This window comes from Ralstonia flaminis (genome assembly GCF_958415495.1).
GTDB lineage: Bacteria > Pseudomonadota > Gammaproteobacteria > Burkholderiales > Burkholderiaceae > Ralstonia > Ralstonia flaminis.
Genome location: NZ_CATZLL010000004.1, coordinates 1 through 56558, shown reverse-complemented (window position 1 = coordinate 56558; position 56558 = coordinate 1). Strand labels below are relative to the sequence as shown.

Sequence of the window (56558 nt, the reverse complement as noted above, 5' to 3'; positions counted from 1 at the left end):
CATGGACCACGGCTGGACGCGCGAGACCTTCGGCCTGGCCATCGCACTGCAAAACCTGATCTGGGGCGCGGCGCAGCCGTTTGCCGGCATGCTGGCGGACCGCTTTGGGGCGGCCAAGGTGGTGGTCGCGGGTATCGTCGTCTATGCGCTGGGTTTGGTCCTGATGGCGCATGCGGGCACGCCGCTGGGCTTTACGTTATCGGCGGGCGGGTTGATCGGCATGGGGCTCTCCGGCACCTCATTCGGCGTGGTGTACGGCGCGATCAGCCGGCTTACGCCACCTGAGCGGCGTAGCTGGGCGTTGGGTGTGGCGGGCGCGGTGGGCGGTGTCGGCCAGTTCATCATGGTGCCGACGGCGCAGGGGCTGCTGAGCAACGTCGGCTGGGTGACGGCGCTGGTGGTCATGGCCGTGGTGATGGCGGTATTCCTGCCGCTGGCCGCGCCGCTGCGTGAGAAGGCTGCCACCGCCGTGGCGCAGGAGGCGCACCAGAGCATGGGAGCCGCCATCCGCGAGGCTTTTGCGCATCCAGGCTTCTGGCTGTTGAACCTCGGCTTTCTGACGTGCGGGTTCCAGCTTGCCTTTATCGGGGCTCACATGCCGGCATACCTGCTCGACAAGGGGTTGACGGCGCGGCACGGCATGATTGCGCTGGCGTTGATTGCGGCCGCCAACATCGTCGGCACCTACTACTGCGGCGCGCTGGGCGGGCTGTTCCGGCGCAAGTATCTGCTGTCGCTGCTGTACCTGATTCGCACAGCGGCGATTGCGTTGTTCATTCTGCTGCCGCTGTCGCCGGTTACGTTGTATGGGTTTGCCATCGTGATGGGGCTGCTGTGGCTGGGCACGGTGCCGCTCACCAATGGGCTGCTGTCGCAGGTGTTTGGGGTGCGCTATATCGGCACGCTGTTTGGGTTCGTGTTCCTGGGCCACCAGGTTGGTGCGTTTCTTGGGGTGTGGCTGGGTGGCGTGGTGTACGACCGCCTGCACTCGTACGACGCCATCTGGATTGGCGCGATGGTACTCGGCATAGTGGCCGCGCTGCTGCACTGGCCGATCGATGACCGTCAATTGGCGCGCAAGCCTGTCGTGCAACCAGCATGAACGGGCGACTCAAACGTTGGGCGGCGTGGGCGCTGGCGGCAACCAGCGCGGCGTTGGTCTTTGCGGCGTGGCTGACACCGGAGGGTGCGTTTTCGTTTGTGACGCTGGCGTCCTTCTGCGGATAACCCCGATTTGTGAAACAATATCGGGTTATTCACTAGTGGGTACTGGTACGGTTTGCGCGGGAAATGGAGTGCTTTTGCATCATCTTCCTGTGAATGCCACCGTTCAGACATGACTTACGCCGTCAAGGAAATCTTCTACACGCTGCAAGGCGAGGGTGCCAACACCGGCCGCGCAGCCGTCTTCTGCCGCTTTGCCGGCTGCAACCTCTGGAGCGGGCGCGAAGCCGATCGCGCCACCGCCGTCTGCCAGTTCTGTGACACCGACTTTGTTGGCACGGATGGCACGCAAGGCGGCAAATACACCACCGCAGATGCCCTGGCCGATACCGTCGCCGCAGAATGGCCGGCCGACGCCGCGGGCGGCAAGCCGCTCGTCATCTGCACCGGTGGCGAGCCGCTGCTGCAACTGGACACCCCCCTGATCGACGCGCTGCACGCACGCGGCTTCGAAATCGCCATCGAGACCAACGGCACCATCGCCGTGCCCGAGGGCATCGACTGGGTGTGCGTGAGCCCGAAGATGGGCTCGGAGCTGGTCGTCACACGTGGCGATGAGTTGAAGGTCGTGATCCCGCAAGACGGGCAAGACCTGGACGCATATGAACGGCTGGATTTCCAGCATTTCTTCCTGCAAGCCATGGATGGTCCGCTTGCGCGGCAGAATACGGCGGCAGCCGTTGCGCTGTGCCAGCGCCGCCCGCGCTGGCGCCTGTCGCTGCAAACCCATAAGATGCTGGGCATCCGCTAAGGCGGGCCGCAGCATTTTGTCCCAGTCGTTCCAGCCGTTTTGCGGCGTTCGCTGCCGCCCAGTCCTTTGCGCTCCATGACCAAGACCGTTTCCATTACGCGCCGGCTCGAGTTTGATGCCGGCCATCGCATCCCCGGCCACGCTGGCCAGTGCCGCAACCTGCACGGCCACCGTTATCAGCTTGAACTCACGCTCACCGGCGAAGTCCTGCACAACGACAAGGCCGCCGACGACGGCATGATCCTCGACTTTGGCGACGTCAAGCAGCTTGCCAACAAGCACCTCGTCGACCTGTGGGACCACGCGTTCCTGGTCTATCGCGGCGACACGAAGCTGGTCAAATTCCTGAACGACATGGAAGGCGGTCACAAGACCGTTGTGCTGAACGACGTGCCGACCGTCGAGAACCTCGCGCAAGTCGCGTTCGACATTCTCGAACCCGTGTTCCGCAATACGTTCGGGCACCATCTGCGCCTGTCCAAGCTGGTGCTGTACGAAACGCCCAACTGCTGGGCCGACGTGAAGCTCGCGCGCCCGCACGAGCAGGATTGATCGGACTGTCCCGACACGCCGCGATACGCATGACCACGCCCCACGTCCTCACGCCGCCCGCCGACATGTCCGCCCACGAGCGTGACGGCTACTGGATGCAGCAGGCGCTGGTGCAGGCCAAGTTTGCGTGGGGACAGGGCGAAGTGCCCGTAGGCGCGGTGGTGGTGCGCGGCAACGAGATCGTCGGCGTCGGCTACAACGCGCCGATCGGCACGCACGACCCATCTGCGCATGCCGAGATGCGTGCCCTGCGCCAGGCTGCCGAAAAGCTTGGCAACTACCGCTTGCCCGACTGCGAAGTCTTCGTGACGCTGGAGCCGTGTGTGATGTGCGCTGGCGCCATGCTGCATGCCCGTGTGGCACGCGTCGTCTATGGCGCGCCCGATCCCAAGACCGGCGCTGCGGGCAGCATCCTCGACCTGTTTGCCGAGACACGCCTGAACCACCAGACCGCCATCACTGGCAGCGTGCTCGCGCAGGAATGCGGCGACATGCTGCGCGCCTTCTTTGCCGAGCGTCGTGCGAGCCAACGTGCTGCGCGGCTGGCTTCCACCGAATCCGATCCGACCTGAACTGACCGCATGCCGACCACCGTCCGCCTGATCGCTCCCTCTGGCTACCCGAACGATGCTGAGCTCGCAAAGCGCGGCGCTGCGGCGCTGCGGGCGCAGGGCTGCGAGCTGGTGAATACGGAATGCCTCGTGCGCCAACATCAGCGCTTTGCCGGCGACGACGATGCACGGTTGGCCGATCTGCACCAGATCGGCACCGGCAGCGGTCAGGAAATCGCCATGGCTATCCGCGGCGGTTACGGGCTGACGCGGTTGCTGGACCGCATCGACTTTGCGGCCATCCACCAGCGTGCGCAGGCCACCGATGCCATCATCGTCGGCCATAGTGATTTCACGGCGTTTTCGTTGGGGTATCTGGCCGCGACGGGCGGCGTGACATTTGCCGGGCCGCACCTGTGCTCGGATTTCGCGCTGCCCGAGGTGGACGCCTACATGGTCGAGCATTTCTGGGGCATCCTGCGCAGCCCAAACTACGCGTTGCGCGTGGATGTTCCGCAGACCACGGCTCGCCCAGGGCGCATTGCCGGCACGCTGTGGGGCGGCAATCTGGCCATGCTGTGCAGCCTGGTTGGTACCCCATATCTGCCCAAGATCGACGGCGGCATCCTCTTCGTTGAAGACATCAACGAGCATCCGTATCGGGTTGAGCGTATGCTGCTGCAACTGCAGCAGGCCGGTGTGCTGGAGCGCCAGCAAGTACTGATGCTCGGCGATTTTTCTGGCTACCGCACCACGCCGTACGACGCGGGTTACGACTTCAGCCCCATGTGCGATTACCTGGCCGCGCGGCTGCCGATTCCGGTCGTCACCGGCCTGCCGTTCGGCCATTGCCCGACCAAGGCGACGCTGCCGATTGGCGCGCAGGCCGCGCTGGACATCGACGCCACGGGCTTTACGCTGCACTTGACCGGCTATCCGACGCTGCGCGGCTAGACTGCTTGTCTGTCCGGGTCATCTCCGGATGGTAAAATCCCAGGTTCCCTAAATGGCGGACGGCTAAATGCCTGCCGCGCCAGATCACCGCTTTCCAATCAAGGTTTCCACGTGCTTTCCACCGCCAACATCACCATGCAGTTCGGGCCCAAGCCCTTGTTCGAGAACATCTCGGTCAAGTTTGGCGAGGGCAATCGCTACGGCCTGATCGGTGCCAACGGCTGTGGCAAGTCGACCTTCATGAAGATTCTGGGCGGTGATCTGGAGCCGAGCGCCGGCAACGTGATGCTGGAACCGGGCGTGCGCCTGGGTAAGCTGCGCCAGGACCAGTTCGCCTACGAAGACATGCGCGTGCTGGACGTGGTGATGATGGGCCACACCGAAATGTGGGCTGCCGCGCAAGAGCGCGACGCCATCTACGCCAACCCGGAAGCCACCGACGACGACTACATGAAGGCCGCCGACCTGGAGGCCAAGTACGCCGAATACGATGGCTATACCGCCGAAGCGCGCGCTGGTGAGCTCCTGCTGGGCGTCGGTATCCCGACCGACCAGCACAGCGGCCCGATGAGCGGCGTCGCTCCGGGATGGAAGCTGCGCGTGCTGCTGGCCCAGGCACTGTTCTCGAACCCGGACGTGCTGCTGCTGGACGAACCGACCAACAACCTCGACATCAACACGATCCGCTGGCTGGAATCGGTGCTCAACGAGCGCAATTCCACGATGATCATCATTTCCCACGATCGCCACTTCCTGAACTCGGTCTGCACCCACATGGCCGACATGGACTACGGCACGCTCAAGGTCTATCCGGGCAACTACGACGACTACATGGAAGCCTCCATGCAGGCGCGTGAACGCCTGCAGGCCGCCAACGCGCGCGCCAAGGAGCGCATCTCCGACCTGCAGGACTTCGTGCGCCGCTTCTCGGCCAACAAGTCCAAGGCACGCCAAGCCACGTCGCGCCTGAAGATGATCGACAAGATCAAGGTGGAAGACATCAAGCCGTCGTCGCGCCAGAACCCGTTCGTGCGCTTCGAGTTCGAGAAGAAGCTGCACAACCTGGCGGTGGAAACCGAGAACGCGCGCAAGACCTACGACCGCAAGATTTTCGACAACCTGACCATGGCTGTGCGTGCCGGCGAGCGTATTGCCATCATCGGCGAGAACGGCGCGGGCAAGACCACGCTGCTGCGTTCGCTGCTGAACGGCGCGGTCAAGACCGGCGTGCAGCGCGGTATCGAGATCGACGGCGGCACCGTCAAGTGGGCCGAGCACGCCAATGTCGGCTACATGCCGCAGGACACCTACGAAGAATTCCCCGAAGACCGTGACCTGATGGACTGGATGAGCCAGTGGACGCAGGCCGGTGATGATGACCAATCCCTGCGCGGCACGATGGGCCGTCTGCTGTTCTCGGCCGACGACATCAAGAAGAGCGTCAAAGTGCTCTCGGGTGGCGAGAAGGGCCGCATGATCTGGGGCAAGCTGATGCTGGGCCGCCACAACGTGCTGGCGCTGGACGAGCCGACCAACCACATGGACATGGAGTCGATTGAGTCGCTGCAGATCGCGCTGGACAAGTTCGAAGGCACGCTGATCTTCGTGTCGCATGACCGCGAATTGATCAGTGCCCTGGCCACGCGCATTATCGAAGTGCGCCCGAACGGCACGCTGACCGACTATCTCGGCACTTACGACGAGTACCTGCAGAGCCAGGGCGTGGAGGTCTGAGTACCTCACACGTACTCCACAAAAAAGGCAGCTTCGCGCTGCCTTTTTTGTTGCCTGCACGTGCAACCCTAGCCTGTCGCCTCGTCGATCAGCAGATCAAGCTGGGCGATCACGTTGGCGGCTTCCGGCTCGCCGCGCGCCTTGGCGAGTGCGGCCTTGAGTGCGTCGCGCAGGGCGACGAGGTCGGCCACATTGCCGGCCTTTTCCACCTTCATTTCGAGCAGGTAGCCGCGCAGGCCGAGGTAACGGCTGATGGTCTCGGTATAGAAGCGGTAGAGGCGCTGATAGCCTTCAACGCCGCGCTCGCCAGAGGCAGCGCTTGGCACGGGCGCGGCAGGCGTGTCTGGTGCGGAGGCAGCTTCACTTTTGGCGGGCGTTGCCGACATCCCGTGTGAGCGGATATACCCGGCGTGCTCCAGTTCTTCGAATACCGCCTGGTTCATGCCCAGTGGCGCGAGCTGGACGAGGATCTCGTCGCAGGTCTTTTCGCCGTTGACCATCAGCAGCAGTGCGCGGTGTTTCTGATCCAGGTGGTAGGCGCGCGTGCGGATTTCTTCCTGCCCCTTGTCGGTTTTCTGGTAGATGCTGGCGGTCATGCGTGTCTCCCTCGGCCGGCGCGTCTGCAGTGCGCGCTCTGCTGGCTCTACAATAGGACGATCATAACCGCCCGGGTAGCGACGGCGATCCTAGTCACAACCCGGATAGCACAACGCGCAGACCGCGCATCCACCAGAGCGAGACAAGCAACGATGCAGCAACGCGACAAGCTTTTCATCAATGGCAAGTGGGTGGCGCCGCAGGGCAAGGGCGTCATTGAAGTGATTCATTCGGCCACCGAAGAGGTGATGGGGACGATCCCTGAAGGCAGCGCTGCCGATGCCGAAGCCGCCGTGGCGGCCGCCCGCGCTGCGTTCGACGGATGGGCTGCCACGCCCGTGGCCAAGCGCGCCGAGTACATCCAGAAGATCACCGACGGTCTCAAGGCCCGAAGTGAAGAGCTGGCGCAGCTGATTGCCGGTGAAGTCGGCATGCCGATCAAGCTGGCGCGCGCCATCCAGGTGGGCGGCCCGGTGTTCAACTGGGGCAACTTCGCCAAGCTGCTCGGCAAATTTGAATTTGAAGAGCAGGTCGCCAATTCGCTGGTGGTGCGCGAGCCGGTGGGTGTGGTGGGCGCCATCACGCCATGGAACTACCCGCTCAATCAGATCACGCTGAAGGTTGCCCCCGCGCTGGCCGCTGGCTGCACGGTGGTGCTCAAGCCATCGGAAGTGGCACCGCTCAACGCGTTTGTGCTGGCGGAGGTCATTGAAGAAGCTGGCCTGCCGCCGGGCGTGTTCAACCTTGTTACCGGCTATGGCCCGGTGGTGGGTGAAGTGCTGGCAAGCCATCCGGATGTCGACATGGTGTCGTTCACGGGCTCGACGCGTGCGGGCAAGCGCGTGGCCGAACTGGCATCGCAATCGGTCAAGCGTGTGGCGCTGGAGCTGGGCGGCAAGTCCGCCTCTGTAATCCTGGATGACGCGGATTTGTCGGCTGCGGTCAAGGGAACGCTGTCGGCGTGCTTCCTGAACTCCGGGCAGACCTGCTCGGCGCACACCCGCATGCTGGTGCCCCGTGCGAAGTATGAAGAGGTCAAGGCGCTGGCCGCGCAATTTGCGGCGAGCTACGTGCCGGGCGACCCCGCGCAGGAGACCACGCGCCTGGGCCCACTGATCTCCGCCGTGCAGCGCGATCGTGTGCTGGGCTACATCCGCAAGGGTCTGGAAGAGGGGGCTGAACTCATCGCCGGTGGTACCGATGCTCCGGAAGGATTGTCCACCGGCTTCTTCGTCAAGCCGACCGTGCTGGGCAACGTCAAGACCACGGACACCGTCGCGCGCGAAGAGATCTTCGGCCCGGTGCTCACCGTGATCTGCTACGACAACGAGGATGACGCCATCCGCATCGCCAACGACAGCATCTACGGCCTGGGCGGCGGCGTGTGGTCGGGGGATGAGGCGCGGGCGATTCGCGTGGCGCGACGCATTCGTACGGGGCAGGTCGACATCAACGGTGGGCCGTTCAACATGCAGGCGCCGTTTGGCGGCTACAAGCAGTCCGGCAACGGGCGCGAGAACGGCAAGTACGGGCTGGAGGAGTTCCTGGAGTACAAGGCGCTGCAGCTCAAGCCCGCTCAGACGGCTTGACGCGTCTGCTGCATCAACAAAAAACCCGGCTTCGGCCGGGTTTTCTTTTGGGGCTTACTTGCGGCTGCCGTCAGCGTTGTAGCCCTGGGCTGTGCCTTCGGCCAGGATGCGCGTCCAGACGGCGTTGCGCTCGTCATCGGTCATGAACACCCAGTTGCTGACTTCCAGCTGGGTGCGCCCGCAGCCTTGGCAGACCTCATCGAAGAGGGTTGAGCAGATGCCAACGCACGGGCTGTCGGGGCGGCCGAGCAGGGTGCTTTCGGGCGCACTGGAAATGTCGTCGGGCATGGCAGGGGGCAGTTGAATCAGCAGGGCCGCCATTCTACCGGGACGGCGGATTCCGGTTTCTAGGTACGCGTTCGCTGGCTGACATGATCGGCTGCGGCGGACAATGCCAACGCCGAATTTACCAGCGCGATATGCGAGAACGCCTGCGGAAAGTTGCCGACCAACCGACGCACGCGCGGGTCGTACTCTTCCGACAGCAAGCCCACGTCATTGCGCAGCGCCAGCAGCTTCACGAACAACGCACGCGCTTCTGCATCGCGGCCCTGGAGGACAAGGTTGTCGACGTACCAGAAGCTGCACGCAAGGAAGACGCCTTCGCCCTCGGGCAGTCCATCCGCCACGGCCTCCGTGCGATAGCGGCGTACGAGACCATCGACGAGCAGATCGTCCTCGATGGCGCGCACCGTGGCCTGGATGCGCGTGTCCGTTGCGGGCAGGAAGCCAACCAGCGGCAGCATCAGTAGAGCGGCATCCACCTCTTCGCCGCCGTAGCTCTGCACGAAACAGCCGCGGCGTGGGTGGATGCCACGCGTGCAGACCTCAGCATGAATGCGGTCGCGCACCGCGCGCCAGCGCTCAAGGGGGCCTTCCACGCCAAATTGCTCGATGCTTTTGACGGCGCGGTCAAACGCCACCCACGCCATCACCTTGGAATGCGTGAAGTGCCGGGATGGGCCACGCACCTCCCAGATGCCTTCGTCGGGGGACTGCCAGATGTCTTCCAGATGCGTCATCAGTGCGACTTGCAAGTACCAGGATGCGTCATCACCCGCCAGGCCGCCCTTGCGGGCAAGGTAAAGCGCATCCATCAGTTCACCGTAGACATCGAGTTGGAGCTGCTGCGCTGCTGCATTGCCAACGCGCACGGGTTGTGCGCCTTCATAGCCGGGCAGCCAGGGGACGGTCCATTCGCCCAGACGGCGTTCACCGGCAATGCCGTACATGATCTGCACTTGCGCAGGACTACCGGCGATGGCGCGTTCAAGCCAGGCGCGCCAGGCGCGTGCCTCATCGTAATAGCCGGCGTTCATGAGGGCGAGCAGCGTGAGGGTGGCGTCGCGCAGCCAGCAATAGCGGTAATCCCAGTTGCGTACGCCACCAAGCTGTTCGGGCAGCGATGTGGTGGGCGCGGCGACCACGCCGCCGGTACGGTGATACGTCAGCGCCTTGAGCGTGATAAGCGAGCGCTCGACAGCCTGCGTCCATTCATCGGCGCCCTGGCACCGACTCGACCACGCGCGCCAGCGCGCCTCGATGTCGAGCTGGGCTTCCAGTGCGTCGATGGAGGCCGGCAGCGGTAGATGCGAAGGAGAGTGCGTCAGCACGAAAGGTATGGCCTCGCCTTCGGCCACCGTAAATTCGGCCACGGTGGAGAGGTTCTCGCCGCGGAGCGGGGCCGGCGTGCGCAGCGTCACCATGTCGGGGCCGGCAATGGCTCGCAGTACGCAGTCGGCGTTGTCGCATGCGCTGTTGGCAGGGGCACCGGTGGTTTCGACCACGCGACTGACCCACGGCACAGAGGTGCCGTAGTCGAAGCGCAACGTCAGGTCCATGCGCATGGCAACCGCACCCGAAATGCCTCGCACGATGCGCACGAGATCCGACGTATCGTCGCGCGCGCTGGGCGTGCCCGGCAGGCGTACGGGCATCAGGTCGGTCAGGCTGACGGTGCCGGTGTCAGTCTCGAAAATGGTCTCCAGCACAAGCGTGCCAGGCAGGTAACGCCGGTTGACACGACCAGCGGCACATTGTGGCGCGATCTGCCAGCGGCCATGATCAGGCGTGCCCAGCAGGGCGGCAAAACAGGCGCCTGAATCGAACCGGGGCCAGCATAGCCAGTCGATGGAACCGTTGCGAGAGACCAGCGCAGCGGTTTCGCAATCGCCGATCAGGGCGTAATCTTCGATTTTCGAGGGCATGGGGCTGTCTACCTATGAAGCGTGCGCATGTCGGTCCGAGTGGGGGCCAGATGCGCGAAGGACGCCTTGCAAGGGAGCATTCCCATTGCAAGCCGACAAAGCAGATGGCCCCCACTCGGGCCAACCCGAAGGGCAAGGGGCAGATGGGCCGCGGTGTCGTCCACGCTTAGCCCAGTGGCCTGCATGCACACGTTGATCCCACACTCCACTCCAACAATCGATAAGGCCGACCATGCACGAGAGTACCCGCGTCATTCTTGAGTACAACGCCGGGCGAGACCCGGAGCGCCTCACGCGCAAGCTGGCTGCCATCGCCGCCGATCCGTTCTCATTCTTTCGCGGCACCAACAATCTGTATGCGGCATCGATGATCGATGCGCCGCTCATGCACGAAGCGCCCCGCACGCTGGTCTGCGGCGATCTGCACCTGGAGAACTTCGGCAGCTTCAAGGGCGATAACGGCCTGGTCTACTTCGACATGAACGATTTTGACGAAGCGCTGACCGCGCCGTTTACCGTCGACCTCGTGCGCGTGCTGTCGAGCCTGCAGGTGGCCGCATGTAGCTGGAAGCTGGCTGATGAAGACGCAAACAACCTCTGCCGGCGGTTTCTCGATACCTATGCTGCGGCGCTGGTCGACGGCAAACCACGCTGGGTTGAGCGCGCCACCGCTACCGGCATCGTGCGTACCCTGCTGCGCGGCCTGCGCAGGCGCAACCGCGCGACGTATCTGGCCGAGCGCACCGAGCGTAACGGTAACCAGATCAACCTGCGCATCGATGGGCGCCGCACATTGCGTGCCAGCAAGGAAGAGGCCCAACGCGCGCGCCGCATTCTCCAGGCGTATTCCGAGCAGGGGAACGGACACGGCCAACGCTTCGTTGCTGTGGATGTCGCGCGTCGCATTGCCGGCACGGGCAGCCTGGGGCTGGAACGCTATTCGGTGCTGGCCCGCCCCGAGAACGCCCCCGACACCCTGCGTCTGATCGACATCAAGCTCTCCGTACCGAGCGTTTGGGCCGGCGTGCTGGGCGACGCATGCAGCGTGGCGCCGTGGCATAGCGAGGCAGGGCGTGTGGTTGGCATCCAGCGCATCTCGCAGGCGATTTCACCGGCGTTGCTGCGCGGCGTCGTCTACGGAGCCAAGGGTGAAAAGCCGAAGTCGTACGTGGTCAAAAGCCTGCAACCTACGGCTGATCGCGTGGAGTTGGGCTCCGGCAAGCACGTCGTCGCCAATCTGGACGACGCGCTGCAGACCATGGCCCGTGTGGCCGCGTGGTGTCATCTGCGCAGTTGCGGCCGCCTCGGGACTGATCTGGTCGAGGCTGTGCAGGACTATGCAGCCGGCACGGCGTGGCGCAAATCCGCGCTCAAGCTGGCCACGCACGGGCGGAAGGTGTCGCTCAAGCAGTGGGCCGAGTTTGCGGAGGACTATCGGCAGGCGCGCAAGGGCAAGGCAGGCTAAAGCCTTGAGCCAGGGGCGGTGTCAGGTGATGCATTGTGCATGCCGCCCTCAAGTTCCCGCCGCGGGCGACCGATAGTGCCAAGGTAGCCGGCCGCCCGGCGCGATCGTCGCGCCTGCGTGAGAAGCCGCGCACGTTACCTTCGCCGCGCCCATGTCTGCCCGATTGACCATCCGCACCCGCCTGGTGCTCACGGTTTCCATCCTGTTTCTGCTGGCCTTACTGATTGGTGTGGCTGGGCTGCTTGGCCTGCGTGATGCCAATCGTGCACATGAACAGACGTTCACCAACCAGTTTCCGTCTGCGCTTGCCCTGGGCGAATCCGACCTGAGTCTCACCCGCGCACGCACCGCGCTCGACAAGGCGATGCTGTACCCGGAAGACAAGGGCGCCATGCAGTTGCTTGACCGCACCGAAGAGTTGATCACCCGCTCGGACGAGGCATGGAAGAAGTACCTGGCCCTGCCGCGCGACGATGAGGAGGAGCGCCTGGCCAAGGAAGTCGCCACCAAGCGTGAAGCCGCATCAGGCACGCTGCGCGACATCATCAAGGCACTGCGCGCCGGTGACCGCGCCACGGCTGACAAGATCATGGAGAAGGGAGTCTCCAAGGCCTTCCGCGATTCGAATGACACCAGCCTGGCGCTGAGCAAGAAACAGCTGGCCTTTTCCAAAGCCAACTACGATGAATCGCGCGAGGCCTACGCGCGTTTCCGCATGATCGTGATTGCCGCCATCGTTTTTGCGTTGCTGGTGGCGTTGGTGTGCGCATGGTCGCTGCTGCGCGCCATTGTCGGCCCGCTGAACGCCACGCTGGCACAGTTTGACCGCATCGCCGCTGGCGATCTGACGCAGCCCGTGCGTGTTGACCGTCAGGACGAGATGGGCCGCCTGCTCGAAGGTCTGGCCCGCATGCAGGGCGCGTTGACCGATACCGTGCGCCGTGTGCGCACCGGTTCCGAATCGATCGGCGCGGCCACCAAGCAGATTGCTGCCGGCAATGCCGATCTTTCGCAGCGCACGGAAGAGCAGGCCAGCTCGCTGGAGGAAACCGCATCCAGCATGGAAGAGATGACCTCCATCGTGCGCCAGAACGCGGACAACGCCCGTCAGGCCAGCCAACTGGCTGACAGTGCATCCCACGTGGCCAGCCAGGGCGGTGCAGTGGTGACCGACGTGGTGGCGACCATGCGCGAGATCAGCGCGTCCTCGCGCACGGTGTCCGAGATCATCGGTGTGATTGACGGCATTGCCTTCCAGACCAACATCCTGGCGCTGAACGCCGCCGTGGAGGCCGCTCGCGCAGGCGAGCAAGGCCGTGGCTTTGCCGTGGTGGCCGGTGAAGTGCGCAACCTCGCGCAGCGCAGCGCAGCGGCGGCCAAGGAGATCAAGGAGATGATCGAGGCCTCGCTGTCCAAGGTGGAGACGGGCAGTGCGCTGGCCGAGCGTGCCGGCACCACCATGGAAGACATCGTCGCCTCCATTCGCCGTGTGACCGACATCATGGGCGAGATTGCAGCCGCCTCCAACGAGCAAAGCTCGGGCATCGAGCAGGTCAACAAGGCTGTCACGCTGATGGACGAAGCCACGCAGCAGAACGCTGCGCTGGTGGAGCAGGCGGCCGCAGCGGCCGAGTCGCTGGAAGAACAGGCGCAGGTGCTGAACGCCGCTATCGCAGCCTTCCGGCTGGCGTGAGCATATCGACACCGGATTGGATACAAGCGGTCGTTTTGATCGGCATGTGTGGCAATGACTTGCCTTGAACGCCGTTTCGGTTGATATAACCGGAACGCCTATTCAAGGATCAAGGAATCACGCCATGCCGTTCATCATTGCTGCGTTTGCGCTGGTTGGTCTGCTCATCTACGGCGCAGTCCGGCTGTACGTATCGGTTGCAGCAGCGTACGGGGCCATCGCGGGCGGCGCTGCGGTATTGACCGCGGCAGCGCTCATCACCGGGGCCGTCGTCAGCCTGATCCGCCGCCACCGTGCGGTGCATGGCGTCAACGTGAAGGGCCAGCGGATTGTGTCCTTGAGCGGGAGCTGGGGGCAGATTGCTGTTGATGCCGAACAAAAGCGCGGGTCATTGCGTCTGCATGACCAGGACGCGCGATTCCTCTTTGCTGATATTGCCGGTGCCGATGCGGTTGAGCGCGACGGCGCATGGTCTCTTGTGCTGCGCCTGAAGCATCAGACGCAGGCGGATTGGCAGATCCCGATGCGCAATCGCCAGGAAGCGAAGCGCTGGGCCAAGATCATCGCCCTGGCGGCCACACAGGAGCTTTAAGCGCAGCGGCTACTCCGTCGTGCTCGGGTTCCAGAACGCCTGGGCGATGTGCGGCTGTGCTTGCAGTGCACTGACGATGCGGTCCAGCTCGGAGGCATTCACCGCGGTGGACATCAGCATGGCTTCGATTTCCACGTGGTCTTCGCCAAAGGGCTCGACCGACAGATCGCTGACGGGATAGCTGGCTTCTTCCAGCAGGCGCTCCAGATCGGCCAGGGCCTCTTTCTGGCGATTGCTGGTGGAGATCACGCACATCGTGTACGTGACTTCGCTGGCTTGGTTATCCAGCGGCGTGCGGTTGATGCGGTTCACCACGGGCCGCAGCAGGATGTTGGAGGCCAGCACGAACAACGAGATCAACACGGCCTGGCCGATCAGGTCCGAGCCCGCCGCCGCGCCTACGGCGGCCGAGCCCCACAGCGTGGCAGCGGTATTCAGCCCACGCACGTTCAGCCCTTCCTTCATGATGGTGCCGGCACCCAGGAAGCCCACACCCGAGACCACGTAGGCAATCACGCGGGTGGTATCCGATGCGGTGCCGATCTGCGCGGCCATATCAACGAAGGCTGCCGCCGCCACCGCCACCAGCGCATTGGTGCGCAAGCCCGCCGTCCGCTGCCTGACCTGCCGCTCGAAGCCGATCATCGAGCCGAGCGCAAACGCGGCGGCAAGGCTGATGAACGAATCCAGCAACGTGGCGAAATTGAGATGAATGAGGGCTTGCAGCTGCATCGGCGGCTCCTTGTTATGCAGACCGGAGTCTTGCTCAGGTGCTAAATGAGGCGCCGATGGTTATAGCACGGCGCCATGACACGCCGTGCGAGCCGGATAGGCCAGACGGCTACTTATAGTCCCACTGCATCTGCTCGGGAATCGGCACGGCGTCCGACGTATCGAGGCAGCGGTCGAGGTAGGCGAGCAGGGAGCGCGGCTGGAAGCCGGTCTCCTGCACCAGTCGCGTGTTGTCGAACACGTAGCTCATGCTGGCGAACTTGGCATACAGGTGGATGCAGCGCGCAACCAGTCGCACATTGCCGTCACCCGTCATGCTCAGGAATTTACGCGCCAGTGCTTTCTCAGCGATTTTTTCCTGATACACGTACCCGGCGAGCGCCTGGGCGTCTTCTTCCGGGGTCTTGCAGCGCTTGAAGCGCGGGTAAAGCGTTTCGATGCGCTCGGAGTTCGCATCGCCGGCACTGATGTGGTACAGGTCGTGCGCCAGCGTGGGCTTGGTCGCCAGCCTGACGATGGCCTCGGCGCAGTCGTCCACCGGCAGGATGTCTACACGGTCCGACAGCTGACAGCTGAAGGTCTCCAGCATGGCCACCATGCGCAGCATCCAGAAGATGCTGCCCGAGGGCTCGCAGCCCAGCGTGCTGTGACCGACCACGATGGACGGCCGTACCACCACCAGCGGCAACTCGGGCACGACTTCGCGCAGCTTCAACTCGGCCATCCCCTTGGAATACGTATAGGGCACGGCGTGCTGCTCGATCGGCGGCACATCCCAGCTTTCGTCTACATGGCGATTGGCCAGTTGGCCGCACGACATGGCTGTGCCGATCTGCAGGAAACGCTTGAGGCGTGAGCCCTGCGCAGCCAGCCGGCCCAGCGCCAGCACGCCGCCCACGTTGGTATCCCATAGCGACGGATGGTTCGAGAACGTTGCCAGTGCTGCGCAGTTGATGATGACTTCCGGATCGCCCAGCTTGGCCTGGCCGGCGTCGCGCAGGTCGAACAGCACGATCTGCGATTCGGTGATGCCGTCCAGCACGGCTTGCGGCAACTGGAACCGGCGCAGGTTGTTGCGCAGGCGCGTGAGCCCATCCGCGGGCGTGTCGCCGCGCACGGCAAAGCGCGTGTCGCCCAGTAGACCCTTGGCGGACAGATCTGCGGCAATAGCGCCGCCCACAAAACCGGTCGCGCCGGTTAGCAGAATACTCATGCGAGAAAGCTCGAAATCTTTGAAGTGCGAAGCGAGCGACCAACCCGCCTGCCAATAACCGCATCGGTGCCGCATGTGCGGACACGGAACGCTGGTGGTGCGCGCATGCCCCAAACGGGCGCATCTGCAGGGCGCGCAAGGTGCGAGACTCGCCGTGCCGCGTGACAGGTGTTATGCGGTGCGGTCAGACGCCGCGCAGAATCAGCGATTTATAAGAATGTAACCTTTCAAGCGCCTTTCGGCACGCCCTTTTGTAGACCTTTCGCGCTAGAAGGTTGACTTTAGGCATGCGGCACTGCGCAGCTGGACGTGGCATTGGCCGCAATTTCGCGCGCGGCCTTGGCCCCTTCCACCTGCAGGAGGGTCGGTAGCGAAACGCCGTTCTTGGCAGCCGTCACCTCGGCCAGGATGGAGATGGCGATCTCCGGTGGCGTGCGGCTGCCGATGTAGATGCCGACCGGGCCATGCAGGCGTGCCAGTTCGGACTCGGTCAGGTCGAACTCTTTCAGGCGTTCGCGGCGGCTGGCGTTATTGCGGCGGCTGCCGAGCGCGCCCACGTAGAAGGCGGGCGTCTTGAGCGCTTCCATGAGCGCCAGGTCGTCGAGCTTGGGGTCGTGCGTTAGGGCGATGACGGCACAGCGTTCATCCATCTTCATGGCCATCACCGTGTCGTCGGGCATGGTGCGGACCATCGCGACGCCCGGGATATCCCATTCTTCGCTGTACTCTTCACGCGGGTCGCACACGGTCACCTGGTAGTCCAGGCCCACGGCGATCTGGCACAGATAACGCGAGAGCTGCCCCGCGCCGATGACGAGCATCCGATAGCGCGGGCCGTGAATGGTGACGAGGCGTTCTTCATCAAACTGCAGGCCATCGGTCACGGTGGCGTGCTGCAGCTGCGTTGCGCCCGTGGTCATGTCGAGCGTGCGGGCGACAAGCTGGCCGGCTTCCACGGCGTGCAGCAGGGCATCCAGGCCGCTGGCGGCGTTCAGCGGCTCCAGCACGAGCTGGAGCGTGCCGCCGCAGGGCAGGCCGAAGCGGTGCGCCTCTTCAGCGCTGATGCCGTATTTGACGGCCTCAGGCTTGACCTGCTGCAGGCCTTCGCGGCGCACGCGGTCGATGAGGTCGTCTTCAATGCAGCCGCCCGACACCGAGCCGACGACGACACCATCGTCGCGCAGGGCGAGCATGGCGCCTTCAGGCCGGGGCGATGAGCCCCAGGTCTTCACAACGGTGACGAGCAGCACACGCCGCCCCTGTTCCAGCCAGCGCACGCTGGTTTTCAAGACTTCAAGATCGACGCTGTCCATGATGCGTTTCCTACGCTTATGCGCGGTATTCAATGCGGGGGATGCCCGATTATGCCCCGTGGTGCAAAAACAGGTAGGCCGCTGCCACGGCCACTGCAGCCACGATGATCCACGGCCACGGATTGCGAGGCTGCACGGCGGGACTGATGATCGGCGCCGTATCGGCAGCAGGTGGCGCCCCGTGTGCCCTCAGTTCGCCGGCGGCAAGATCTGGAATGGCATGTTCGGCGGGCTGGTTGCCGAGCGCGGCCGCGCCATCGGAAGCGGGGCCGAATTCTGCCGCAAAACGCTGGAAGAATTCGTCAGCCAATTTGCGTGCAGCGCCGTCAATCAAGCGTGAGCCGATCTGCGCGAGCTTGCCGCCCACCTGTGCATTGGCGGTGTAGGACAGCCGCGTGACCGTTGGCCCCTCGGGCGCGAGCTCCACTTGCGCATTGCCTTTGCCGAAACCTGCGGCGCCGCCCTGGCCGTCGAAGTGCAGGGTGTAGCTGCGCGGCGGCGCCATATCGGTGAGCTCCATGCGCCCTTTGAACCGCGCCTTGACAGGGCCGACGGCCGCCGTCATCGCGACCTCGTAGGCATTGTCGCCGGCCGCGGTGATGCTCTCGCAGCCCGGGATACAGCGCTGCAGCACGGCGGGATCGTTGAGTGCATCCCAGGCGGTCTGCAGGGGTACGGGCAGGAGATGGGTCTGGGCTAGTTCCATGGTGCGGTCGGAAGGGCTGGGGAGGGGGAGCGCTCAGGGCGCAGGGGGTGAGGAAACGGGGCGCGGCGAGCGTGCGCCAGTTCCTGCTCCAGCGCCGCCAGGCTGTCGAAATGATGCGCCGGCACCATCGCGTCGACGTGCGGCAGGATGGCCCGCACGCCGCGTGCCCGGGGCTCGAAGCCAGCAAAGCGCAGCAGTGGGTTGAGCCAGACGATACGGTGAGCAAAGCGTGCCAGGCGGGCCATCTCGGTGTCGAGCAGGTCGATGTGTTCGTGGTCCAGACCGTCGGTCACGAGCAGCACGGTGGCTCGGCCAGACAGTGTGCGGCGCGCCCAGCGGCGGTTGAACTCGGCCAGGGCTGCCCCGATGCGCGTGCCGCCGGACCAGTCCGGCACGAGCTGCGCGATGGCTTGCACGGCGATGTCCGGATCACGCTCGCGCAGATGCCGCGACACGTTCGTCAGCCGCGTGCCGAACAGAAAGGCCTGGATGCGCTCGCGCGATTGCAGCAGCGCGTGGCAGTAGTACAGCACCGCACGCGAATAGCGGCTCATCGAGCCGGAGATGTCGAGCAGCAGCACGAGCGGGGGCGTGCGGTCGACCGGCTGACGGTACTTCCAGCCTGCCCAGTCGCCACCGGCGCGCACGGCCTGACGCGCGGTCGCGCGCAGGTCCGGATGGCGCCCGCGTGAGGCGGCTTTCAGCCGACGTGTGCACTCTTGCGCCAGATGTACCCGCCGGCGCCGGATCATATGCTGCAGCGTGCGCCACTCGGCGGCGTTGAGCGTGTCGAAGTCGCGCGTGCGCAGCGCTTCGTTTGCAGAAAACGCCATCGGCGCAACGATGTCGTGCCGCTCGCCGTCGGGCTTGGGGCCGGGTGGCAGGTTGGTCGACGGCTGCGCGCGCAGCGCATCAGCCAAACGGTTGCTGCGCGCGGGTGGAATGCCGCCACGCACCTTCGGCAGCAGCAGGGCGCGCAGCTTGCCCTCCCAATCCGGGTCGCGCCAGAACACGTTGAATGCGGCATCAAACAGCGTGCGCTCGTCCGGGTGCGAGACCAGCAAAGCGGTCAGCGCGGCTTTGACGTCGTCTCGGCGGCCAATGTCGATATGGCCCATGGCTTCAATGGCATCTACGGCGCGCGAGGGCGCGAGCGGCATGCCGGCGTTGCGCAACAGGCGCACAAAGTGCGTCACGTTGCGGGCGAGGGTGGGCAACTGAGGCGGTAACGGCGCGGCTAACGTGTTCATGGTGACTCCGGCAGCGCAGGTGCGGCCAGCAGTTGCTGGATGGTCGGCGCATCCACGCGGGCCAGGTCGTCTTGGTACTTGAGCAGCACGCCCAGCGTGTCCTGCACCGATTGCGGATCCAACTCCGTCACGTTGAGCGCTGCCAGTGCACGGCACCAGTCGATGGCCTCAGCTATGCCGGGGGCTTTGAACAGATCAATGCCGCGCAGGCGGTGCACGAAGTCCACCGCGCGCTGCTGCAATCTGGCGGCAGCCTCGGGCGCGCGCTGCGCCACGATCTGCAACTCGCGCGCTTTGTCCGGATACCCAATCCATTGATACAGGCAGCGCCGCTTGAGCGCGTCGTGCACCTCTCGCGTGCGGTTGGAGGTCATGATGACCAACGGAATGACTTGTGCGCGTACCGTGCCGAACTCCGGAATCGACACCTGAAAATCGGACAGCAGCTCCAGCAGGAACGCCTCGAACGGTTCGTCGGCGCGGTCGATCTCGTCAATCAGCAGGACGCGGGGCGTGTTGGGATGCGCGGGGCGCGCGGGATCGGGCAGCAGCGCTTGCAATAGTGGGCGCTTGAGGAGGAATTCATCTCGGTAGAGCGTGTCGGCACGGGGTTTTTCACCCGCCGCTTCGGCCAGGCGCAGCGCCATGATCTGGCGCGGGTAGTCCCATTCGTAGAGGGCGCTGGCGGTGTCCAGCCCTTCGTAGCATTGCAGCCGCAGCAGCGTCGTGCCGAGCAGCCCGGCCGCGGCCTTCGCCAGTTCGGTCTTGCCGACGCCGGGTTCGCCTTCCAGAAACAGCGGCCGCTGCATGCGCAGCGCGAGGAACAGGGCTGTCGCCAACTCACGGCTGGCGAAATAGCCCTGGCCCTGCAATTGCGCGATGCAGTCGTCGATGGAGTCGACGGGCATGCCGCTCCTTAGTGGTGTTTGGCCAGTGCGTGCTCCACGGCGCGGGCTGCCAGCACCGGGATCAGGTGCGCCCGATATTCCGGCGAGGCATGCAGATCGCCCACCAGATCATCAGCCGATACCACCACCTTGCGCGCCGCCTCCGAGGTGAAGTTGGCCGCCAGTGCCTGCTCCAGCGGTGTACAGCGGAATACGCACGACGCCGCTCCTGTGACTGCCACGCGCACGTTGTTGCCCTTGCGGCTGACAAACACACCCACCAGTGCAAAGCGCGAGGCCGGGTTGCGGAATTTCACGTACGCGGCCTGGTCCGGCACGGGAAACTGCACCTCGGTGATGAGTTCATCCGCAGCCAGCGCTGTTTCATACATGCCGAGGAAGAAGTCGTCCGCCGCGATGTTGCGCCGCTCAGTGACGACGGTGGCATTCAGCCCCAGCACGGCAGCTGGGTAGCATGCAGCGGGGTCGTTGTTGGCGAGCGAGCCGCCCAGTGTACCCATGGCGCGCACCTGTCTGTCGCCGATGCCACCGGCGAGTTCCGCCAGCGCGGGCAGCATGCGGAGAATCTCGTCGTTCTCAGCCACGTCGGCATGGCGCGTTGCCGCGCCCACGGTGATCACACCCGGCTGCGAGCGGATGCCCGACATGCCGGGAATGCGCGTGACATCCACCAGCGTGGAGGGCTGTGCCAGCCGCAGCTTCATCGCCGCCAGCAGACTCTGCCCGCCGCCGAGGTACTTGGCGTCTGCGTGCGTCTTCAGGGCGGTGACAGCGGTCTGGGCGTCGGTGGCTTTCTGGTACTCGAAGTCGTACATGGTGGGCTCCTCTACCTAGGCCTTGGCCGCTTGAATGGTTTGCCAGACACGGTGGGGCGTGGCGGGCATCTGGATGTCTTTCACGCCCAGCGGCGCCAGTGCGTCGACGATGGCGTTGATGAGCGCTGGCGGTGAGCCGATTGCTCCGGCCTCTCCACAGCCTTTCACGCCCAGCGGGTTGTGCGTGCACGGTGTGCCCTTGGCGGTTTCCACCGTAAAGCTCGGCAGATCGCCGGCGCGGGCCATTGCGTAATCCATGTACGAGCCGGTCAGCAGTTGGCCGGTTTCGTCATATACGCAGCGCTCCAGCAGCGCCTGGCCGATGCCCTGGCCGAGCCCCCCATGCACCTGCCCCTCGACGATCATCGGGTTGATGATGTTGCCGAAGTCGTCCACCGCAACAAAACGGTCGATGTGGACTTCACCTGTATCGGGGTCGACTTCCACCTCGCAGATGTACGCGCCGGCTGGGTAGGTGAAGTTGGTCGGGTCGTAGAAGGCGTTTTCATCCAGCCCGGGTTCGAGCTTGTCGAGCGGGTAGTTGTGCGGCACATAGGCCGTGAGGGCGACTTCGCCAAAGGTCTTGGTGCGATCGGTGCCGGCCACGCGGAAGACGCCGTCCTTGAACTCGATGTCCTCAGCGGAGGCTTCCAGCAGATGCGCGGCGATCTTCTTGGCCTTGGATTCGATCTTGTCGAGCGCCTTCATGATGGCCGAACCGCCCACGGCAATCGAGCGCGACCCATAGGTGCCCATGCCGAAGGGGATGCGGCCGGTATCGCCGTGCACGATCTCGATGCTCTCAATCGGCACGCCCAGGCGATCCGCCACCACTTGCGCAAAGGTCGTCTCATGGCCCTGGCCGTGGCTGTGCGAGCCGGTGAACACCGTGACGGAGCCCGTCGGATGCACGCGGATCTCGCCGGCTTCAAACAGGCCAGCCCGTGCCCCCAGCGCCCCAGCGATGTTGGACGGCGCCAGCCCGCACGCCTCGATGTAGCAGGAGTAGCCCATGCCGCGCAGCCGACCCTTGGCGCGTGATGCGTCTCGGCGGGCAGCAAAGCCCTTGACGTCGGCCAGTTCGATGGCGCGCTGCAGGAGGGGCTCGTAGTCGCCGGTGTCATAGGTCAGGCCCACCGGCGTGGCGTACGGGAAGGTGCGGATGAAGTTGCGGCGGCGCAGTTCTGCAGGGTCGATTTGCATTTCACGCGCGGCGGTTTCGACCAGCCGTTCGACCACATACGTGGCTTCCGGCCGCCCGGCACCTCGATACGCGTCAACCGGTGCAGTATTGGTGAAGACCGCCTTCACCTCGGCATAGATGGCCGGCGTCTTGTACTGCCCGGCCAGCAGCGTCGCGTACAGAATGGTCGGCACGCTGCTGGCAAACGTCGATAGGTACGCCCCCATGTTGGCGGTCGTGTGCACACGCATGGCAAGGAAGTTGCCTTGAGCATCCATCGCCAGTTCGGCATGCGTGACGTGGTCACGGCCATGCGCGTCGGTCAGAAAGGATTCGGAACGCTCAGCCGTCCACTTGATCGGCCGGCCAACCTTTTTCGATGCCCATGTGAGCGCCACGTCTTCCGGGTACAGAAAAATCTTCGAGCCGAACCCGCCGCCCACGTCCGGCGCAATCACGCGCACCTTGGCTTCAGTCAGGCCCAGTACGAACGCCGACATGAGCAGACGTTCCACGTGCGGGTTCTGGTTGGCGACGTAGAGCGTGTAGCTGTCGTCCTGGCGCGAGTAACTGGCGTTGACGGCACGTGGCTCGATCGCGTTCGGAATCAGCCGGTTGTTGACGATATCGAGCTGCGTCACGTGCGCGGCCTTGGCGAAAGCGGCGTTAGTGGCGGCCTTGTCGCCGTGGCCCCAGGTGTAGCAGGTGTTGTCGGGCACGTCGTCGTGCACGGCGGCACCGGCGGTGTCTGCGGTGGTGGTGTCCACCACGGCGGGCAGTTCGTCGTACTCCACGTCGATCATCTCGACGGCGTCCTTGGCGATCTTCACCGATTCGGCCACCACCAGCGCCACCTGGTCGCCCACGTGGCGCACCTTGCCTTGCGCGAGCACAGGGTGGGGCGGCTCCTTCATCGGCGTGCCATCAATGCTGTGGATCAGCCAACCGCAGGGCAAGCCGTTGACCTTGTCAGCGGCCAGGTCGTCGCCGGTGAGCACGGCCAGCACGCCCGGATGCGCGCGTGCCGCATCCGCGTTGATGTGCTTGATGCGTCCATGCGCATACGGCGAGCGCAGGAACACCGCATAGGACTGATGGGCCTGGACGATGTCGTCGGTGTACTGTCCGGCGCCGGTCAGGAAGCGGAAGTCTTCCTTGCGCTTGACGGACGCGCCGATCAGGTGGTTGTTGGGTTCTGCGGGAGCGTTCATGGTGGTCTCCTCGCTGGGGTCAGGCGGCGTGGGCGCGCGCGGCGGCCAGGCTTTGCAGGGAGGCGTCGTTGCTGTCCTCGGCCATGGCTTCGGCACCTTTCATCACGGCGCGCACGATGTTGTGATAGCCGGTGCAGCGGCACAGATTGCCGTCAAGCTGCTCGCGCACTGTGTGTTCATCCGGATGCGGATGCTGTGCTACCAGGGCGGTTGCCGCCATCACCATGCCGGGGGTGCAGAAGCCGCATTGCAGGCCATGGCACTCGCGAAAGGCTTCCTGCATTGGGTGCAGCGCACCATCCTTCGATAGTCCTTCGATGGTGGTCACCTCGGCGCCGTTAGCCTGGACGGCCAGGATGTTGCATGACTTCACCGCGCGTCCGTTCATGTGCACCGTGCAGGCGCCGCACTGCGCGGTGTCGCAGCCAACGTGCGTACCGGTCAGGCGCAGGTGCTCGCGCAGCAATTGGACCAACAGGGTATGGGGTTCGACACTCACGGTGACAGGCGCACCGTTGACCGACAGCTTGAGGCTGATCGCCATGGAAGTCTCCTTGGGGAATGGGCGCCGGGTGCCACGCTGTGTGCCTTCCTTGCAGCGGAAATGCGCGCGTGGTCTCGATATCGGTGGTCGCGGCTCTACTCAGTAAAGCACAGGCAAACGAGAAGACAACCGCAGTGCGGTTGGGGGCAGCAGGGGCGAAAGGACGATGCCGCGGCACGCAACGGGTTGCGCAAAATATGCACCGCAGAAATGACAAAGGGCCGGAATCCGGCCCTCGATTGGCACCAGGCAGTCATGACCTGGCGGGTGTGGCGGCTGATGTGAAAACATGCGGCCGGCGCACGGTACTTCTGGTATTGCGACTACGACGCTACAGCTAGCTTGGGCACATGCCCATCGACAGTTCAGGCGGATTAGGCCTTGGCGGTGCGTTGCGTGCTGAACAGGTTCGCGATTGCCGAGAAGAACTGGGCGAACGAGAACGAGTGGCCCGACGGGCGGCGATAGTAGTAGATACCTTCCGACATTTCGCGCTCGATGAGTTCGCGTTCGAGTTGGTCGGTCAGCTTCAGGTCGTTCGTGTTTTGCATGATTGGCCTCTTAGGGATTTCCCGGTTAGGGAATACCCCTATGATAGACCAAATATTGCAATGCACCATACGTAAGCCTACGTATGCACCAGCTGGCGTTGTTTGGCTACCACGCTTACGTTGCGACGCACCAATGCGGTGCGCAGGGCGCTTCCGGCCGCTTACTTGACTGGAATCGGCTGGCTGGCCGGGATCGGCACCGCCGTCACGCTGTTCTTGGGGCTACCGGAAATGACCTTGTCCGAATAGGTCAGGTAGACCAGTACGTTGCGTTTGCGATCGACCGTGCGCACCACATGCAGCGTCTTGAAGACGAGCGACAGGCGCTGCGTGAACATGTCGTCCTGCTGGGGCAGCGGCTTGACGAAGGTGATGTCGCCGACCTGCCGGCAGGCCACGGCAGCCTCGCTCACGTCTTCGGCCACGCCCAGCGTGCCCTTGATACCACCTGTGCGGGCCCGCGATACGTAGCAGGTGACCCCCTGTACGAGCGGATCGTCAAAAGCCTCGATGACGATCTTGTCGGAGCCGGTGAGGCGGAAATTGGTGCTGACGCTGCCGATGTCTTCGGCGCGGGAGCAGGCGGTCGTGCAAAGCGTGCCGATGGTCAGGAGAAGGGCGAGGGAGCGGGCAAAGGGGCGCATCGTCGTATGTGTATCTAGAGGAAAGCGTCTTGGGATCAGAGCAGGGATTCTGGCGGCCACGGCGGTGTCGTTTCGTCAACGAAGGTAGGCCGGACGTCGGCATGCTGGCGGGAGCGCTCGATGCGGCGGTGCAAGGCGTCCATGAACACCTTCACCTTGGCCGGCATCAGGCGGCGGCCCGGGAAGACGGCGTACACCCGCATCGGCGGGGATTGGAAATGGGTCAAGACCTCTTGCAGCGCACCCGAAGCAATCAGGTCGGTGGCGAATACGGACGTGATGCGCGCGACACCCAGGCCGGCAATGGCGGCCTGCATGCGCAACTCGCTGTTGGAGGTGCGCATGCGGAAGTCCAGCGGCAGGTTGATGGTCTCGCCGCCGGGCGTGCGGAACTGCCATTCGGATTCGTTCGAGACACCGAGGCAGGGCCAGTCGGCCAGCTGATCCGGGTGGGTGAGCGGGCCCAGGCGCTCCAGCAATTGCGGGGCGACCACCACCGCGCGCCGCAGGTCGAATACGCGCTGGGCGACCAGGCCGGAATCGGGCAGCGGTCCGCGTGGCACGGTCAGCATGATGTCGTAGCCCTGGGCAAGCGGGTCGATCTGGCGCGGGGCCACATCCACCTCGATGCGCAGGCCCGTGTGCTCGCGCATGACTTCCAGCACAACCTCGGCAAATTGTCGGGCGGCAAATTCATATGGCATGGCAATGCGCAGGGTGCCCGCCGGCGACTGAAACGTCGCCGCCGCATCTTCCGAGACTTCGCGTAGCCGCTGGAACAATGGGCCGGCATCGCGCAGCAGGGCCTCGCCTGCATCGGTCAGACGCAGGCGGCGCGTACTACGCTCGAACAGGCGTACGCCCAGTTTGCCCTCCAGCCGTGACACGGCTGTGCTGACCGATGACTTGGGCAGCCCCAGCCGGTCAGCCGCACGCGTGAAGCTGCCAAGGGTGGCCACGGTGCAGAAAGTGTCCCAGTCGTTCCAGTCCGTCGTTCGCATAATTGAACAATGAATTTGCGGGATGGCGGTTTCCGCCGGTTTTCAGGCAAATTACCATCCCAGCATGAACACGCCAAGCACAGACCACATGGTTTCTCCCACCCCCGCGCCACGTCGCCCGGCTGCTGAGTCGACTGTCGGCAGCCGGATGGAGTTGCGCATGGTGGGCATGGTGATCGGCCTGGCGACGGGCGTGGATTACATGTCCAACCTGATGTTTTCGATTGCGGGGCCGCATATCGAAGGCGGGGTGCTGGCGTCACAGGATGTGTATCTGTGGGCGGTGACGGCCTATGCGGCAGCGGCCAGCCTGGCGATTCTGGTGATGGGCCGGCTGGCCGATCACATGACGTACCGCAAGCACACGCTGCTGTCTCTGGGGGTGTTCATCGTCGGCACGCTGATGTGCGCGGCAGCCGAGGGCGGCACGATGCTGATCGTTGGTCGGGCCGTGCAGGGGTTTGGCGGCGGGCCGATGCTCTCCACGTCGCGCATCTTTGTACAGCACAGCCCGGCGCATGAACGCCGCACGATGATGAAGGGGATGATCTACGGCATCTTCGGGCTGAGTTGCGTGTCGCCGATCCTGTCGGCGGCGCTGAACGAGCAGTTTGGCTGGCGCGCCACCTTCGTTGCACAGTTGCTGGTGGCTGTGGTGGTGTGCGTTCTGGTGGCGGCGTTCTACCCGCACCCGAAAATGCATGAGCGCAAGGGCGACTTCGCTTCGCTTGACTGGCCGTCTGCCATTGCGTTCGGGCTGGCTGCGCTGATTGCGCTGCACGGGTTTCAGCAGGCGCGCTTCGTGCACCCGGATGGCTCGCCCGCGCAGGTGGTGCCGATCATTGCCGTGGTGGCGCTCATCATCTGGGTCGGCATCCGCCAGACCGGGCACCCGCTGCCGTGGGTGGACTTGCGTGCCACGCTGCAACGCCGCTTCATGATGGGGATGGTCTTCTACGCCATCTATTACATGTTTGCCAGCGCGTGGAGCTTTCTCTCATCGAGCCTGCTACAGAACGGCCTGGGGTTTCGCTATGAAACCACTGCGCAGCTCATCAGCCTGGGTGGGCTGGTGACGGTGGTGCTGGGCTTCCTGAACTTCCAGTTGACCAACGTACTGCCGCCCAAGCGCGTGCTGATCTCTATCGGCTTTGTGCTGATGGCCACGGCGCTGCTGTGGATGTCGCATGTGGCGATGCCGGGTGCGGGCGTGGCGGCGGTGGCGCCGGCCTTCATGATCGAAGGCATGGTTGGGATGTTTGTGGTGATCCAGGTGGCGGGGCTGACGTACGTGGATCTGCCGGCCAGGGATTTCGGCCATGCATATCAGTTCAAGGGGATCATGCGGGCCTGGGCGCAGGCCTTCGGGACGATGGGGGCCACGCTGCTGCTGCAACGGGGGCAGGCGCAGCATCGGACGGATCTGGTGGGGCATGTGAGTGCGCTCACACCTGCCTGGCAGTGGCCGCATCCGTTGCAGGGGATTGAGTTGGTGCGGATTTCTGCTGAGATTGATCGGCAGGCGACGTTGCTGGCTGTGGGAGACCTTTTTGCCTGGGGGGCGGTGGTTGCGTTGGTGTGTGCTGGGGCGATTTGGTTGCAGCGGCATTTGCGCTGAGTTTGTGTTGCTGGTGCGTCCCTTGTTTCATCCCCTGCCGGGGCTGACTCACTTTCTTTGTCTTGCCAAAGAAAGTAAGCAAAGAAAGGCGCGCCCGAGATGGCGACCCATCCCTTGAATTTGTGTAACCGGGCGGAGACGGGGAAAACTCGCTTCGCTCAGACAGTTCCCCGTCTTTTTTCCGCCCGCTTACACAAATTCAAGGCGCCATCTAGGGCAGGGGTACGGCCACACCGTCTGGGGGCATGTGCTGACGCTGAGTGTGCTTGGCGGAGATCAATCCAGTTTTTGCTCTTGCGCGGTGGCTTGCGGCACCTTGCAGTTGAACGCGGGCGCTGCGTCGGCCAGATCCAGGTAGCCCATCAGGGTGGGGGCCAGCACCTTGAGTACTTGTACCGTCAGTGCGCTGGTGAACTTGTACTTGGCCGCATCTGCGCCGGCCACGTAGGCGACTACGGTGCCAAAGTAGCGATCGCCAAGATAGAAGACGAAGGCGCCTGAGCGGCTGACCACGCGCTCGGAAATCAGCCCGCCGCCGCGGCTGAAGGTCTTGAAGCGGTTGTCGCCGGTGCCGGTCTTGCCGCCCACGGTGATGGGTTTGCCGTTTGCGTCGACAAAGGTGCCATCGATGCGCTTGGCGGTGCCGCCTTGCACCACGCCGGCCAGCGCGGCTTTGACGATGCGTGGAATCTCGGGCGGCAGTACGCGCTCACCGGCGCTTGGGTCGCGGCACAGCAGCACTTCGTACGGGGTATTGGCGGCAAAGCGCAGGCGGTCGATGCGTACGCTGGGTAGGCGTACGCCGTCGTTTTCGATAATGCCCATCAACTCTGCCAGTGCGGCGGGGCGATCTGCCGAGGCACCGATGGCTGTGCCATATGAGGGCACCAGCGATTCAAACGGATACCCGAGCCGCTTCCACATCGTGTGGATGGACTGGAACGCCTCGATCTCCAGCAACTGCTTGATGCGCTTGTCCTGCGCGCCCTTGCGGTGGGATTGCAGCAGCCACTTGTAGACCGCCTGCCGCTCGGCCGCGCTGTCTTGGTTGACCTGCGCCAGCGTCGCCTGCGGATGCTCGCGCAGGTACGCCACCAGCCACAGCTCCAGCGGATGCAGCCGTGCGATGTAGCCGCGGTCCGCCAGGTCGAAGCGCTGGACCGAATAGTTGTTGTAGAGCTTGGCGAGCGTCACCGCATCCAGCTTGGCGCCCGGCAGATAGGCACGAATGAATGCGGCCAGCTTGTCGGGCCCGGCTTGCGGGTTGATGCTGCGGAAGATCGTGGCCAGTCGCACTGGGGTCGCATGCGTGCTCTGCACGAGCGTGTCTTCCTGCTCTTCGGCAGTCTTGCCCCGGTATTTCTTATAGAAGCGACCCATGAACAGCTTGCCTTCGCGGTCGGCAAAGCGCTGCAGGTAGACCTGCCGTTGGGGGGAATCCGTGTCCTCCAGTGCCTCTGCGCCGGCGCTGGGCAACTGGTGCTGAAAATAGCGCGAGATGTCGCGCATGATCCGCACGAACACGAGGTTGACGGAGTGCTTGAGCCCCTCGCGCACCGTGAAAAACTGCGTGCCTTCCCATTTCTCGAAATTCTCGAAACTCTGCATGCCGCCGCCGGTGGCAAACCATTCACCGGCGTTGCCGGAGTATTTGCGCTCCATCGATGCCTCCAGCATGGCGTTCAGCGAGCGGTCCTGCGCATGGGCGAGGTAATCGACGGCCCATCGCTCGATCGGGTTCTGCGGGGGGATATTGAGTTTGCGCAGCATGGCAGGCGTCTGGTCGACATAGCGCTGATGCAGTTCCGCCACGATCTCCAGATAGGTCACCAGCGTGCGCAGCTTGGCGGTGGAGCCCAGATCCAGCTTCACGCCTTCGTTGATATCGAACGGCTGGTCGAAGGTATCGGCCTGCACCAGCACGCGGTTGCCGCCGGGCGCGCGTTCATAGAGCGTGAAGCTGTAGGTGACGCCGCGCGGGTCGCCGTGTTCGAGCATCTTGTCGCCGACGAGGCCGGCGGCCTTGGCACGTGCTGGGTCTTGCAGCTTGCGCAGCTCGGTGGTGATCTCGTGCTGCAGCGGCGCGTCGAGCGTGCTGCTGGCCGTCAGGTCCAGCCGGTCGAGTGCATACATGCGCGGCACCCCCAGCATGCCTGCCAGGTTGACGCGCACGGCGTTGGTGCCTTTGTGCTCGATGGGTGCGGCGGGTGGGCGCACGCGCTGGGCCTGCTGCTTGAGCGATTGTGCGAGTGCTGAATCACGCAGGTCCGCCGGAACGACGCCTGCCGTGGCCAGGATGCGCAGGTAGGCGTTCGTCAGCGATTCGAGCTCGTCAAGATTCTCCTGGTAGTACGACGGCCGCCGCTGCGATACCAGCAGGCTCAGGGCCTCCTTGTACGCGAGCGCACGGGCGGCCACCGGCGCAGTCGAGTCTGGCGCTAGCAGTTTGTTCACCTCCACAAAGTCGCGCCCGTACCAGACCCACAGAGCATCGCCAATGCCTTGGATTTCACCAAAGCCAGCGCGCGCGCCCAGCGGCACGGTGTTCAAGTACGTAACGGCGAGTTGGTGACGTGTGGCCGTGGTGTCTTCGCCGTTCAGATAGGCGCGTACCGAGGCGGAGGCCATCTGCCGCAGCTTCTCGCTGGGGGAATCAGTGCGGCCCTCGGGCGAGTGGCGGTACTTTTCGATTTGCGTGGCGAGCGTGCTGCCGCCAGGGGATTCATGCTCCGAATCGGCCATGCGCACGGCGCGGTCCCACACGGCGCGCGCCAGGCGGGTCCACTCAACGGCGGGGTTGCGCTTGGGATATTCGGTTTGGAGCAGGGTGCGGTTCTCAATCCCGAGCAGCGAATTGACCAGCAGCGGCGGAACGGCGTCAAAGCGGTCGTAGATGCGTTCGGGGTGGCGCACGTGGTAGATCGGGCGGCCGTCATCGTCGAGCAGTTCCAGGCCGGCCTGATCTTTTTCGTGGTACGGGGCATTCAGGCCGCGCTCCATGAGCGAGAGCATGTCGTTTGACGGCACGGCCTGCTGGGCGACGATATAGCCGCGCGCGTGCAGGCGATCCAGAAACGTGGAGAGCTGGTGATAACCGAGGCGCTCGTCGTACGGGCCAGAGTTCGGGTAGCGCGCGGAGGCGTTGGGCCCCGGCTTGACAGGAAAGGTTTGCGACTTGCCGAGACGGGCGAGGTAGCTGGCCTGCCACGCGGAGGTCTTCAGCTCGCTGGAGACAAGCCAAGCAGCCACCGCAAGCAGCAGGAGTGGCGCGGCAATCAGGGCCAACAACTTGACGGGGCGGCGTATTCTTTTCACTCGCTACGCTCCAATCGCAGGCAGACGGGCGCTTCACTCCAATCTAGCCCATGCGGCCGTCGTGTCCAGTCCGCCGACGTGCCTGCGCGTGTGTAACTTTGCGCGCCCGTATTGCAAGGCTTACGTCGGCCGGTAGTGCGGAATCTTCTGCTCTTCGTACAGCCGGTAGGTCAGGTTCAGCATGGCCTGGATGTCTTCCGACTCATCCAGCAGACGCGTGCTGAAGATAATGGGCGAGACCAGCTGCGGGTCGTCCAGTTCCATATAACTGACATCTTCGCGCTGCAAACCGGCCACGCTGCGCGGCACCACCGACACGCCTTCGCCTGCCGCCACCAGCCCCAGGGCGATTTGCAACTCCCGTGCCTCGTAAATCCTGGCCGGCTCCAGGGCGCGGTCGTGGAAGAGCGCGAGCACTTGGTCGGCATAGCTCGGGCGCGGCGCGCGGGGGTAAATGATGAGCGTTTCGCCCACCAGATCGCGCAGAGAGACCGCCGGCTTGGCGTCAAGCAACGCGTGCCCCGAGGGCAGGGCAACGATCAGGCGCTCATCGCGCAGCAGGATGCGGCGCACGTTCGGGTCTTCATAACGGATGCGACCGAAGCCCACGTCGATCCGGCCATCCTTGAGTGCCTGGATCTGGTCCATGGTGGTCATCTCGTGCATGGACAGATCGACCATCGGGTACTCCGCTCGAAAGCGCCGGATGACCTTCGGCAGCATCCCGTACAGGGTTGAGGCGACGAAGCCGATCGACATGCGGCGCTCGATCTGCCCGACGCGCTGCGTCATCGAGGCCAGCTCGGCTGTCTGCGCCAGTAACTGCCGTGCATGCGCGTGGAAGAAGCGGCCGGCTTCCGTCAGCTTGAGCGGGCGGCTGCCGCGCTCGAACAGCAGCACGCCGATCTCCTCTTCCAACTGCTGGATCTGGCGGCTCAGGGGCGGTTGCGCGATATGCAGACGCTCGGCCGCGCGTGTGAAGTTCAGCTCTTCGGCAACGGCGACGAAGTAGCGCAGGTGGCGTAACTCCATATCCAACCTTATAGGTATGAAACTGATACTAAATCGGTGTTGGACGCAATAAATCGCACTGCGTAATCTGGTTTCCAAGTTGATCACCATCACTCTGATACCTGGAAAACATGATTCGCTCGATCGAGGCCATTCTAGTGGATGTGCCCACCATCCGTCCGCACAAGCTCTCTGTCGCCACCATGCACACCCAGACGCTGGTTCTCGTGCACGTGTGCTGCGAAGACGGCATCGAAGGCTGGGGCGAAGCGACCACCATCGGTGGCCTGAACTACGGCGAAGAAAGCCCCGAGAGCATCAAAGTCAACATCGATACGCATATTGCGCCGCTGCTGATCGGCATGGATGCGCGCAACGTGGCGGCTGCCATGGCACGCGTGCGCAAGACCATCCAGGGCAACCGCTTTGCGAAATGCGCGCTGGAAACGGCGCTGCTCGATGCGCAGGCGCGCCGGCTGAACGTGCCGCTGTCGGAACTGCTCGGCGGCCGGCTGCGTGATGCGCTACCGGTGGCCTGGACGCTCGCCAGCGGCGACACGAAGAAGGACATTGCCGAGGCAGAGGCGATGCTGGCCGAGCGCCGCCACCGTATCTTCAAGCTGAAGATCGGCCTGCGCCCAGTGGCCGACGACGTGGCCCACGTGCTGGCGATCAAGCGCGCACTGGGGGATGCGGTCAGCGTGCGTGTGGACGTCAACCAGGCCTGGAGCGAACTCGACGCCGCCAACGGCATCGCTGCATTGCAAGCCGGCGGCATCGACCTGATCGAGCAACCCGTGCGCGCCGAGAACCGCGCCGCGCTGGAACGCCTCGCCCGCCAATTCGCCGTGCCGATGATGGCCGACGAAGCGCTGCACGGTCCGCTGGATGCGTTTGAGCTGGCCCGCAGCGCCAGCGCCGATGTCTTCGCCGTGAAGATCGCGCAATCCGGCGGCCTAGTCCCGGCCATGCAGGTGGCGGCCATCGCGCAGCTTGCCGGCATCAGCCTGTACGGCGGAACGATGCTCGAAGGTGCAGTCGGCACGGCGGCATCCGCGCATGTGTTCTCCACCTTTGGCGATCTGCAGTTCGGCACCGAGCTGTTCGGCCCATTGCTGCTCACGCAAGAACTGCTGACCGAGCCGCTGCAGTACCGCGATTTCATGTTGCAGGTGCCTACCGGCCCCGGCCTGGGCATCCAGATCGACCGCGACAAGCTCGATCGACTGCGCCGGCAATAAGAACAAGAACAACCCCAACCAAGACAACCCACCAAGGAGACCACGATGCTGTTCCACGTCCGCATGGATGTTCACCTGCCGGCCGACATGCCCGCCGATGTCGCGAACGAGATCAAGGCGCGCGAGAAGGCCTACTCGCAGGACCTGCAGCGCAGTGGCAAATGGCGCCACATCTGGCGCCTCGTTGGCGAGTACGCGAACGTCAGCGTCTTCGACGTGCACAGCAATGCCGAGCTGCACGACATCCTGACGGCGTTGCCGCTGTTTCCGTACATGCAGATTGCCGTGACACCGCTGTGCCGCCACCCGTCGTCAATTCACACCGACGACGCCTGAGTCTGAAAGATCGCCCGGACATTTCCCCAAAAGAACCCAATGGAGACACCCATCATGACCGCGCACGTATTCCAAACGAAAGAAGTGCAGGACCTGCTGAAGGCCGCCACCAACCTGGATGGCAATCAGGGCAATGCCCGCCTGAAGCAGATCACCCACCGTCTGCTGGCCGACCTGTTCAAGGCCATCGATGATCTCGACATCACGCCGGATGAAGTCTGGGCGGGCATCAACTACCTGAACAAGCTCGGCCAGGACGGCGAGGCGGCACTGCTCGCTGCCGGCTTGGGCCTGGAGAAGTACCTCGACATCCGCATGGATGCTGCGGACGCGGCGCTTGGCCTCAACGGTGGCACGCCGCGCACGATCGAAGGCCCCCTGTACGTTGCAGGCGCAACGGTGCGCGATGGTGTATCCCGCATCGACATCGATCCGGACCCAGCTGCGGGCCCGCTGATCATCCACGGCACGGTGACCGGCCCGGACAACAAGCCGGTGGCCGGTGCGCTGGTCGAGTGCTGGCACGCGAACTCCAGCGGCTTCTACTCGCACTTTGATCCAACCGGTGAGCAGAGCCCGTTCAACTTGCGCGGCGCAGTCCGGACCGGCGCCGATGGCAAGTATGAATTCCGCACTCTCATGCCGGTGGGTTACGGTTGCCCGCCGCAGGGTGCGACCCAGCAACTGCTGAACGGGCTTGCCCGCCATGGCAATCGTCCGGCGCACGTGCATTTCTTCGTCTCCAGCGACGGCCACCGCAAGCTGACGACGCAATTCAACATCGAAGGCGATCCGCTGATCTGGGACGACTTCGCCTACGCCACTCGCGAAGAGCTGATTCCGCCCGTGGTTGAAAAAACCGGCGGCGCCGCACTCGATCTGAAGACCGATGCGTACAAGGACATCGAGTTCAACGTCGTCCTGACGCCGCTGGTGCAGGGCAAGGACAACCAGCGCGTGAACCGCCTGCGTGCTTCGGCCGAGGCCTGAGACCCGACGCCTCAACGTGGAGAAGACCATGTCCGCCTTGATCGACAAAGCCAACGAACTGGATCACCTGCTGTCAACCGCGGTGGTGGATGACGAAGAGGCGGGTATTTTCCGCTGCCGCCGCGACATCTTTACCAACCCGGACCTGTTCGAACTGGAGATGAAGCACATCTTCGAGAACAACTGGGTCTACCTGGCGCACGAAAGCCAGATTCCGAACAACAACGATTACTACACCACGTGGATTGGGCGCCAGCCGATCGTCATCACTCGCGACAAGACCGGTGAGCTGAACGCCGTCATCAATGCCTGCGCACACAAGGGTGCCATGCTGTGCCGCCGCAAGCACGGCAACAAGGGCAGCTTCACGTGCCCGTTCCATGGCTGGACGTTCTCCAACACCGGCAAGCTGCTCAAGGTGAAGGACGAAAAGACCACCGAGTACCCGGTCCAGTTCAACACGCATGGCTCGCATGACCTGCGGAAGGTCGCGCGGTTTCAGAGCTATCGCGGCTTCCTGTTCGGCAGTCTCAATGCCGATGTGCAGCCGCTCGAAACCTACCTTGGCGAAGCCCGCGTGATCATCGACCAGATCGTCGATCAGGCGCCGAACGGGCTCGAAGTGCTGCGCGGCAACTCGTCCTACATCTACGAAGGCAACTGGAAGATGCAGATGGAGAACGGCTGCGACGGCTACCACGTGAGCACCGTGCACTGGAACTACGCCGCGACGATGGGCCGACGCAAGGAAGGCGGCACCCAGGCCGTGGATGCGAACAGCTGGAGCAAGTCGGTCGCGGGCGTCTACGGCTTCGAGAACGGCCACATCCTGCTGTGGACCCAGACGATGAACCCGGAAGTGCGGCCGGTCTATGCGCACCGTGAGGAAATCCAGGCACGCGTGGGCGAAACCCAGACGGACTTCATCGTCAATCAGACCCGCAACCTGTGCCTGTATCCGAACGTGTTCCTGATGGACCAGTTCAGCACGCAGATTCGCGTGGTACGGCCGATCAGCGTCGACAAGACAGAAGTCTCAATCTTCTGCTTCGCGCCAAAGGGCGAGAGCGCCACCGATCGTGCAACGCGCATCCGCCAGTACGAGGATTTCTTCAACGTCACCGGCATGGGTACCGCAGACGACCTGGAGGAATTCCGCGCCTGTCAGAACGGCTATGCCGGCACGACCGCCCTGTGGAACGACCTGTCGCGCGGCGCGCCGCTGTGGGTGCGCGGCCCGGACGAGAACGCTACGAAGATGGGCTTGAAGCCGCTCATCTCGGGCGAGCGCAGTGAAGACGAAGGCTTGTTCGTCTGCCAGCACGAATACTGGGTGCAGGTTATGCGCGACGCATTGCAGAAGGAAGGTGAAGAGGTGCCGGCATGAACACCGATTACCAGAACATCTGCGCGGCGCTTTACCGCGAGGCGCGCTTGCTCGACGACCGCCAGTGGGATGCATGGTTGGCGTGCTACGCAGAAGACGTCACGTACTGGATGCCGGCATGGGATGACGACGATCAATTGACCGACGATCCGCAGAGCCAGATCTCGTTGATGTACTACCCCGATCGCTGTGGGCTGGAAGATCGCGTCTTCCGCATCAAGACCGAGCGCAGTGGTGCTTCAACGCCGGAGCCGAGAACCAGCCACAGCATCACCAACGTGGAAGTCATGACCGAGCGCGACGATGCCGTTGACGTGCGCTACAACTTCCACACGCTGTGCCACCGCTACAAGGCCACCGACCACTTCTTCGGCACGATGTTCGTCACCTTGCGCAAGTCCGGTGATGGCTTCCTGATCGCATCCAAAAAGATCGTCCTGAAGAACGACTACATCCGGCAGGTGCTCGACGTCTATCACGTTTGACCTCTGGTCCGGGCACAGCGCACGCACAAGAGGCAGTGGAGGTATCCCATGTCCAGTTTCACAGTTGCACTGAATTTCGAGGACGGCGTCACGCGGTTCATCGATTGCAAAGCGGGGGAGAAGGTGCTCGATGCCGCCTTCCGCGCCAAGATCAACCTGCCGATGGATTGCTCCGATGGCGTGTGCGGAACCTGCAAGTGCCGCGCAGAGAGCGGCAGCTACGACCTCGGTGACGACTACATCGAGGACGCACTGACCGAAGACGAGAAGAACACCGGCCTCGTCCTGACGTGCCAGATGGTGCCGCAAAGCGATTGCGTGATCGCGGTGCCAACCACGTCGACCACGTGCAAGACCGGGCAGAGCAGCTTTGGCGCAACCCTGTCCAAAGTCGAGCTGCACAACGATGCCGCCGTCGTGCTCGAACTGGATGTGGATGCCACGGCGCCGGTGTTCCTGCCTGGCCAGTACGTCAACATCGGGGTGCCTGGGAGCGGCCAACACCGCTCGTATTCGTTCTCATCGGCACCCGGCGAAGCGAAGGTCAGTTTCCTGATCAAGAAGATTCCCGGCGGCGTGATGAGCAACTGGCTCGAAGCCGCGCAGCCGGGTGACAAGCTCGATCTGCAAGGCCCACTGGGCAGCTTCTATCTGCGTGATGTGCAGCGGCCGCTGTTGTTCCTGGCCGGCGGCACGGGTCTCGCGCCGTTCCTGTCGATGCTTGAGGTGCTGGCGCGCAGCCATGCGCAGCAGCAGGTGCATCTGATCTATGGCGTGACCCGTGACCTCGATCTGGTGCAGGTCGACGCGATCGAGGCCTATGCGGCGCGGCTGCCGAACTTCAGCTACGCCACCGTCGTGGCCGACGCCGCTTCGAGCCATCCGCGCAAGGGTTGGGTGACGCAGCACATTCCAGCCAACGCGCTGAACGATGGCGACGTGGATGTCTATCTCTGCGGACCGCCGCCGATGGTGGATGCCGTGCGCACCTACTTTGACGACGCAGGCGTGAAGCCCAACAGCTTTCACTACGAGAAGTTCACGCCCAACGCCACACCGAATGCAAAGGCGGCATGAGCATGCAACGATTCTCAGACAGGGCCGTGATCGTGACCGGCGCGGCGCAAGGCATCGGGCGCGGCGTTGCGATGGCCGCAGCGGAAGAGGGAGCCCAGGTGCTGCTGGTGGACCGCGCAGAGCTGATCTACGAAGTGCAGGCGGAAATTGCCGCAGCCGGCGGCCAGGCCCACGCCACCACCGCGGATCTGGAAACCTATGCAGGCGCCCAGCATGCCGTGCAGACCGCACTCGACACCTTCAGCCGCATCGACGTGCTCATCAACAACGTCGGTGGCACGATCTGGGCAAAGCCGTACCAGCACTATGAAGAGGCGCAGATCGAAGCGGAGATTCGCCGCTCGCTGTTTCCAACGCTGTGGTGCTGTCGCGCCGTGCTGCCGCACATGGTGGAGCGCAAGCAGGGCGTGATCGTGAACGTGTCATCCATTGCCACGCGCGGCATCTACAGGATTCCGTATTCGGCAGCCAAGGGCGGCGTGAATGCGCTCACGGCCAGCTTGGCGCTTGAGCATGCGGACGACAACATCCGCGTGAACGCCGTTGCCACCGGCGGTACGGAAGCGCCGCCGCGCAAGATCCTGCGCAATACGGCGCCCCTGTCGGAGCAGGAAACCACTTGGTACCAGGGCATCGTCGACCAAACCATTGCCAGCAGCCTGATGCACCGCTACGGCACGATCGACGAGCAGGTGCGGGCGATTCTATTTCTGGCTTCGGACGAGGCCTCGTACATCACCGGGACGGTGCTGCCGGTTGGCGGTGGAGACTTGGGCTAGCCAGGGCTGCACTTTCCCCTCACGGCGTTGGCAAGCAAGTGATGAGGGGAGGGCAAAAAAAACGCCAAGCGGACACGCCGCTTGGCGCTGCACAACGTGGCATGAATGGACATTCATGCGACGGGGAACCGAACGGCTAAGGGGGGCAGCAGTTCGATTCGTTCAGGTTAAGCATTGCGATTGTTAGGAAAGCAAGGCTTTGTCAAATGCCGGCGCCTATCCGCTGAAGACCTGCAATGTCCTATCACGCCCTATCCCAATGTCGAAAGCCTTGCCAAGGTCGTGATATCCACGGTCGATTCACATTGTGATTTTTCTTTTATTCACAGCGGTACCTATGGTTCGGTAGAGCCACCGCCTGCCATTCGTCTCGTTTCTCATGAGGCCCGACCTCAAAGCGCCTTCGCGAAAGTGACTGAATGAGCATTTGTGTAAAGAGCCATCGACGAAACGCTTGTGCTGCCACCCGATTGAAACGGTCGCCTGACCATAGGTGGAACAGGCTCGAAGCGATCTTGCAATTGTTTAAAATTCCTCGCGAGGCGCGTGCTATTTCTAACCTTGTCATGCCGCTTCAGCGGGAAATTTTCCAAGACGAGAAAGCGGCTGACTGGTGTCGTAGATAATATCGATTATCAAAAATAAATAACGATATCTAAGTCAACGGGGAAGTGGCAATGCGGATCGCTGTATTGGAAGACGATCCTGGATTTCTTTCACTGATGGAATCAGTGATTGACCGTCTAGGACATATCCTTGTCTCATTCTCAGACGGCATGCAGATATTCAAGAATCTGCAGCGCGAGTCTTATGATCTCTTGATTCTCGATTGGCATGTTCCAAGAATGTCAGGGATGGAGATACTGCTCTGGCTGAGACAGAAAAAGGAAGACCGAACGCCCGTCGCTTTTGTAACAAGCGCGGCGTTCGAGTCGGAAATCGTAGCAGCCCTGCGCCAGGGCGCAGATGACTACATCATCAAGCCGGTCAGCGCCGCGGTGCTGGAGGCTCGCATCGAAGCCATTCTGAGAAGGTCATACCGCGAAGAGGCGCAGAGTACGCTTGAGCTGGGGGCATTCAAGTTCGATAGTGCGCGTCGTGTTGCCTTTCTGGATGGTCGGGAAATCAAGCTCACAAGCAAGGAGTACGAGCTTGCCTACAAGCTTTTCTCGCGCAAGGGCAAGCTTCTGACGCGAGACTATCTTGTGAGCGCAATCTGGGGCGAGTCCTATGCGGGGGAGTCCCGTACGCTGGACACCCACATCTCGCAGATCCGACTGAAGCTTGGGCTGAATCCAGGAAACGGCGTGAAGCTGATCTCGGTGTATGGCGCCGGGTACCGACTGGAGAGCGCATGACGCATGATGCGCAAGCTTTTCGGAGCGGTCTTCTTGCTGTGGCCATGCTCATGTCGACGACGGTCCAGGCACAGGTACAGGCAACGCCCGGAACATCCGCCGATGAAATCCTGCAACTGGCGGATCGTGTTGTCGCCCAGCTGGAGACGGGGCAATACGGTGCCGTCTGGGAGGGGGCCGCCCCATTGGTTCGAGCGACTGTTAGCAAAGAGGCGTTTGCCCGGCAGATGCAAACCACCCACCGGAGCGGCGGCATACAGGATTATGGCTGGGCATCCATCGTTCGTATCGAATATAAGAATGATCGAGATATTCCGGACGGCCTCTATGCCAATGTCGATTACGCAGCGCACCTGAAAATGGGTGGCATTACATATAAATTGCTAAGCTTTCGAGTGGAGTCGGATGAGCGCTGGCATTTTGTCGGCGACTCCGACCGGAGGGGTTCAAACGAAATCCCTACGCGACCAGCAATATTCTCGTTATCGCCACGTTCCTCCAGCGGCCACACTTCAGCACCTTGAGGCGATTTCTGCGGCCAACATGCCAAGGATAGCCACCGTGCCGCTTTGTACCTCATTCCTCAACGTATCCTCTTTCGGGTCGCTGAATCCGCCTGTCGATTATTCAATTTTTCTACATTTTTGATTTGAGAAAACTGTAGAGTGAGTCACTCTGCTAAGATTTGACATTGCATTACAGTTGCTTGTAGATGTTTTGCATTGAGCGAACTTCCCCTTATTACATTTGTTTCAAGAATGCGAGCGCCATCGACTCCAGCTTAATCGGAGGCGCGTCACGTGCGGCAGGCAGGCATTCAATAAATAAAGCAGAAAGGCGCATTGTTTGGCGTCGCTTCTGAGTAATGCGTTTTTTGGGGAAGTGAATTGAACCTGATCTACAAAACCAAATACAGCAACGTTAGACACCTGACGATTGTGGTGGCTGAGACATGCCGCGGCGGAGGCAAGACCGGCACGACACGGGGCAAGACCGTTGGTGCACATGTCTTGAAAGCAGGTGGGGTTCGGCACAGGAAGTCCGTCGTCGTGTTGGCGTTGGCGGCTCTGCTCAGCGGTACCGCCCATGCGCAATACACGAATGGCACGTTTGGCTCGGCGACGGGCACAGCAGTGGCAATCGGCAGCGGTGCCGGTGGGAATGCCGCAAGCGCATCGGGTGCGGCTTCTGTTGCAATCGGCAGCGGCGCGACCGCTACGGGCGGCTCAACGAGTGCTGGCGCCATCGCCATCGGTAGTGCAAAGGCCGGTACGTCGGGCATTGCCTATCAGAACGGTGCCATCGCCATCGGCCAGGGCGCCCAAGCGTTGAGCAGTAACCCCACTGGCGGCACATCGCCGATTGCCATCGGCGCGACCTCCAATGCGAACGGCACCGGTTCTCAGGTCGCCATTGGTGACCAAGCGGTGGCAACGGGCGTGGATGCGATTGGGATCGGCGGTCATGCGAACGCCGCTGGCGTCAAGGCAACCGGCAACGAGTCCACCGCAATCGGCCAGTCTTCTGCCGCCACAAATACAGGGTCTGTTGCGCTGGGCTACTCCGCTACTTCGTCCGGTGTCGGCTCGGTGGCGTTGGGCGGCAACGGCACGGTTGGCTCCAGTGCGGCGGGCGATGCGTCGTTTGCCGTGGGCGGTGGCGCTTCGGCCGCGACGGCGGGGGCAATTGCACTGGGTTCCGCTGGCGCGGGAGGGGTCGCTGCGGGTGGCGCTGGCGCGCAGGCGAAATCGGGTGTGGGCGTGATCGCGATCGGTGCTGGCGGCACAGGTGGTTCGGCCGCGGGCGCAACCGGAGGTGCAGGTGCCACGGCAACTGGCTCGGGCGCGATTGCGCTGGGTGATGGCGGTGCGGGGGGCTTTGCAGCAGCAGGCTTGGGTGGCGCAGGCGCCGTGGCCAGCGGCACAAGCGCTATCGCTATTGGCTCGGGTACGGCGGGGTCCACGACTGCGGGCTTGGCCGGGGCGTCGGCCACGGGCAGCAGTGCAATTGCCATTGGAGTTGGCTCTTCGAGTGCGGGGGCCGGTGCATCGGCGATCGGCACATCCGCATCCGCCGTCGGGGGGAACAGTCTTGCTCTCGGCAACGGCGCGGTCGCCAACTTTACGAAGGATGTGGCACTGGGCTCGGGTTCCACCACGGCGGCCGCCGTAAGTACGCCAAGCGTGACCGTGGCAGGCGTGACCTATGCCGTAGCAGGCACGGGCCCGACCAGCACGGTCAGCGTCGGCGCATCCGGCGCGGAGCGCACCATCACCAATGTGGCAGCGGGACGTGTCAGTGCAACCAGCACGGACGCAGTGAATGGCTCGGAACTGTATGCCACCAATCAGGCCGTCGGCGCAGTCAATACGGTTGCCAACATGGGGTGGAACCTAACCACGGCGCAAACCGGTACGGGCACGGCCACAGGCACCTCCGTGACCAATGTGCCCCCCGGTGGCACTGCGACGTTCACCGCAGGCAACAACATTGCCATCACACAAAACGGTTCCAACATTGAACTGTCAACCAGCATGACGCCGACGTTCACGAGCGTGACGACTGGCAACAGCATGCTGAACACCAATGGCCTGACGATCACGGGCGGACCGAGCGTGACGAGTACGGGCATCAATGGCGGCGGTCTGGCAGTGACCAACATCGCGCCGGGCGTGAACGGCACCGATGCGGTTGACGTGAACCAGCTCAATGCCGCCGTGCAGGCAGCCTCAGGTGCTGGTTGGAAGGTCAGCGCGCAGGGTGCGAACGCTACGGCCGTCTCTTCGGCGAGTCCGACGGGGGCAACCGTTGACCTGAACAACACAGATGGCAACGTCGTGGTGAGCAAGTCAGCGACAAGCAACAACGTCACCTTCAACCTGGCCAACAACGTCAACGTGGCAGGCAGCGTGACGGTGGGGCCGGCAGCCAGCGGCACGAGCATCACCTCGACAGGAGTGACCACCAATGGTGGTAGCGGTCCAAGCCTGACCATTACGGGCATCAATGCAGCCAACACTGTCATCACCAACGTGGCAAAAGGGCAGGTTTCTGCTACCAGCACGGATGCCGTCAACGGCTCGCAGCTCTACGCGACCAACCAGACGATCAACAATCTTGTCAGTTCCGTGGCAAATGGCGGAGTGGGGCCGGTGCAATACAGCAATCCGTCTTCGCCCACGACACCCAACGGAGGTACGCCGTCGCAAGACCTGACACTGGTGGGCGCCGCAACCGGGCCGGTGACATTGCACAACCTGGCCCCCGGCGTAGCGCAGACGGATGCAGTGAACGTCGGGCAACTCGGCAGCGCTGTGGCTGGTCTGGGCGGCGGGGCATCCATCAACCCGTCGACCGGAGCGGTCACTGGGCCAACCTACACCGTCAGTAACGCCAACGGTACAACGTCCACCGTCAATAACGTGGGTGCGGCGCTGGACGCAATCAACAGCACGGGCATCAAGTACTTCCATGCCAACAGCACGGCTCTGGACAGCCAGGCATTGGGCATAGATAGCGTGGCAATCGGTCCGAATGCCATCTCCAACTATGCCGGTGACATTGCACTGGGCGCTGGCAGCGTGACCGCTGCCACGGTTGCTACGCCCTCTGCCACGATCAACGGAACGCTCTACACGTTTGCCGGTGGTGCCCCGACCAGCACAGTCAGCGTAGGCGTGCCGGGTGCTGAGCGCACCATCACCAATGTGGCAGCGGGGCGGATCAACTCAAGCAGCACGGATGCAATCAACGGCTCGCAATTGAGCGCCGCCGATCAGGCCATTACAGCGCTGAGCGACAAGGTCAACAGCCTCGGCTCGACGGTGGCAAACAACCTTGGGGGCGGTTCGAGCTACAACACGTCGACCGGCGCGGTGACTTCGCCAACGTACGGCAACGCAGGTAACGGCAGCGGCGGGTTGGGTAACAACGTCGGTGGGGGGGCGGGGCCAGCGGCCAATGTGTCGTCAGGCCTGCTGGCTGCGGCCAATACCTGGATCACCGGCAATCCGACCACCTATACGGCCCCCCTGGCCACCGGAGCAAATAGCACTGCTGCTGGCAGCGGTGCCGTCAGCACGGGCAACAACTCTGTTGCGTTGGGCAGCAACTCCAGCGATAGCGGGCGGGCAAACGTCGTGAGTGTGGGGGCAGCCGGAGCCGAGCGGCAGATCACCAATGTTGCTGCCGGCACGCAGGGTACGGATGCAGTCAACCTGAGCCAGCTCAACTCCGCGATCGGCCAGTCGAATGCCAACGTGACGCAGCAACTCAATGGCTTGCAGCAGAACGTCAACAACGTGGCACGTAACGCCTATGCCGGGGTTGCGGCGGCAACCGCGCTGACGATGATCCCCGACGTCGACAAGGACAAAACGCTCTCGCTCGGCATCGGCTCGGGCTTCTACCACGGCTATCAGGCCGTGGCCGTGGGTGGCACTGCCCGTGTGACCGAGAACATCAAGGTTCGGGCCGGAGTCAGCACGAGCCCCGGCAATGGCACGACATTCGGCATGGGCGCATCAATGCAGTGGTAAACCGCAAAACCCAATCCACAGAGCTCCTCAGCACACATCCACCATGAAGACATCCGCTAGTTGGGTATTGACCCTTGCCGTACCGCTGGCCGCGTGTTCAAGCGCGTCAGGGCCAACCTTCAACGCTTACCAGATCAACCCGCAAGACGGCGTGCCAACGTACCGCGTCGAATGCCATGGCCTGCTCCAGGGGCAGGGCGTCTGCACCGACAAGGCGAAAGAGATTTGCGGCGACCAGCCTGTGCACCCGCTTGAGCCGGTGACGCCGTTCGGCCGCAGCACAGATGTGCGTACATTGACCTTCCAGTGCGGGCCGACTCCTGCCAAACCCGTCACGGCGATGGAGCCGGCGCCAGTGCCAATTGCTATGCCGGCTGTGGTCAAACGGCTTGATCTGGGTGGGGATGCCAACTTTGATACCGACAAGGCCACGCTCACGCCTGCGGCCAAACGCGAGCTGGATCAGCTTGTTGCTGATAGCCGTGGCATCACCTTCAAGCACGGCGAGATCAGCGGCTATACAGATTCGCGTGCCTCCGCTGCGCACAACCTTGCACTCTCACAGCGCCGTGCCGACAGCGTGGCGACCTACCTGCGCGAGCAAGGCCTGCAATGCGACGATTTGATCGTGCGTGGCTTCGGTAAGGACAACCCGGTTGCTTCCAACACCACGGCAGCAGGGCGCGCGATGAACCGCCGGGTCGAGATCCGCCTGATCCCGTCTTGACCGATAGCGTGAGTCAGCACGGTGCTGCCAAAACAAAAACGGCGCCAATGCGCCGTTTTTTTCGAGATGTGCCTTTGCGGCTGGGCTGAAGATTCAGCCGCGGGGGTTAGCCGAGGTACGAGCCCGACTTGCCAACCACTTCAGCGTATTGCAGGTTGTCGTCCCAACCCTTGCGGAAGTAGTGGATCACGGCTTGCAGCAGCGACGGGCGGCGAGCGGCTTGAACTTGGGCTTGGCCGGCGAACTTCGGGGTGTAATAGGCTTGCTGGATCATGATGTTTTCTCTCGTTGCGTTATCTAGGGTTTTCCCGAGTATAGGGTTATCCCTAGGCTTGAGCAATGATCCGGCGCAACCTTTCAGTCCATTCTGAACATCACTGGAAGTAAATAATCGGTCAGGCGGGCCATTGCTGCGTGGTGCAGTGGATTCCGCCGCCGCCCGCCGCAATCGGGTCAATGTTGACCTGCACCACGCGGCGACCCGGAAAAGCCGCCGCAATGCGTTGCTTGGCCAGTGCATCCGCCTGACTGTCGCCAAACTCAGGGATCACCACACCGCCGTTGCACACGTAGAAGTTGACGTAGCCGGCCGCAAAGTCACGGTTGTCGAAGGCCGGGCGGACTTGCTGCGGCGCCGGCAACTCAATGACGGTAAGTGGCTTGTTGTCCGCATCCGTGGCCTGACGCAGGATCTGCAGGTGCTGGCGGGTGACTGCATGGTCGTACGACGTGGGATCGGTATCGCTGGCGGCGAACACCGTGCCCGGGCGCGCAAACCGTGCATAGAAGTCGATATGGCCGTCAGTGATGTCGCGGCCGGCAATGCCCGGCAGCCAGATGATCTTGCGCAGGCCCAGCAGATTCTTGAGCGCCTGCTCGCAGTCGGGCTTGGTCAGGCTCGGATTGCGGTTGCGGTTGAGCACGCAGCTTTCCGCCAGGATGGCCGTGCCGTTACCGTCCACCTCGATGGCGCCGCCCTCCAGTACCAGCTTGGTGCCGATCAAGCGGGCGTGGGTATGGCTCGCCACACCAGCCGCCACCTGGCTGTCGAGCGTGTGCACCTGCTTGCCGCCCCAGCCGCTGAAGTTGAAGTTGACGGCACCCAACTCGCCGCGCGGGCCCTTTACGAAAACCGGGCCGGAATCGCGCATCCACAAGTCATCGACGGCCTGCACGATCAGATTGACGCGTGAATCACATTTCTGGCGTGCCGTGGCCAGGTCGTGTTCCCCGACCAGCATATGTACCGGCTCGAACTGGATGATCGCGTTGGCGATGCGAGCCAGCGCATCCTGCACCGGCCCCTTGAGCCGATTGCCCCAGATGGCATCCGATGCGGCAAAGGCCATCCAGGTGCCGACGTGCGGCTGGGCCTCGTCCGGCATGGTCCAGGCCTCCGACGATGGCAGGGGCCTGGAGGCGGGCCCGTCTTCCTGCCCGATGCTTTCGCCGCAGGCGCCGAGCATCGAGGCAGCCATGACGGAGTAGGCGGTGGAAATGGAGGTATGGAGGAACTGGCGTCGGGTGCGGGACATGGGAAAACGACGGGGCAAGTCACGTGTTGTTAAGTTGGCGCATTGTGCCCATGACAAGTCTTGAAGAAAATTGAGCTTTATTGCCTCTATTAATCAATTTATCTCATGGCTAATCCAAAGATCCCTTCACTCCGCTTGCTGATGGGTTTCGAGGCGGCTGCACGTCACGGCAATTTCTCGCGCGCTGCCGATGAGCTGTGCCTGTCGCAATCGGCCGTCAGCCATCAAGTCCAGCAGTTGGAGGAGCAACTGGGGCAGCCACTGTTCCGGCGCCTCGGCCGCGGGGTGGAGCTGACGGTGGCCGGAGAGGTACTGCAGCGCAGCGTGCAACGCTCGGTCGACACCTTGCGCAGCGGCCTGGGGCGCATTGCCACGTATCTCGACCCCGGGCTGGTGACGTTGGTCGCGCCGGCGCCGCTGCTGCACGGTTGGCTCATGCCGCGTATCGGCGCGTTGCGCGCGGCCGTGCCGGGCCTGTGCCCCTTGTTGTCTTGCGATGAATCTGCGCGGTTCGTTGACGAGATCGACGTGGACATCGTCATCAGCGATCGGCCATTGCCGCAAGCCAACCTGCAACAGCAGCCGTTGCTGACTGACGCCTGGGTGACCGTTGCCAGCCGCAGCGTTGCCGAACGGCTCGCGCAGGTGCCCCTTGAGCGCCATCCAGAACACACCGGGGTGGTCTGCTCGGAGCATGACCTGACCAGCGACCAGACTGCCGCCGTATTCCGTGGACCACTGGCCGGCTTTGCGCGGCATGCCATCTTTGATGACACCCGGCTTGTGCTCGACGCCGTTGAACGCGGAGAAGGCATCGCCTGCCTGTCACAGACCCTGGCCGAGGGCGGGCTGCGCGCGGGCACGCTGGTTGCACTGCCGGGCTATGCGCGCTCGCAAGGCGTGACGTGGTGGATGTCGCGCGTGGCGGGCGAGCCGCGGTCTCCATATGTGGCGCAGTTCTTTGATTGGCTGGCGGTGCAGGGCGCCGCTCACACCGAGCAGATCGACTGAGTGGCGGCTGAATGTGATTTAAAAATATCTTTTTCGAGAAATACCAAAGATTTTTTAACTGCGCGTTCTGTGCAGGAGCTTGGGTGTCCGGCGAAGAAGTGCGCTTCTTCTTGCTTTTTCTTTTTATGTGACGCCAATTTCATTCAACGTGCGGGCTTGTTCTTTGATCAACATGCCCCCTACCATACGCCGCCGAATCCCCCGGTTCTGTTTCGAGGAGGCCTCGTATGGCGTACCCCCCCATTCCCGTGCCCGCCGACGGCGCGCCCAGCGCCAACACGGCGTGGCAAGCGCGCAGCCGTGCAGCCGTCTGGCACCCGTGCACGCAAAACGCACGGCTCGATGCCATGCCGCCGCTGCCCATCGCACGCGGCCAGGGGCCATGGCTGATCGACTTTGACGGCAAGCGCTATCTGGACGGCACCAGCTCGTGGTGGGTCAACCTGTTCGGTCATGCCAATCCGCACATCAATGCGGCGCTCAAGACGCAGCTCGATTCGCTGGAGCACGTGATGCTGGCCGGCGCCACGCACCGCCCGGCGGTGGAGTTGGCGGAGCGCTTGATTGGTCTGACTGGCGGTGCGCTTGGCCACAGCTTCTTCGGCTCGGATGGCGCGTCCGCGGTGGAAATCGCGCTCAAGATGAGTTTCCACGCGCACCGGAACGCAGGGCAGGGCGCGCGCAACCGCTTCATCTGCCTGGAACACGGCTACCACGGCGAAACGCTCGGCGCGCTGGGTGTGACCGATGTGGCGATCTTCCGCGATGCGTATGACCCGCTGATCCTGCAATCGCACCGCGTGCCGTCACCCGATGCTCGGCTGGCCGGTCCGGGCGAAACCGCCGCCGACGTCGCCGAACGCGCGCTGACCGCGTTGCGCGACTGCCTGAGCGCGAACGCCGGCACCATCGCCGCCGTCATCATCGAGCCGCTGGTGCAGTGCGCGGCCGGCATGGCCATGCACGACGTGAGCTACCTGCGTGGCGTGCGTGCGCTGTGCGACGCGTTTGGCGTGCATTGGATTGCCGATGAAATTGCTGTCGGCTGCGGCCGCACCGGCACCTTTTTCGCGTGCGAGCAGGCCGGCGTGTGGCCGGATCTGTTGTGCCTGTCCAAGGGCATCAGTGGCGGGTATCTGCCGCTGTCGATCGTGCTGTCGCGCGATGCCATCTACAACGCGTTCAACGACGACGCACCGGTGCGCAGCTTCCTGCATTCGCATTCGTACACGGGCAATCCGCTGGCCTGCCGTGCGGCGCTTGCCACGCTGGACCTGTTTGCGGAGGAGGACGTATTCGCCCGCAACCGCGTGACCGCCGCGCGCATCGCGCAGGGGCTGGCGCCGCTGTCGCACGATGCACGATTTGCACATCTGCGGCAGACCGGGATGATCACCGCGTTTGACGTGCACCCCGATGTGGCTGGCGCGCGCTTTGCCGAACGCTTTGCGTTGACTGCACGCACGCACGGCCTGCTGCTGCGCCCCATCGGTAACACCGTCTATCTGTTGCCGCCCTACGTGTTGACCGACGAAGAAACCGACACCCTGGTCGAGCGCACGCTGCAAACCCTGGAAGACACGCTCGCCCATGCTGGCGATGCGTACGAAGGAGAAACCTATGCGATTGCTTGACGACCTGCAGGCGGGCCTGGACGCCATCGACGCCGCTCACTTGCGTCGCGTGCGCCGCACCGCGTACAGCCCGACCGACCGCAGCCAGCGCATCAGCGTGCCCGGCTCCGAGCCACGCGACATTCTTGGCTTCTGCGGTAACGACTACCTTGGCCTTGCCGCGCATCCTGCCTTGGTTGAGGCGATGGCGGAGGGCGCGCGGCAGTATGGTTTCGGCAGCGGGGCATCGCACCTCGTCAGCGGGCATTCCATTGCCCATGCCCGGCTGGAGGCCCGCATGGCGGCGCAGCAGGCACCGCACATTCCCGAGGCCGACGCGCTGTTCTTCTGCACCGGCTATATGGCCAACCTGGCTGTGGTGAGTGCCATGGCGCAGGCCGGCGGCATTCGTCCGGCAGAAGAATGCTCGATCTTTTCCGATGCGTTGAACCACGCCTCGCTCATTGACGGCGCGCGGTTGTCGCGGGCACCCGTCAAGGTGTATCCGCACGTCGATCTGGCTGCGCTGGAAGCGCAACTGGCCGCCAGCACGAGCCGCAATAAGCTGATCGTGACCGACGGCGTATTCAGCATGGATGGCGACATCGCGCCGCTGCCCGAGTTGCTGGCGCTTGCCGAGCGCTTTGACGCGTGGCTGATCGTGGATGACGCACATGGATTGGGCGTGCTCGGCACGGACGGCGTAGGTGTGCTGTCGCACTTCGGCTTGCACTCGGAGCGCATCCTCTACATCGGCACGTTCGGCAAGGCGGCCGGCGGATCGGGAGCGGCCATCGTGGCACACCGCAAGGTGATCGATTGGCTGGTCCAGCGTGCACGCACCTATATCTTTACGACGGCCACACCCCCGGCAATCGCCTGCGCTGTTGAGGCCGCACTCGACGTGATTGCGAGCGAGGAGGGCGCTGAACGCCGTGCGCGCCTTAACCGCCATATCTCTGTGTGGAGCGCACACGCACAGCGCCTGGCAACCCGCTTCGGCTGGCAGTGGATGCCATCGCCCACGGCCATTCAGCCCATCGTCATCGGCGAGAACGCGCCTGCACTGGAGCTGGCTGCCGCACTGGAGCGCGAAGGCATCCGCATCGCGGCCATCCGCCCGCCGACGGTGCCGGCCGGTACGGCGCGACTGCGCATCACGCTGTCGGCCGCGCACACTGATGACGACATCGAGCGGTTGGCACAGGCGCTGGAAGCGGCCGGCCAAGCGCTGCACTCGCCTGCCAAGGCTGCCTGATATGCCACCTCGCTTCGACTGTTTCGTGACCGGCACCGATACCGAGATCGGCAAGACGCTGGTCAGCGCCGCATTGCTGACCAAGTTGGCAGATGCTGGTTACCGCAGCGCCGGCCTTAAGCCGATTGCGGCTGGAACGCTGCCCGGCGCGCCAACGCGCACGAATGAAGACATCGAGCAACTACGCGCCGCCGCCTCGATTGATCTGCCGCTTGCAACGATTTGCCCGTGGCTGCTGGATGCGCCGATGTCGCCGCATTTGGCGGCTGCACGCGAAGGCGTAACGATTGCGCTGCCGCCCATTCTCGATGCGTTCGTGCAGGCCGGGTCGCTGGCCGATGCCGTGGTGGTGGAGGGCGTAGGCGGCTTTCGCGTGCCGTTGTCCGACGACTTTGATACGGCAGAAATGGCCGTGGCGCTGGGCCTGCCGGTGGTGCTGGTGGTCGGACTGCGTCTGGGCTGCCTGAACCACGCAGCGCTGACCGCCGAGGCGATTGCCGCGCGTGGGCTGCATCTGGCGGGCTGGGTTGGAAACGTGGTCGATCCGGCCATGGCCGGCCTGGACGATAACGTCGCAACCCTGCGCCGCTGGATCGGGGCGCCGCATCTGGGCACCATTCCCCGCCTGCCGCGGGCGGACGCACGCCTCGCTGCAGTGCATCTCGACATCGCACCGTTGCTCGCACGCTGAACCGCCGGCCGGCGCTACACTGTCCACCCTCGAAAGACTGGACGGAGGCGGTTGTCATGCGCGCAATGCGTTGGCTGGCAGCGATGACGGTGGTGGTGCTGGCAGGATGTGCGGCGTTGGAATCCCCCGTGACGAAGGGGCAGCGCCTGGTCGGCAGTGACCAGTCTGCGGTGCAGGCGCAGTTTGGCCCGCCGCGTGAGTCCTACCCGCTGGATGGCGGCACGCGCTGGCTGTATCCCACGCAGCCTTATGGCCAGTTCACCTACGCGGCAGATTTTGATGCCAGCGGCAAGCTGATCGACTTCAAGCAGGTGCTGCGCAGCCTTGAGTTTGCCCAAGCCAAGATTGGTGTCTGGACCAAGGATGACGTGCTGCGGCATTTCGGCAAGCCGGTCGAAACGGCGTACTTCCCCCGCATGGACCGTCTGGTCTGGTCATACCGTTTCAAGTCGGACGACGTCTGGCCGTCGCTGATGCATTTCTACTTTGATCCGGCTGGCGTGCTGCAACTCACGCAGATCACGCCTGACCCGCTGTACGACCCGGATCGCCCGCGCCTTTTCCGTCGATAGGCCGCGCGTTGATCCAGCGCAACCCATTTGTGCGCTCAGGGTTCCTCCGGCATTGCGCGCCTTGTCCGACGACCTAAGCTAGGAAATAGGAGAGACAGGTATCGCTGGGTACCTGCCAAAACAACCCGCCATCAGAACGGGCACGCGTTGTTGGGGGTGCATCATGCTGACGCATCGCTGGGTCGACATCGACCCGATCGAAGCAGAACACCATCCGCTATATGGCATTGCCGGCTGGCTGCCATGGGTGCTGGCCGTTGCCATTGCGGGGCCGACCTGGGTGTTCTGGCAGGGCTTGTCTATTGATGCGCTGCAGTTGGCTGGCTCTGATCTTTTTGACGCCAACACACCAGGCAGCGGGGCCGTCAATCTGACCACGTTGCTTTACTTGATCTCCTGCGTGACGGTGCTGGTGCTGGCCACCACGCACGACAGCGCATTTCGGCCGGCCATGATCGTACACATGGCGCTGCTGCCCCCGCTGATCGGGCTGATGCTGATGGTGGGTGGTATTCCGGGGGCACGGGCCACCGTGATCGACGGCGTGGTTGTGGCCGTGGCGATGCTGCTGACCTGTGGTGTCTACCTGCAACTCTCACGCCGCGTGCGCGTGACGTTCGAACTACGCGATCGGGCGCCTGCTGAACAGGCCAATCTCAAGCACCCTCAACGGACCGCGGCGGGTTGACCAGCGTCACCATCACGTAGCTCATGATGGTCAGCAGGAACCACGCGCCAAGCTTGGCGATCGACACCATTTCCCAGCCCTGCAACTGGTTCGGATAGAGCCAGGTACGTGTGAATGTGCCGATGTTTTCTGCCAGCCAGATGAATAGCGCCACCAGCGTGAAGCCGAGCAGGAATGGCATGCGCCTATGCACGCAATCAATGCGGAAATGAATCCAGCAGCGGCGGAACGCCACGGCAATCAGCGCCATCAGCACGTAGCGCAAATCCCACCAGTAGTGATGCAGGAAAAAGTTGGCGTAGATGCCCAGCGAGAGCAGGGCAGTGACCACCAGCGGCGGGTGGTGCGAGAACCGCAGATCGAATTCGCGCCACGCCCGCGCGATATAGCTGCCGACCGAGGCATACATGAAGCCGGTAAACAGCGGCACACCTCCGATGCGCAGCAACGACGCCTCCGGATAGATCCACGAGCCGACGGCTGTCTTGAACACCTCCATGCCCGTGCCGGCGACGTGGAACATCAGGATCACCTTGGCTTCATCCCACGTTTCCAGCTTCAGCCAAAGCAGGGCGATCTGAATGATGACCGCAGCAATCGTTAGCGCGTCGTACCGGGCAATTGGCGCATTGGCCGGATACCAGAGGTGTGTAACGATCAGCAGGGCGACCATCAACCCACCAAACAGACAGGACCATGCCTGCTTGATGCCGAAAACGACAAACTCGTGCAGACCCGCTGCCAGCCGGCCGTGGCGCGCGGCCCAAGCGCCACTCAAGTCGCGCCAATACGTAAAGCGGGCCCGCAGGCCCGCTCGTGCTGAAACAATTGCTGCTGGCATTCAGTCGATGCGCGCGAATCGCGGCACCTGACGGCCGTCAACTTCCACCATCTCGTGGAACATCGTCGACGGGCGTGTCCAGATTGTGCCGTTAGCAGCGCGATAGACCGTCATCTTGATGGATGGATCAGGCTCGTACGTGGCCTCGCACAGCCATTCATATTCGCCGCCCTTGTAATGGCGGTAGCGGTGCACCGGGGTGTCTTGCATGGCGGGTTCGGTGCTCAATGTTGCGTGGGCTTGTCTTCTTCGTCCACGTAGGGCGTGTGCTTGCCTTCCTGCGTCTGTGCGCCGAGCTTGGCGTTTTCCATGGCGTCCTGATAGGCCAGCATGGCGGCGGCCACGGCTTCGGGCTCGCCGTTGAACGAGATCACGCTCTCGCCGCAGTTCGGGCACTCGCCACCGAAGATGGCGTGGATGCCGGGCATGTCGCGCGGCTCCATCCCTTCGAATTCGGTAAAGGCAGTCTGGCAGGCGCCGCAGACCAGCTTTTCAGGACGCAGCGCGTCCAGCCGGGCGTGTGCCTGAGTAATGCGTTCGGCTTGCGAGCCGCGTCGTTTGGCTTCGCCCATGGTGGTCTCCTTGATCGGGTGTGCGGGTACGAACGTTGAAGACGGGATCATACCGAAGGGCGATGCCAACAAGATGATTGCGCGGTGATGCCGACTCAGCGTGCAGGGCAGGTTTCGGCCGACACCGCCTCGGATTGCCGTGCCAGGCGCAGCGAAAGCGGAAATGCGATGCATCCGAAGGCGGCTACGCAGGCCACGAATGCCGCCAGTGCGGAAACGGTGCCAGGCAGTGCGGCAACGGTGTAGATGGCTGCCGATCCGGCGGCCAGGTGCATCGCCCCCATCAGACCCGACGCTGCACCCGCCGTAGACGGAAAGCTCGTCACGCCGCCCGCAAACGACAGCGGTATCAGCACGCCATTGGCGAGCGTGATGATGGAGATCGCAAAGATCACCGGCCAGGGCGTGCTCACGCCAGCCAGCGCCACACCCACCAGGCATGCCGCACCGAGCGCAAAGAATGCGTAGCCGATACCCAGCAGCCGATCGAGCGCATACCGGCCTGCAAAGTGCCGCGACACCAGGTTGCTGAAGATGTACGTGACCGACAGGCTGATGTAGCACGTGCTGGCGGCCCTGGGCCCCAACCCCATGTGTTCAAGAATCACGGGGGACGCTGCCAGATAGCCGAGGTAGGCCGCATAGCCGACGCACAGGTTGAGCGCGTACGTCCAGAAGCGCGGCTGACGCAGCAGCATCGGGTAATTGCGGAACGTCATGAACGCGCTGCGCTGCCGGCGCGCCTGGGGCAGGGTCTCCGGGATGTAGAGCAGCATCAGCACGACTGCAGCGACACCCAGGGCGGCTGTCAGCAGGAAGGGCGCACGCCACGAGACGGCATCCGTCAGGTAGCCGCCCACCAGCGGTGCCAGCGCGGGCGACGCCCCGACGATCGGCATGATGGTGGTGAAGATGCGCGCGGCCCGCTTGGCATCGAAGATGTCTCCGATGATGGCGCGGCCGATCACCATTCCGGCCCCGGCGCCGAGCGCCTGGAACACGCGCGCCAGGCCGAACAGAGCCACGCTGGGCGCCAGGGCACAGGCGATCGAAGCCAGCGCATAGACCGCCATGCCGCCAATCACCAGACGCCGACGCCCGTAAGTGTCCGACAGCGCGCCATACAGTGCCTGCGCGACCGCCAGCCCGATCACGTACACGCTGAAGGTCTGCTGCAAGGCTGTAATGGGGGCATCCAGCGCTTGGGCAGCGAGCGGCATGCCGGGCAGGTTGATGTCCGAGGCAACCAGGCCGGACGCACTCAGCAAGACGAGCGTGGTCAGCAGAATGCCCTGGGGAATCGTCAGATGCGGAGTCGGGCCGTGCCGATGTGTGGCGGTATCCATTTCAAGTCCTTTCGCAATCGGTGCGAAGTCGCGATGCGTTGACTCTATGGCCGACCTTATAATGCTGTCCAAGACTGAATTTGGCAGACTTGATGCATCACAGGACTTACCATGGAACTGCAACAGCTCCGGTATTTCGTCGCCGTGGCAGAGACGGAAAACGTTGGGCGTGCCGCTGAGCGGCTGCACATCTCGCAATCGCCGCTCTCGCGCCAGATCCGCCAGTTGGAAGATCACCTCGGGCTGCAATTGTTCGAGCGCGTCAAACAGCGCGTGCGACTGACCACCGCAGGCCGGGATTTTCTCCAGGAGGCTCGCAACCTGCTCGCCCAGGCCGAACGGGTGGAAGAGCAGGCGCGCCAGGCGGGCAGGGGAGAAGCCTGCACGCTCGGTATCGGCTACTGCGAAGGAGTGATCCACAGTGGGAGGCTGCCGGTCGCCCTGCGGCAGTTCCGGGCGGCGTATCCGCGTGTGAACCTGAAGCTGTCGACCATGCGCTCGGGCGAGCAGGCCGAGGCGCTGGAGCGTTCAGCGATCGATGTCGGCTTCGTCTACAACCCGCCAAAACCCGATGGCACCCTGGCCAGCCGTCTGCTGACGCGCGAGCCGTTCGTGCTGGTGGTGGCCGAAGATCATCCGCTGGCCGCTCGGCCCACTGTGACGCCGCAAGACCTGGATGGCTTGCCGTGGATCGCGTTTCCCAAGACGCTCAATCCGGCGGGGCGCGTGCGGCTGCTGGAAGCGTGTGAATCGAGCGGATTCCGCCCGGATATCCAGTTCGAGGCGCCACAGATCTCGATCATTCTGGGGCTGGTCAGCGCCGGTCTGGGGGTGGCCGTCATGCAAGACAGTATCCGGCGCATGAACCCGCCCGGCATCGTGTTCAAGCGGGTCGACTGGCTGCCGCTGGCGGTGGAAGTCCATTTGCTATGGCGGGCACAGGCGCAGAGTGCGGCGCTGTGCAATTTCATGGATGTGCTGGGCGCCCCGGTGTGACGATCGTCAACCGTTGGGTGCCATCAAGGCTGCTATAGTGCGGCCCCGTTTCGCCAATTTCACGCAACTCGATCGATATGTCCGCCATTCCAGCCTGTCCGCTATGCGCTTCTGAAAACACCTATCAGGATGGCGAGCTCTTCATCTGCCCGGATTGCGCGCATGAATGGAACCCTTCGGCGCAGGAAGCCGAAGTGGAAGCCGAGCCCGTGATCAAGGACAGCAACGGCAACATCCTGAACGTTGGCGACTCAGCCACGCTGGTCAAGGACCTCAAGCTCAAGGGTGGGTCGGGCGTGCTCAAGGCCGGCACCAAGATCAAGAACATTCGCTTTGTCTCGGGCGACCATCCGATTGATTGCAAGATCGACGGGGTGAGCTATCTACTGAAGCCGGAGTTTCTGAAGAAGGCTTAGTTGAGACTGGGGCGGGATCAGCATGTGCTGGTCCGCATGTTATTTAACATAATGCAAATTATGCGGTTGATAGCTGTCAGGGCTAAGTTGTAATGTCCGGTTATAGCCAAGTTCAAATGTCCGAGTGACTGGGCGTAGTCTAGCCAGCTCCTGCCAACCGGGAGTTCGCCATGCGTC

53 protein-coding genes (1 of these 53 running past the window's edge) are annotated in these 56558 nt (G+C 63.4%); 30 read left to right on the top strand and 23 right to left on the bottom strand.

The features are described 5' to 3' along the window. The 6 genes from R2N11_RS07120 to R2N11_RS07095 form a co-directional block, all read left to right on the top strand. Positions 1 to 1102: the 3' portion of an MFS transporter gene (locus tag R2N11_RS07120; protein WP_199026679.1), read on the top strand. The gene continues 116 nt to the left of window position 1, outside the view; the window shows 1102 of its 1218 coding nt (coding positions 117–1218); its start codon lies off the left edge, out of view; it ends in the stop codon at positions 1100 to 1102. Between the two features lie 234 nt (positions 1103 to 1336). Beyond that, positions 1337 to 1975: a 7-carboxy-7-deazaguanine synthase gene (gene queE, locus R2N11_RS07115; protein WP_316680623.1), complete on the top strand. Its 639-nt coding sequence runs from the start codon at positions 1337 to 1339 to the stop codon at positions 1973 to 1975. A gap of 75 nt (positions 1976 to 2050) precedes the next feature. Continuing rightward, the gene (queD, locus tag R2N11_RS07110) at positions 2051 to 2527 is read left to right on the top strand and encodes a 6-carboxytetrahydropterin synthase QueD (RefSeq protein ID WP_316680622.1); all 477 of its coding nucleotides are present in this window, start codon (positions 2051 to 2053) and stop codon (positions 2525 to 2527) included. 29 nt (positions 2528 to 2556) lie between these two features. Then, entirely contained in the window at positions 2557 to 3099 is a 543-nt protein-coding gene (tadA, locus tag R2N11_RS07105) for a tRNA adenosine(34) deaminase TadA (RefSeq protein ID WP_199026677.1), read from the top strand. A 9-nt stretch (positions 3100 to 3108) separates the two neighbouring features. Next, positions 3109 to 4032, top strand: a complete 924-nt coding sequence (gene ldcA, locus R2N11_RS07100) for a muramoyltetrapeptide carboxypeptidase (RefSeq protein WP_316680621.1) — start codon at positions 3109 to 3111, stop codon at positions 4030 to 4032. Positions 4033 to 4143: 111 nt separating this feature from the next. Continuing rightward, a complete protein-coding gene (locus R2N11_RS07095) occupies positions 4144 to 5766 on the top strand; it encodes an ABC-F family ATPase (RefSeq protein ID WP_316680620.1) in 1623 nt (540 codons plus the stop codon). Positions 5767 to 5834: 68 nt separating this feature from the next. Here R2N11_RS07095 and R2N11_RS07090 read toward each other — a convergent pair whose 3' ends face one another. After that, complete coding sequence (locus R2N11_RS07090) at positions 5835 to 6362, bottom strand: hypothetical protein (RefSeq protein WP_199026674.1); 528 nt, start codon at positions 6360 to 6362, stop codon at positions 5835 to 5837. A gap of 153 nt (positions 6363 to 6515) precedes the next feature. Between R2N11_RS07090 and R2N11_RS07085 the strand changes: the two genes are divergently transcribed. Further along, positions 6516 to 7952, top strand: a complete 1437-nt coding sequence (locus tag R2N11_RS07085) for an aldehyde dehydrogenase family protein (protein ID WP_199026673.1) — start codon at positions 6516 to 6518, stop codon at positions 7950 to 7952. A gap of 54 nt (positions 7953 to 8006) precedes the next feature. Here R2N11_RS07085 and R2N11_RS07080 read toward each other — a convergent pair whose 3' ends face one another. Further along, a complete protein-coding gene (locus R2N11_RS07080) occupies positions 8007 to 8240 on the bottom strand; it encodes a DUF1289 domain-containing protein (RefSeq protein ID WP_199026672.1) in 234 nt (77 codons plus the stop codon). 59 nt (positions 8241 to 8299) lie between these two features. Then, positions 8300 to 10159, bottom strand: a complete 1860-nt coding sequence (locus R2N11_RS07075) for a glycoside hydrolase family 15 protein (RefSeq protein ID WP_316680619.1) — start codon at positions 10157 to 10159, stop codon at positions 8300 to 8302. 232 nt (positions 10160 to 10391) lie between these two features. Between R2N11_RS07075 and R2N11_RS07070 the strand changes: the two genes are divergently transcribed. The 3 genes from R2N11_RS07070 (at position 10392) to R2N11_RS07060 (ending at position 13909) form a co-directional block, all read left to right on the top strand. Continuing rightward, positions 10392 to 11624 (top strand): DUF2252 domain-containing protein, encoded by a 1233-nt coding sequence (locus R2N11_RS07070; protein ID WP_199026670.1) that lies wholly within the window; start codon positions 10392 to 10394, stop codon positions 11622 to 11624. A 151-nt stretch (positions 11625 to 11775) separates the two neighbouring features. After that, a complete protein-coding gene (locus R2N11_RS07065; protein ID WP_199026669.1) occupies positions 11776 to 13317 on the top strand; it encodes a methyl-accepting chemotaxis protein in 1542 nt (513 codons plus the stop codon). A 124-nt stretch (positions 13318 to 13441) separates the two neighbouring features. After that, positions 13442 to 13909 (top strand): hypothetical protein, encoded by a 468-nt coding sequence (locus R2N11_RS07060; RefSeq protein ID WP_316680618.1) that lies wholly within the window; start codon positions 13442 to 13444, stop codon positions 13907 to 13909. Between the two features lie 9 nt (positions 13910 to 13918). Here the strand turns inward: R2N11_RS07060 and R2N11_RS07055 are convergent, their stop codons facing one another. The 12 genes from R2N11_RS07055 to R2N11_RS07000 all read right to left on the bottom strand — a co-directional run bounded on the left by R2N11_RS07055 (position 13919) and on the right by R2N11_RS07000 (position 25980). Then, a complete protein-coding gene (locus tag R2N11_RS07055; RefSeq protein ID WP_316680617.1) occupies positions 13919 to 14641 on the bottom strand; it encodes an MgtC/SapB family protein in 723 nt (240 codons plus the stop codon). 109 nt (positions 14642 to 14750) lie between these two features. Next, positions 14751 to 15854 carry an SDR family oxidoreductase gene (locus R2N11_RS07050; RefSeq protein ID WP_199026666.1) on the bottom strand — a complete coding sequence of 368 codons (1104 nt, stop codon included), beginning with the start codon at positions 15852 to 15854 and terminating at the stop codon, positions 14751 to 14753. A 281-nt stretch (positions 15855 to 16135) separates the two neighbouring features. Beyond that, complete coding sequence (locus R2N11_RS07045) at positions 16136 to 17167, bottom strand: XdhC family protein (RefSeq protein ID WP_316680616.1); 1032 nt, start codon at positions 17165 to 17167, stop codon at positions 16136 to 16138. 49 nt (positions 17168 to 17216) lie between these two features. Further along, a complete protein-coding gene (locus R2N11_RS07040) occupies positions 17217 to 17873 on the bottom strand; it encodes an SRPBCC family protein (protein ID WP_316680615.1) in 657 nt (218 codons plus the stop codon). Continuing rightward, complete coding sequence (locus tag R2N11_RS07035; protein ID WP_316680614.1) at positions 17864 to 19123, bottom strand: vWA domain-containing protein; 1260 nt, start codon at positions 19121 to 19123, stop codon at positions 17864 to 17866. The genes R2N11_RS07040 and R2N11_RS07035 overlap by 10 nt, the downstream gene beginning before the upstream one ends. Then, a complete protein-coding gene (locus R2N11_RS07030; RefSeq protein ID WP_316680613.1) occupies positions 19120 to 20031 on the bottom strand; it encodes an AAA family ATPase in 912 nt (303 codons plus the stop codon). The genes R2N11_RS07035 and R2N11_RS07030 overlap by 4 nt, the downstream gene beginning before the upstream one ends. A gap of 8 nt (positions 20032 to 20039) precedes the next feature. Further along, a complete protein-coding gene (locus tag R2N11_RS07025) occupies positions 20040 to 20846 on the bottom strand; it encodes an FAD binding domain-containing protein (protein WP_316680612.1) in 807 nt (268 codons plus the stop codon). A 15-nt stretch (positions 20847 to 20861) separates the two neighbouring features. Beyond that, positions 20862 to 23240 carry a xanthine dehydrogenase family protein molybdopterin-binding subunit gene (locus R2N11_RS07020; RefSeq protein WP_316680611.1) on the bottom strand — a complete coding sequence of 793 codons (2379 nt, stop codon included), beginning with the start codon at positions 23238 to 23240 and terminating at the stop codon, positions 20862 to 20864. Positions 23241 to 23259: 19 nt separating this feature from the next. After that, positions 23260 to 23784 (bottom strand): (2Fe-2S)-binding protein, encoded by a 525-nt coding sequence (locus R2N11_RS07015; protein WP_316680610.1) that lies wholly within the window; start codon positions 23782 to 23784, stop codon positions 23260 to 23262. Between the two features lie 374 nt (positions 23785 to 24158). After that, on the bottom strand, positions 24159 to 24335 hold the full coding sequence (locus R2N11_RS07010; RefSeq protein WP_199026658.1) for a hypothetical protein: 177 nt from the start codon (positions 24333 to 24335) through the stop codon (positions 24159 to 24161). 161 nt (positions 24336 to 24496) lie between these two features. Further along, positions 24497 to 24979, bottom strand: a complete 483-nt coding sequence (locus tag R2N11_RS07005) for a CreA family protein (protein ID WP_199026657.1) — start codon at positions 24977 to 24979, stop codon at positions 24497 to 24499. Positions 24980 to 25014: 35 nt separating this feature from the next. Next, complete coding sequence (locus tag R2N11_RS07000; RefSeq protein WP_199026656.1) at positions 25015 to 25980, bottom strand: LysR family transcriptional regulator; 966 nt, start codon at positions 25978 to 25980, stop codon at positions 25015 to 25017. A 64-nt stretch (positions 25981 to 26044) separates the two neighbouring features. Between R2N11_RS07000 and R2N11_RS06995 the strand changes: the two genes are divergently transcribed. Beyond that, complete coding sequence (locus tag R2N11_RS06995; RefSeq protein WP_316680609.1) at positions 26045 to 27598, top strand: MFS transporter; 1554 nt, start codon at positions 26045 to 26047, stop codon at positions 27596 to 27598. A gap of 276 nt (positions 27599 to 27874) precedes the next feature. On the opposite strand, the gene R2N11_RS06990 is transcribed toward R2N11_RS06995, so the two are convergent. Together R2N11_RS06990 and R2N11_RS06985 are read right to left on the bottom strand one after the other, a co-directional pair. Further along, positions 27875 to 30913: a transglycosylase domain-containing protein gene (locus R2N11_RS06990; RefSeq protein WP_316680608.1), complete on the bottom strand. Its 3039-nt coding sequence runs from the start codon at positions 30911 to 30913 to the stop codon at positions 27875 to 27877. Between the two features lie 120 nt (positions 30914 to 31033). After that, positions 31034 to 31945: a LysR family transcriptional regulator gene (locus tag R2N11_RS06985; RefSeq protein ID WP_199030352.1), complete on the bottom strand. Its 912-nt coding sequence runs from the start codon at positions 31943 to 31945 to the stop codon at positions 31034 to 31036. Positions 31946 to 32055: 110 nt separating this feature from the next. On the opposite strand from R2N11_RS06985, the gene R2N11_RS06980 reads away from it, so the two are divergent. The 11 genes from R2N11_RS06980 (at position 32056) to R2N11_RS06930 (ending at position 44842) form a co-directional block, all read left to right on the top strand. Beyond that, the gene (locus tag R2N11_RS06980) at positions 32056 to 33165 is read left to right on the top strand and encodes a muconate/chloromuconate family cycloisomerase (RefSeq protein ID WP_316680607.1); all 1110 of its coding nucleotides are present in this window, start codon (positions 32056 to 32058) and stop codon (positions 33163 to 33165) included. 45 nt (positions 33166 to 33210) lie between these two features. Then, entirely contained in the window at positions 33211 to 33501 is a 291-nt protein-coding gene (gene catC / locus R2N11_RS06975; RefSeq protein ID WP_316680606.1) for a muconolactone Delta-isomerase, read from the top strand. Between the two features lie 54 nt (positions 33502 to 33555). Then, positions 33556 to 34491: a catechol 1,2-dioxygenase gene (gene catA / locus R2N11_RS06970; protein ID WP_316680605.1), complete on the top strand. Its 936-nt coding sequence runs from the start codon at positions 33556 to 33558 to the stop codon at positions 34489 to 34491. A 28-nt stretch (positions 34492 to 34519) separates the two neighbouring features. After that, on the top strand, positions 34520 to 35878 hold the full coding sequence (locus R2N11_RS06965; RefSeq protein ID WP_316680604.1) for an SRPBCC family protein: 1359 nt from the start codon (positions 34520 to 34522) through the stop codon (positions 35876 to 35878). Further along, on the top strand, positions 35875 to 36363 hold the full coding sequence (benB, locus tag R2N11_RS06960) for a benzoate 1,2-dioxygenase small subunit (protein WP_199030357.1): 489 nt from the start codon (positions 35875 to 35877) through the stop codon (positions 36361 to 36363). The genes R2N11_RS06965 and benB overlap by 4 nt, the downstream gene beginning before the upstream one ends. Before the next feature lie 48 nt (positions 36364 to 36411). Further along, on the top strand, positions 36412 to 37440 hold the full coding sequence (gene benC / locus R2N11_RS06955; RefSeq protein ID WP_199030358.1) for a benzoate 1,2-dioxygenase electron transfer component BenC: 1029 nt from the start codon (positions 36412 to 36414) through the stop codon (positions 37438 to 37440). Next, the gene (locus R2N11_RS06950) at positions 37437 to 38219 is read left to right on the top strand and encodes a 1,6-dihydroxycyclohexa-2,4-diene-1-carboxylate dehydrogenase (protein ID WP_316680603.1); all 783 of its coding nucleotides are present in this window, start codon (positions 37437 to 37439) and stop codon (positions 38217 to 38219) included. Before benC ends, R2N11_RS06950 begins: the two co-directional genes overlap by 4 nt. A 677-nt stretch (positions 38220 to 38896) precedes the next feature. After that, positions 38897 to 39577, top strand: a complete 681-nt coding sequence (locus R2N11_RS06945) for a response regulator transcription factor (protein ID WP_199030360.1) — start codon at positions 38897 to 38899, stop codon at positions 39575 to 39577. Next, positions 39574 to 40101, top strand: a complete 528-nt coding sequence (locus tag R2N11_RS06940; protein WP_316680602.1) for a DUF4019 domain-containing protein — start codon at positions 39574 to 39576, stop codon at positions 40099 to 40101. Before R2N11_RS06945 ends, R2N11_RS06940 begins: the two co-directional genes overlap by 4 nt. Positions 40102 to 40635: 534 nt before the next feature. Then, positions 40636 to 44115 carry a YadA family autotransporter adhesin gene (locus tag R2N11_RS06935; RefSeq protein ID WP_316680601.1) on the top strand — a complete coding sequence of 1160 codons (3480 nt, stop codon included), beginning with the start codon at positions 40636 to 40638 and terminating at the stop codon, positions 44113 to 44115. Positions 44116 to 44158: 43 nt separating this feature from the next. Continuing rightward, entirely contained in the window at positions 44159 to 44842 is a 684-nt protein-coding gene (locus R2N11_RS06930; RefSeq protein ID WP_316680600.1) for an OmpA family protein, read from the top strand. A 106-nt stretch (positions 44843 to 44948) separates the two neighbouring features. Here R2N11_RS06930 and R2N11_RS06925 read toward each other — a convergent pair whose 3' ends face one another. Then, the gene (locus tag R2N11_RS06925; protein ID WP_199030364.1) at positions 44949 to 45116 is read right to left on the bottom strand and encodes a hypothetical protein; all 168 of its coding nucleotides are present in this window, start codon (positions 45114 to 45116) and stop codon (positions 44949 to 44951) included. Between the two features lie 121 nt (positions 45117 to 45237). Next, the gene (locus R2N11_RS06920; RefSeq protein ID WP_199030365.1) at positions 45238 to 46377 is read right to left on the bottom strand and encodes an agmatine deiminase family protein; all 1140 of its coding nucleotides are present in this window, start codon (positions 46375 to 46377) and stop codon (positions 45238 to 45240) included. Positions 46378 to 46482: 105 nt separating this feature from the next. On the opposite strand from R2N11_RS06920, the gene R2N11_RS06915 reads away from it, so the two are divergent. The 6 genes from R2N11_RS06915 to R2N11_RS06890 all read left to right on the top strand — a co-directional run bounded on the left by R2N11_RS06915 (position 46483) and on the right by R2N11_RS06890 (position 52210). After that, a complete protein-coding gene (locus tag R2N11_RS06915; RefSeq protein WP_199030366.1) occupies positions 46483 to 47388 on the top strand; it encodes a LysR family transcriptional regulator in 906 nt (301 codons plus the stop codon). A 227-nt stretch (positions 47389 to 47615) separates the two neighbouring features. Then, entirely contained in the window at positions 47616 to 49022 is a 1407-nt protein-coding gene (gene bioA, locus R2N11_RS06910; RefSeq protein WP_316680599.1) for an adenosylmethionine--8-amino-7-oxononanoate transaminase, read from the top strand. After that, positions 49009 to 50259 carry an 8-amino-7-oxononanoate synthase gene (gene bioF / locus R2N11_RS06905; RefSeq protein ID WP_316680598.1) on the top strand — a complete coding sequence of 417 codons (1251 nt, stop codon included), beginning with the start codon at positions 49009 to 49011 and terminating at the stop codon, positions 50257 to 50259. Before bioA ends, bioF begins: the two co-directional genes overlap by 14 nt. Before the next feature lies 1 nt (position 50260). Continuing rightward, the gene (gene bioD / locus R2N11_RS06900) at positions 50261 to 50950 is read left to right on the top strand and encodes a dethiobiotin synthase (RefSeq protein WP_316680597.1); all 690 of its coding nucleotides are present in this window, start codon (positions 50261 to 50263) and stop codon (positions 50948 to 50950) included. Positions 50951 to 51006: 56 nt separating this feature from the next. Further along, complete coding sequence (locus tag R2N11_RS06895; RefSeq protein WP_316680596.1) at positions 51007 to 51522, top strand: hypothetical protein; 516 nt, start codon at positions 51007 to 51009, stop codon at positions 51520 to 51522. A 163-nt stretch (positions 51523 to 51685) separates the two neighbouring features. Then, a complete protein-coding gene (locus R2N11_RS06890; protein ID WP_199030371.1) occupies positions 51686 to 52210 on the top strand; it encodes a hypothetical protein in 525 nt (174 codons plus the stop codon). Here the strand turns inward: R2N11_RS06890 and R2N11_RS06885 are convergent. From R2N11_RS06885 to R2N11_RS06870, 4 genes are all read right to left on the bottom strand, one after another. Further along, the gene (locus R2N11_RS06885; protein WP_316680595.1) at positions 52179 to 53051 is read right to left on the bottom strand and encodes a DUF817 domain-containing protein; all 873 of its coding nucleotides are present in this window, start codon (positions 53049 to 53051) and stop codon (positions 52179 to 52181) included. The two genes, R2N11_RS06890 and R2N11_RS06885, sit on opposite strands and share 32 nt — an antisense overlap. Beyond that, a complete protein-coding gene (locus R2N11_RS06880; protein ID WP_021194478.1) occupies positions 53052 to 53261 on the bottom strand; it encodes a DUF1653 domain-containing protein in 210 nt (69 codons plus the stop codon). Positions 53262 to 53275: 14 nt separating this feature from the next. After that, on the bottom strand, positions 53276 to 53623 hold the full coding sequence (locus R2N11_RS06875; RefSeq protein ID WP_199030373.1) for a hypothetical protein: 348 nt from the start codon (positions 53621 to 53623) through the stop codon (positions 53276 to 53278). 95 nt (positions 53624 to 53718) lie between these two features. After that, positions 53719 to 54969, bottom strand: coding sequence for a multidrug effflux MFS transporter (locus tag R2N11_RS06870; RefSeq protein WP_316680594.1), 1251 nt, complete (start codon positions 54967 to 54969; stop codon positions 53719 to 53721). 111 nt (positions 54970 to 55080) lie between these two features. On the opposite strand from R2N11_RS06870, the gene R2N11_RS06865 reads away from it, so the two are divergent. Further along, positions 55081 to 55965, top strand: coding sequence for a LysR substrate-binding domain-containing protein (locus R2N11_RS06865; protein ID WP_316680593.1), 885 nt, complete (start codon positions 55081 to 55083; stop codon positions 55963 to 55965). Positions 55966 to 56042: 77 nt separating this feature from the next. Beyond that, positions 56043 to 56381 carry a zinc ribbon domain-containing protein YjdM gene (locus R2N11_RS06860; RefSeq protein ID WP_199030376.1) on the top strand — a complete coding sequence of 113 codons (339 nt, stop codon included), beginning with the start codon at positions 56043 to 56045 and terminating at the stop codon, positions 56379 to 56381. Positions 56382 to 56558: the final 177 nt, after the last annotated feature.

What these genes read in the sequence shown, in the direction of transcription:
- queE (WP_316680623.1), top strand. Translation starts at nt 1,337, where the DNA reads ATGACTTACGCCGTCAAGGAAATCTTCTACACGCTGCAAGGCGAGGGT.
- queD (WP_316680622.1), top strand. Translation starts at nt 2,051, where the DNA reads ATGACCAAGACCGTTTCCATTACGCGCCGGCTCGAGTTTGATGCCGGC.
- tadA (WP_199026677.1), top strand. Translation starts at nt 2,557, where the DNA reads ATGACCACGCCCCACGTCCTCACGCCGCCCGCCGACATGTCCGCCCAC.
- ldcA (WP_316680621.1), top strand. Translation starts at nt 3,109, where the DNA reads ATGCCGACCACCGTCCGCCTGATCGCTCCCTCTGGCTACCCGAACGAT.
- R2N11_RS07090 (WP_199026674.1), bottom strand. Translation starts at nt 6,362, where the DNA reads ATGACCGCCAGCATCTACCAGAAAACCGACAAGGGGCAGGAAGAAATC.
- R2N11_RS07085 (WP_199026673.1), top strand. Translation starts at nt 6,516, where the DNA reads ATGCAGCAACGCGACAAGCTTTTCATCAATGGCAAGTGGGTGGCGCCG.
- R2N11_RS07080 (WP_199026672.1), bottom strand. Translation starts at nt 8,240, where the DNA reads ATGCCCGACGACATTTCCAGTGCGCCCGAAAGCACCCTGCTCGGCCGC.
- R2N11_RS07075 (WP_316680619.1), bottom strand. Translation starts at nt 10,159, where the DNA reads ATGCCCTCGAAAATCGAAGATTACGCCCTGATCGGCGATTGCGAAACC.
- R2N11_RS07070 (WP_199026670.1), top strand. Translation starts at nt 10,392, where the DNA reads ATGCACGAGAGTACCCGCGTCATTCTTGAGTACAACGCCGGGCGAGAC.
- R2N11_RS07065 (WP_199026669.1), top strand. Translation starts at nt 11,776, where the DNA reads ATGTCTGCCCGATTGACCATCCGCACCCGCCTGGTGCTCACGGTTTCC.
- R2N11_RS07060 (WP_316680618.1), top strand. Translation starts at nt 13,442, where the DNA reads ATGCCGTTCATCATTGCTGCGTTTGCGCTGGTTGGTCTGCTCATCTAC.
- R2N11_RS07055 (WP_316680617.1), bottom strand. Translation starts at nt 14,641, where the DNA reads ATGCAGCTGCAAGCCCTCATTCATCTCAATTTCGCCACGTTGCTGGAT.
- R2N11_RS07050 (WP_199026666.1), bottom strand. Translation starts at nt 15,854, where the DNA reads ATGAGTATTCTGCTAACCGGCGCGACCGGTTTTGTGGGCGGCGCTATT.
- R2N11_RS07045 (WP_316680616.1), bottom strand. Translation starts at nt 17,167, where the DNA reads ATGGACAGCGTCGATCTTGAAGTCTTGAAAACCAGCGTGCGCTGGCTG.
- R2N11_RS07040 (WP_316680615.1), bottom strand. Translation starts at nt 17,873, where the DNA reads ATGGAACTAGCCCAGACCCATCTCCTGCCCGTACCCCTGCAGACCGCC.
- R2N11_RS07035 (WP_316680614.1), bottom strand. Translation starts at nt 19,123, where the DNA reads ATGAACACGTTAGCCGCGCCGTTACCGCCTCAGTTGCCCACCCTCGCC.
- R2N11_RS07030 (WP_316680613.1), bottom strand. Translation starts at nt 20,031, where the DNA reads ATGCCCGTCGACTCCATCGACGACTGCATCGCGCAATTGCAGGGCCAG.
- R2N11_RS07025 (WP_316680612.1), bottom strand. Translation starts at nt 20,846, where the DNA reads ATGTACGACTTCGAGTACCAGAAAGCCACCGACGCCCAGACCGCTGTC.
- R2N11_RS07020 (WP_316680611.1), bottom strand. Translation starts at nt 23,240, where the DNA reads ATGAACGCTCCCGCAGAACCCAACAACCACCTGATCGGCGCGTCCGTC.
- R2N11_RS07015 (WP_316680610.1), bottom strand. Translation starts at nt 23,784, where the DNA reads ATGGCGATCAGCCTCAAGCTGTCGGTCAACGGTGCGCCTGTCACCGTG.
- R2N11_RS07010 (WP_199026658.1), bottom strand. Translation starts at nt 24,335, where the DNA reads ATGCAAAACACGAACGACCTGAAGCTGACCGACCAACTCGAACGCGAA.
- R2N11_RS07005 (WP_199026657.1), bottom strand. Translation starts at nt 24,979, where the DNA reads ATGCGCCCCTTTGCCCGCTCCCTCGCCCTTCTCCTGACCATCGGCACG.
- R2N11_RS07000 (WP_199026656.1), bottom strand. Translation starts at nt 25,980, where the DNA reads ATGCGAACGACGGACTGGAACGACTGGGACACTTTCTGCACCGTGGCC.
- R2N11_RS06995 (WP_316680609.1), top strand. Translation starts at nt 26,045, where the DNA reads ATGAACACGCCAAGCACAGACCACATGGTTTCTCCCACCCCCGCGCCA.
- R2N11_RS06985 (WP_199030352.1), bottom strand. Translation starts at nt 31,945, where the DNA reads ATGGAGTTACGCCACCTGCGCTACTTCGTCGCCGTTGCCGAAGAGCTG.
- R2N11_RS06980 (WP_316680607.1), top strand. Translation starts at nt 32,056, where the DNA reads ATGATTCGCTCGATCGAGGCCATTCTAGTGGATGTGCCCACCATCCGT.
- catC (WP_316680606.1), top strand. Translation starts at nt 33,211, where the DNA reads ATGCTGTTCCACGTCCGCATGGATGTTCACCTGCCGGCCGACATGCCC.
- catA (WP_316680605.1), top strand. Translation starts at nt 33,556, where the DNA reads ATGACCGCGCACGTATTCCAAACGAAAGAAGTGCAGGACCTGCTGAAG.
- R2N11_RS06965 (WP_316680604.1), top strand. Translation starts at nt 34,520, where the DNA reads ATGTCCGCCTTGATCGACAAAGCCAACGAACTGGATCACCTGCTGTCA.
- benB (WP_199030357.1), top strand. Translation starts at nt 35,875, where the DNA reads ATGAACACCGATTACCAGAACATCTGCGCGGCGCTTTACCGCGAGGCG.
- benC (WP_199030358.1), top strand. Translation starts at nt 36,412, where the DNA reads ATGTCCAGTTTCACAGTTGCACTGAATTTCGAGGACGGCGTCACGCGG.
- R2N11_RS06950 (WP_316680603.1), top strand. Translation starts at nt 37,437, where the DNA reads ATGAGCATGCAACGATTCTCAGACAGGGCCGTGATCGTGACCGGCGCG.
- R2N11_RS06945 (WP_199030360.1), top strand. Translation starts at nt 38,897, where the DNA reads ATGCGGATCGCTGTATTGGAAGACGATCCTGGATTTCTTTCACTGATG.
- R2N11_RS06940 (WP_316680602.1), top strand. Translation starts at nt 39,574, where the DNA reads ATGACGCATGATGCGCAAGCTTTTCGGAGCGGTCTTCTTGCTGTGGCC.
- R2N11_RS06930 (WP_316680600.1), top strand. Translation starts at nt 44,159, where the DNA reads ATGAAGACATCCGCTAGTTGGGTATTGACCCTTGCCGTACCGCTGGCC.
- R2N11_RS06925 (WP_199030364.1), bottom strand. Translation starts at nt 45,116, where the DNA reads ATGATCCAGCAAGCCTATTACACCCCGAAGTTCGCCGGCCAAGCCCAA.
- R2N11_RS06920 (WP_199030365.1), bottom strand. Translation starts at nt 46,377, where the DNA reads ATGTCCCGCACCCGACGCCAGTTCCTCCATACCTCCATTTCCACCGCC.
- R2N11_RS06915 (WP_199030366.1), top strand. Translation starts at nt 46,483, where the DNA reads ATGGCTAATCCAAAGATCCCTTCACTCCGCTTGCTGATGGGTTTCGAG.
- bioA (WP_316680599.1), top strand. Translation starts at nt 47,616, where the DNA reads ATGGCGTACCCCCCCATTCCCGTGCCCGCCGACGGCGCGCCCAGCGCC.
- bioF (WP_316680598.1), top strand. Translation starts at nt 49,009, where the DNA reads ATGCGATTGCTTGACGACCTGCAGGCGGGCCTGGACGCCATCGACGCC.
- bioD (WP_316680597.1), top strand. Translation starts at nt 50,261, where the DNA reads ATGCCACCTCGCTTCGACTGTTTCGTGACCGGCACCGATACCGAGATC.
- R2N11_RS06895 (WP_316680596.1), top strand. Translation starts at nt 51,007, where the DNA reads ATGCGCGCAATGCGTTGGCTGGCAGCGATGACGGTGGTGGTGCTGGCA.
- R2N11_RS06890 (WP_199030371.1), top strand. Translation starts at nt 51,686, where the DNA reads ATGCTGACGCATCGCTGGGTCGACATCGACCCGATCGAAGCAGAACAC.
- R2N11_RS06885 (WP_316680595.1), bottom strand. Translation starts at nt 53,051, where the DNA reads ATGCCAGCAGCAATTGTTTCAGCACGAGCGGGCCTGCGGGCCCGCTTT.
- R2N11_RS06880 (WP_021194478.1), bottom strand. Translation starts at nt 53,261, where the DNA reads ATGCAAGACACCCCGGTGCACCGCTACCGCCATTACAAGGGCGGCGAA.
- R2N11_RS06875 (WP_199030373.1), bottom strand. Translation starts at nt 53,623, where the DNA reads ATGGGCGAAGCCAAACGACGCGGCTCGCAAGCCGAACGCATTACTCAG.
- R2N11_RS06870 (WP_316680594.1), bottom strand. Translation starts at nt 54,969, where the DNA reads ATGGATACCGCCACACATCGGCACGGCCCGACTCCGCATCTGACGATT.
- R2N11_RS06865 (WP_316680593.1), top strand. Translation starts at nt 55,081, where the DNA reads ATGGAACTGCAACAGCTCCGGTATTTCGTCGCCGTGGCAGAGACGGAA.
- R2N11_RS06860 (WP_199030376.1), top strand. Translation starts at nt 56,043, where the DNA reads ATGTCCGCCATTCCAGCCTGTCCGCTATGCGCTTCTGAAAACACCTAT.